Source organism: Paenibacillus sp. 481 (assembly GCF_021223605.1).
Classification (GTDB): Bacteria; Bacillota; Bacilli; order Paenibacillales; family Paenibacillaceae; genus Paenibacillus_B.
In genome coordinates this window covers 1015001-1072671 of record NZ_CP075175.1, presented here as the reverse complement: position 1 = coordinate 1072671, position 57671 = coordinate 1015001, and the positions used below count along the sequence as shown (strand labels likewise).

At 46.8% G+C, this 57671-nt stretch carries 52 protein-coding genes and 1 other annotated feature; of the genes, 47 read left to right on the top strand and 5 right to left on the bottom strand.

Annotated elements, in window-relative coordinates; translation table 11 throughout:
* The first annotated feature begins 201 nt into the window (after nucleotides 1-201).
* The 3 genes from clpP to ispG are packed head-to-tail and all read left to right on the top strand — an operon-like array spanning nucleotide 202 to nucleotide 3214.
* Entirely contained in the window at nucleotides 202-798 is a 597-nt protein-coding gene (clpP, locus tag KIK04_RS04520) for an ATP-dependent Clp endopeptidase proteolytic subunit ClpP (RefSeq protein ID WP_232277123.1), read from the top strand.
* A gap of 13 nt (nucleotides 799-811) precedes the next feature.
* Nucleotides 812-2059 (top strand): ATP-dependent protease ATP-binding subunit ClpX, encoded by a 1248-nt coding sequence (gene clpX, locus KIK04_RS04515; RefSeq protein WP_232277122.1) that lies wholly within the window; start codon nucleotides 812-814, stop codon nucleotides 2057-2059.
* Between the two features lie 42 nt (nucleotides 2060-2101).
* Nucleotides 2102-3214 carry a flavodoxin-dependent (E)-4-hydroxy-3-methylbut-2-enyl-diphosphate synthase gene (ispG, locus tag KIK04_RS04510; RefSeq protein WP_232277121.1) on the top strand — a complete coding sequence of 371 codons (1113 nt, stop codon included), beginning with the start codon at nucleotides 2102-2104 and terminating at the stop codon, nucleotides 3212-3214.
* 111 nt (nucleotides 3215-3325) lie between these two features.
* Here the strand turns inward: ispG and KIK04_RS04505 are convergent, their stop codons facing one another.
* On the bottom strand, nucleotides 3326-3721 hold the full coding sequence (locus tag KIK04_RS04505) for a bactofilin family protein (RefSeq protein WP_232277120.1): 396 nt from the start codon (nucleotides 3719-3721) through the stop codon (nucleotides 3326-3328).
* Nucleotides 3722-3740: 19 nt separating this feature from the next.
* The gene (locus tag KIK04_RS04500; protein WP_232277119.1) at nucleotides 3741-4841 is read right to left on the bottom strand and encodes a M23 family metallopeptidase; all 1101 of its coding nucleotides are present in this window, start codon (nucleotides 4839-4841) and stop codon (nucleotides 3741-3743) included.
* 316 nt (nucleotides 4842-5157) lie between these two features.
* On the opposite strand from KIK04_RS04500, the gene KIK04_RS04495 reads away from it, so the two are divergent.
* From KIK04_RS04495 to hemB, 13 genes are all read left to right on the top strand, one after another.
* Entirely contained in the window at nucleotides 5158-6588 is a 1431-nt protein-coding gene (locus tag KIK04_RS04495) for an alanine/glycine:cation symporter family protein (protein WP_232277118.1), read from the top strand.
* A gap of 121 nt (nucleotides 6589-6709) precedes the next feature.
* Nucleotides 6710-8569, top strand: a complete 1860-nt coding sequence (lonB, locus tag KIK04_RS04490) for an ATP-dependent protease LonB (protein WP_232277117.1) — start codon at nucleotides 6710-6712, stop codon at nucleotides 8567-8569.
* Nucleotides 8570-8699: 130 nt separating this feature from the next.
* Entirely contained in the window at nucleotides 8700-11048 is a 2349-nt protein-coding gene (gene lon / locus KIK04_RS04485; protein WP_232277116.1) for an endopeptidase La, read from the top strand.
* A 104-nt stretch (nucleotides 11049-11152) separates the two neighbouring features.
* Nucleotides 11153-11803, top strand: coding sequence for a ribosome biogenesis GTP-binding protein YihA/YsxC (yihA, locus tag KIK04_RS04480; RefSeq protein ID WP_232277115.1), 651 nt, complete (start codon nucleotides 11153-11155; stop codon nucleotides 11801-11803).
* Nucleotides 11804-12043: 240 nt separating this feature from the next.
* Nucleotides 12044-12631 carry a non-ribosomal peptide synthetase module gene (locus KIK04_RS04475; RefSeq protein ID WP_232277114.1) on the top strand — a complete coding sequence of 196 codons (588 nt, stop codon included), beginning with the start codon at nucleotides 12044-12046 and terminating at the stop codon, nucleotides 12629-12631.
* 339 nt (nucleotides 12632-12970) lie between these two features.
* Nucleotides 12971-13369, top strand: coding sequence for an adenosylmethionine decarboxylase (speD, locus tag KIK04_RS04470; protein WP_232277113.1), 399 nt, complete (start codon nucleotides 12971-12973; stop codon nucleotides 13367-13369).
* 155 nt (nucleotides 13370-13524) lie between these two features.
* The gene (locus KIK04_RS04465; RefSeq protein WP_232277112.1) at nucleotides 13525-14049 is read left to right on the top strand and encodes a hypothetical protein; all 525 of its coding nucleotides are present in this window, start codon (nucleotides 13525-13527) and stop codon (nucleotides 14047-14049) included.
* A gap of 169 nt (nucleotides 14050-14218) precedes the next feature.
* Nucleotides 14219-15613 carry a glutamyl-tRNA reductase gene (gene hemA / locus KIK04_RS04460; protein ID WP_232277111.1) on the top strand — a complete coding sequence of 465 codons (1395 nt, stop codon included), beginning with the start codon at nucleotides 14219-14221 and terminating at the stop codon, nucleotides 15611-15613.
* 33 nt (nucleotides 15614-15646) lie between these two features.
* Nucleotides 15647-16474 carry a cytochrome c biogenesis protein CcsA gene (ccsA, locus tag KIK04_RS04455; protein ID WP_232277110.1) on the top strand — a complete coding sequence of 276 codons (828 nt, stop codon included), beginning with the start codon at nucleotides 15647-15649 and terminating at the stop codon, nucleotides 16472-16474.
* Between the two features lie 3 nt (nucleotides 16475-16477).
* Nucleotides 16478-17182: a precorrin-2 dehydrogenase/sirohydrochlorin ferrochelatase family protein gene (locus KIK04_RS04450; protein WP_232277109.1), complete on the top strand. Its 705-nt coding sequence runs from the start codon at nucleotides 16478-16480 to the stop codon at nucleotides 17180-17182.
* A gap of 1 nt (nucleotide 17183) precedes the next feature.
* On the top strand, nucleotides 17184-18116 hold the full coding sequence (hemC, locus tag KIK04_RS04445; RefSeq protein ID WP_232277108.1) for a hydroxymethylbilane synthase: 933 nt from the start codon (nucleotides 17184-17186) through the stop codon (nucleotides 18114-18116).
* 6 nt (nucleotides 18117-18122) lie between these two features.
* Nucleotides 18123-19673 (top strand): uroporphyrinogen-III C-methyltransferase, encoded by a 1551-nt coding sequence (gene cobA / locus KIK04_RS04440; RefSeq protein WP_232277107.1) that lies wholly within the window; start codon nucleotides 18123-18125, stop codon nucleotides 19671-19673.
* 120 nt (nucleotides 19674-19793) lie between these two features.
* Complete coding sequence (hemB, locus tag KIK04_RS04435) at nucleotides 19794-20792, top strand: porphobilinogen synthase (RefSeq protein ID WP_232277106.1); 999 nt, start codon at nucleotides 19794-19796, stop codon at nucleotides 20790-20792.
* Between the two features lie 94 nt (nucleotides 20793-20886).
* Here hemB and KIK04_RS04430 read toward each other — a convergent pair whose 3' ends face one another.
* Entirely contained in the window at nucleotides 20887-21567 is a 681-nt protein-coding gene (locus tag KIK04_RS04430) for a Crp/Fnr family transcriptional regulator (protein WP_232277105.1), read from the bottom strand.
* Between the two features lie 85 nt (nucleotides 21568-21652).
* Here KIK04_RS04430 and hemL point away from each other — a divergent pair, with 85 nt between their 5' ends.
* The 3 genes from hemL to KIK04_RS04415 all read left to right on the top strand — a co-directional run bounded on the left by hemL (nucleotide 21653) and on the right by KIK04_RS04415 (nucleotide 25978).
* On the top strand, nucleotides 21653-22954 hold the full coding sequence (hemL, locus tag KIK04_RS04425) for a glutamate-1-semialdehyde 2,1-aminomutase (protein ID WP_442951135.1): 1302 nt from the start codon (nucleotides 21653-21655) through the stop codon (nucleotides 22952-22954).
* Nucleotides 22955-23247: 293 nt separating this feature from the next.
* The gene (locus KIK04_RS04420) at nucleotides 23248-24135 is read left to right on the top strand and encodes an RluA family pseudouridine synthase (protein WP_232277104.1); all 888 of its coding nucleotides are present in this window, start codon (nucleotides 23248-23250) and stop codon (nucleotides 24133-24135) included.
* Between the two features lie 151 nt (nucleotides 24136-24286).
* Nucleotides 24287-25978: a LysM peptidoglycan-binding domain-containing protein gene (locus KIK04_RS04415; RefSeq protein WP_232277103.1), complete on the top strand. Its 1692-nt coding sequence runs from the start codon at nucleotides 24287-24289 to the stop codon at nucleotides 25976-25978.
* 83 nt (nucleotides 25979-26061) lie between these two features.
* Here KIK04_RS04415 and KIK04_RS04410 read toward each other — a convergent pair whose 3' ends face one another.
* A complete protein-coding gene (locus KIK04_RS04410; protein ID WP_232278897.1) occupies nucleotides 26062-26226 on the bottom strand; it encodes a hypothetical protein in 165 nt (54 codons plus the stop codon).
* A 619-nt stretch (nucleotides 26227-26845) separates the two neighbouring features.
* On the opposite strand from KIK04_RS04410, the gene KIK04_RS04405 reads away from it, so the two are divergent.
* From KIK04_RS04405 to obgE, 21 genes are all read left to right on the top strand, one after another.
* Nucleotides 26846-29515 (top strand): valine--tRNA ligase, encoded by a 2670-nt coding sequence (locus tag KIK04_RS04405; RefSeq protein WP_232277102.1) that lies wholly within the window; start codon nucleotides 26846-26848, stop codon nucleotides 29513-29515.
* Between the two features lie 120 nt (nucleotides 29516-29635).
* Entirely contained in the window at nucleotides 29636-31009 is a 1374-nt protein-coding gene (locus tag KIK04_RS04400; RefSeq protein WP_232277101.1) for a bifunctional folylpolyglutamate synthase/dihydrofolate synthase, read from the top strand.
* A gap of 7 nt (nucleotides 31010-31016) precedes the next feature.
* The gene (murC, locus tag KIK04_RS04395) at nucleotides 31017-32387 is read left to right on the top strand and encodes a UDP-N-acetylmuramate--L-alanine ligase (RefSeq protein WP_232278591.1); all 1371 of its coding nucleotides are present in this window, start codon (nucleotides 31017-31019) and stop codon (nucleotides 32385-32387) included.
* Nucleotides 32388-32508: 121 nt separating this feature from the next.
* The gene (locus KIK04_RS04390) at nucleotides 32509-33366 is read left to right on the top strand and encodes a serine/threonine protein kinase (protein ID WP_232277100.1); all 858 of its coding nucleotides are present in this window, start codon (nucleotides 32509-32511) and stop codon (nucleotides 33364-33366) included.
* Between the two features lie 497 nt (nucleotides 33367-33863).
* A complete protein-coding gene (locus KIK04_RS04385; RefSeq protein WP_232277099.1) occupies nucleotides 33864-35126 on the top strand; it encodes an SPOR domain-containing protein in 1263 nt (420 codons plus the stop codon).
* Nucleotides 35127-35329: 203 nt separating this feature from the next.
* On the top strand, nucleotides 35330-35947 hold the full coding sequence (locus tag KIK04_RS04380; RefSeq protein ID WP_232277098.1) for a Maf family protein: 618 nt from the start codon (nucleotides 35330-35332) through the stop codon (nucleotides 35945-35947).
* A gap of 32 nt (nucleotides 35948-35979) precedes the next feature.
* Nucleotides 35980-36666 (top strand): RadC family protein, encoded by a 687-nt coding sequence (gene radC / locus KIK04_RS04375; protein WP_232277097.1) that lies wholly within the window; start codon nucleotides 35980-35982, stop codon nucleotides 36664-36666.
* Nucleotides 36667-36709: 43 nt separating this feature from the next.
* Nucleotides 36710-37744, top strand: a complete 1035-nt coding sequence (locus KIK04_RS04370; protein WP_232277096.1) for a rod shape-determining protein — start codon at nucleotides 36710-36712, stop codon at nucleotides 37742-37744.
* Between the two features lie 91 nt (nucleotides 37745-37835).
* Nucleotides 37836-38720, top strand: a complete 885-nt coding sequence (gene mreC / locus KIK04_RS04365; protein ID WP_232277095.1) for a rod shape-determining protein MreC — start codon at nucleotides 37836-37838, stop codon at nucleotides 38718-38720.
* Between the two features lie 2 nt (nucleotides 38721-38722).
* Nucleotides 38723-39250 (top strand): rod shape-determining protein MreD, encoded by a 528-nt coding sequence (gene mreD / locus KIK04_RS04360; protein ID WP_232277094.1) that lies wholly within the window; start codon nucleotides 38723-38725, stop codon nucleotides 39248-39250.
* A 119-nt stretch (nucleotides 39251-39369) separates the two neighbouring features.
* The gene (locus KIK04_RS04355) at nucleotides 39370-40026 is read left to right on the top strand and encodes a septum site-determining protein MinC (RefSeq protein WP_232277093.1); all 657 of its coding nucleotides are present in this window, start codon (nucleotides 39370-39372) and stop codon (nucleotides 40024-40026) included.
* Nucleotides 40027-40030: 4 nt separating this feature from the next.
* A complete protein-coding gene (gene minD, locus KIK04_RS04350; RefSeq protein WP_232277092.1) occupies nucleotides 40031-40822 on the top strand; it encodes a septum site-determining protein MinD in 792 nt (263 codons plus the stop codon).
* 10 nt (nucleotides 40823-40832) lie between these two features.
* The gene (locus KIK04_RS04345) at nucleotides 40833-41978 is read left to right on the top strand and encodes an FtsW/RodA/SpoVE family cell cycle protein (protein ID WP_232277091.1); all 1146 of its coding nucleotides are present in this window, start codon (nucleotides 40833-40835) and stop codon (nucleotides 41976-41978) included.
* A gap of 170 nt (nucleotides 41979-42148) precedes the next feature.
* The gene (locus tag KIK04_RS04340) at nucleotides 42149-43024 is read left to right on the top strand and encodes a M23 family metallopeptidase (protein WP_232277090.1); all 876 of its coding nucleotides are present in this window, start codon (nucleotides 42149-42151) and stop codon (nucleotides 43022-43024) included.
* Nucleotides 43017-43916, top strand: a complete 900-nt coding sequence (locus KIK04_RS04335) for a M50 family metallopeptidase (protein WP_232277089.1) — start codon at nucleotides 43017-43019, stop codon at nucleotides 43914-43916. Before KIK04_RS04340 ends, KIK04_RS04335 begins: the two co-directional genes overlap by 8 nt.
* A 104-nt stretch (nucleotides 43917-44020) precedes the next feature.
* Nucleotides 44021-45277 (top strand): Rne/Rng family ribonuclease, encoded by a 1257-nt coding sequence (locus KIK04_RS04330; RefSeq protein WP_232277088.1) that lies wholly within the window; start codon nucleotides 44021-44023, stop codon nucleotides 45275-45277.
* Between the two features lie 66 nt (nucleotides 45278-45343).
* Nucleotides 45344-45425: a sequence feature (ribosomal protein L21 leader region), on the top strand.
* 13 nt (nucleotides 45426-45438) lie between these two features.
* On the top strand, nucleotides 45439-45750 hold the full coding sequence (rplU, locus tag KIK04_RS04325) for a 50S ribosomal protein L21 (RefSeq protein ID WP_232277087.1): 312 nt from the start codon (nucleotides 45439-45441) through the stop codon (nucleotides 45748-45750).
* A gap of 12 nt (nucleotides 45751-45762) precedes the next feature.
* The gene (locus KIK04_RS04320) at nucleotides 45763-46089 is read left to right on the top strand and encodes a ribosomal-processing cysteine protease Prp (protein ID WP_232278590.1); all 327 of its coding nucleotides are present in this window, start codon (nucleotides 45763-45765) and stop codon (nucleotides 46087-46089) included.
* 20 nt (nucleotides 46090-46109) lie between these two features.
* Nucleotides 46110-46421 (top strand): 50S ribosomal protein L27, encoded by a 312-nt coding sequence (gene rpmA, locus KIK04_RS04315; RefSeq protein ID WP_232277086.1) that lies wholly within the window; start codon nucleotides 46110-46112, stop codon nucleotides 46419-46421.
* A gap of 283 nt (nucleotides 46422-46704) precedes the next feature.
* Complete coding sequence (locus KIK04_RS04310) at nucleotides 46705-47472, top strand: Spo0B domain-containing protein (RefSeq protein ID WP_232277085.1); 768 nt, start codon at nucleotides 46705-46707, stop codon at nucleotides 47470-47472.
* Nucleotides 47473-47484: 12 nt separating this feature from the next.
* Entirely contained in the window at nucleotides 47485-48801 is a 1317-nt protein-coding gene (gene obgE, locus KIK04_RS04305) for a GTPase ObgE (protein WP_232277084.1), read from the top strand.
* Nucleotides 48802-48866: 65 nt separating this feature from the next.
* Here the strand turns inward: obgE and KIK04_RS04300 are convergent, their stop codons facing one another.
* On the bottom strand, nucleotides 48867-49721 hold the full coding sequence (locus KIK04_RS04300) for an aldo/keto reductase (protein WP_232277083.1): 855 nt from the start codon (nucleotides 49719-49721) through the stop codon (nucleotides 48867-48869).
* Between the two features lie 240 nt (nucleotides 49722-49961).
* Here KIK04_RS04300 and KIK04_RS04295 point away from each other — a divergent pair, with 240 nt between their 5' ends.
* From KIK04_RS04295 to KIK04_RS04265, 7 genes are all read left to right on the top strand, one after another.
* Nucleotides 49962-50399, top strand: coding sequence for an ACT domain-containing protein (locus KIK04_RS04295; RefSeq protein WP_232277082.1), 438 nt, complete (start codon nucleotides 49962-49964; stop codon nucleotides 50397-50399).
* 41 nt (nucleotides 50400-50440) lie between these two features.
* Nucleotides 50441-51727 carry a homoserine dehydrogenase gene (locus KIK04_RS04290; protein WP_232277081.1) on the top strand — a complete coding sequence of 429 codons (1287 nt, stop codon included), beginning with the start codon at nucleotides 50441-50443 and terminating at the stop codon, nucleotides 51725-51727.
* Between the two features lie 37 nt (nucleotides 51728-51764).
* The gene (gene thrC / locus KIK04_RS04285) at nucleotides 51765-52832 is read left to right on the top strand and encodes a threonine synthase (RefSeq protein WP_232277080.1); all 1068 of its coding nucleotides are present in this window, start codon (nucleotides 51765-51767) and stop codon (nucleotides 52830-52832) included.
* Nucleotides 52832-53812 (top strand): homoserine kinase, encoded by a 981-nt coding sequence (gene thrB / locus KIK04_RS04280; protein WP_232277079.1) that lies wholly within the window; start codon nucleotides 52832-52834, stop codon nucleotides 53810-53812. The genes thrC and thrB overlap by 1 nt, the downstream gene beginning before the upstream one ends.
* Nucleotides 53809-54675 carry a prephenate dehydratase gene (gene pheA, locus KIK04_RS04275; RefSeq protein ID WP_232277078.1) on the top strand — a complete coding sequence of 289 codons (867 nt, stop codon included), beginning with the start codon at nucleotides 53809-53811 and terminating at the stop codon, nucleotides 54673-54675. Before thrB ends, pheA begins: the two co-directional genes overlap by 4 nt.
* A 16-nt stretch (nucleotides 54676-54691) precedes the next feature.
* Nucleotides 54692-55573, top strand: a complete 882-nt coding sequence (gene ilvE, locus KIK04_RS04270) for a branched-chain-amino-acid transaminase (protein WP_232277077.1) — start codon at nucleotides 54692-54694, stop codon at nucleotides 55571-55573.
* Nucleotides 55574-55769: 196 nt separating this feature from the next.
* Nucleotides 55770-57446 carry a LysM peptidoglycan-binding domain-containing protein gene (locus KIK04_RS04265; protein ID WP_232277076.1) on the top strand — a complete coding sequence of 559 codons (1677 nt, stop codon included), beginning with the start codon at nucleotides 55770-55772 and terminating at the stop codon, nucleotides 57444-57446.
* Nucleotides 57447-57671 lie beyond the last annotated feature (225 nt).

The window sequence follows — 57671 nt, the reverse complement described above, 5'->3', positions numbered from 1 at the left end:
AACAGGATAAGGCACGTTATTTTTAAGCGTGCCTTATTTTTTTAAAATTTCACATAACGTTTCACTACCCAATTGAGGGTGTACATATTCATAGGTGTATTGTTATCACATACACTAGTGGTAAACGGTGTAAAAATGACATTGAGTTCAGAACGTGCTAAAATAATAAAGTAGCTTTGTAAAAGAAAAGAGGTCGGTACCATGAACCTAATCCCGATGGTCATCGAACAGACGAATCGCGGCGAACGCTCTTACGATATTTACTCGCGCTTGCTAAAGGATCGCATCATCTTCCTTGGCAGCGCTATTGATGATGATGTAGCTAACAGCATCATTGCGCAGCTACTCTTCTTGGCAGCAGATGATCCTGAGAAGGACATTGCCTTGTACATTAACTCTCCAGGTGGCTCTGTTACGGCAGGTATGGCCATTTATGATACGATGAACCATATTAAGCCGGCTGTATCCACGATTTGTTTAGGTATGGCAGCAAGCATGGGCTCATTATTGTTAACTGCTGGCGCACCTGGCAAACGCTTCGCGTTGCCAAACAGCGAAGTGATGATTCACCAACCTTTGGGCGGTGTTCGCGGTCAAGCTTCGGACATCAAGATTCATACCGATTGGATTTTGAAGACCAAGGAAAAGTTGAATCAAATTTACGTGGAGCGCACAGGTCAATCCTATGAAAAAATCGAGCGCGACACGGATCGCGACAACTTCATGAGCGCGGAAGATGCGAAGGAATACGGGTTAATTGATACCGTACTATATCCGGGCAGCGAAGCGTTGAAGTAAGGAGGGAGAGCTCATGTTTAAATTTAACGATGAAAAGGGACAACTGAAATGTTCGTTCTGTGGCAAATCGCAAGAGCAAGTACGTAAGCTTGTTGCGGGGCCAGGCGTTTATATATGCGACGAGTGCATCGAGCTTTGCAACGAAATTGTTGAAGAGGAGCTCGGCAGCGAAGAAGAAATTGATCTGAAAGATATTCCGAAGCCGAAAGATATTCGTGGAATTTTGGACCAATACGTTATTGGTCAAGAGCAAGCGAAGAAATCATTGTCGGTAGCGGTGTACAATCACTATAAACGTATCAACTCCCAGAACAAGCTGGAAGACGTAGAATTGCAGAAGAGTAACATTTTGCTTGTAGGTCCAACTGGATCGGGTAAAACATTGCTCGCGCAAACGATGGCTAAGATTTTGAACGTGCCATTTGCGATCGCTGATGCAACGTCTTTGACAGAAGCAGGTTACGTGGGCGAAGATGTCGAGAATATTTTGTTGAAGCTTATTCAAGCGGCAGATTATGACGTGGAAAAAGCAGAGCGCGGCATCATCTATATCGATGAAATCGATAAAGTAGCTCGTAAATCGGAGAACCCATCCATCACGCGTGACGTATCAGGCGAAGGTGTGCAGCAAGCACTCCTTAAGATTCTTGAAGGTACAGTAGCTTCTGTTCCTCCACAAGGTGGACGCAAGCATCCTCATCAAGAGTTTATTCAAATTGATACGACGAACATCTTGTTCATTTGTGGTGGTGCGTTTGACGGTCTTGAGCAAATCATTAAACGTCGCGTAGGTAAGAAGATTATCGGTTTTAACGCAGACGGTTTGCAAAAAGATTTGAAACCAGGCGAATATTTGACCCTCACATTACCTGAGGATCTTCTTAAATTCGGACTCATTCCGGAGTTTGTCGGACGTTTGCCAGTCATTTCAACGCTGGAGCCGCTTGATGAGAATACGTTAGTTCGTATTTTGAGCGAGCCGAAGAATGCCCTGACGAAGCAGTACCAGAAGCTGCTTGAGATGGATAACGTTAAGTTGGAATTCGATGCGGGTGCGTTAGAAGCGATTGCTCGTGAAGCGATTAAGCGCAGCACGGGTGCGCGTGGTTTGCGTGCGATCATTGAAGGCATTATGCTCGACTTGATGTACGAAGTACCGTCGCGTGAAGATGTATCGACATGTGTCATTACGGAGCAGGTAGTTCGTGAACGAATGATTCCGGAATTGACGGCGGAGAGCAAGAAAGAGGAGAGCGCCTAAGGGCGCTTTTCCGCTGTTATTTCGTATGGGAGAGAATGGACTATGTATTTGAGACATCAGACTAGACCTGTACAAGTAGGAAACATCACGATTGGCGGCAACAACGAAGTCATTATGCAAAGTATGTGTACGACGAAAACTGCTGACGTTGAGGCGACTGTCGCTGAGATTCTTCGTCTTGAAGAAGCGGGTTGTCAAATTGTACGTGTAACGGTCAACAATCAGGAAGCGGCTGAAGCGATTAAAGAAATTAAGAAGCGGATTTCGATTCCGCTCGTCGCTGACATTCACTTTGACTACCGACTCGCGCTTAAAGCGATCGAGAACGGGATCGATAAAGTTCGGATTAACCCGGGGAATATCGGTCGTCGTGAAAAAGTGGAAGCTGTTGTTAATGCTTGTAAAGAACGCGGCATTCCGATTCGGATTGGGGTTAACGCGGGCTCTTTGGAAAATCACTTGCTTGAAAAATACGGCTATCCGACACCAGAAGCGATGGTTGAGAGTGCGTTGGAACATATCAAGATTTTGGAAGAGCTTGATTTCCATGATATCATCGTCTCGTTGAAAGCTTCAGATGTACCGATGGCAATTGCAGCTTACACGAAGGCAGCGGAAGTGATTAAGTATCCGCTACACTTAGGAATTACTGAAGCGGGGACACTATTCTCCGGTACAGTTAAGAGTGCAGCTGGTCTAGGTGCGCTATTGGCTTTAGGAATTGGTTCTACTGTACGGATAAGCTTAAGTGCCGATCCGGTTGAGGAGATCAAAGTAGCGCGCGAATTGTTGAAGTCGTTCGGTTTGATTTCCAATGCGGCAACACTTGTTTCTTGTCCGACATGTGGACGTCTTGATATTGATCTATTTTCAATCGCGAATGAAGTTGAAGAATATATTTCAAAAATTAAGGTGCCGATTAAAGTTTCTGTGCTTGGCTGTGCTGTAAATGGACCAGGTGAAGCAAGGGAAGCGGATATTGGGATTGCTGGAGCACGTGGCGAGGGATTGTTGTTCCGTTACGGAAAAATGATTCGCAAAGTTCCAGAAGCCGAATTGCTTAACGAATTGAAGAAAGAAATCGACCATATCGTCGTTGAATACGAACGCACTGGCGTTATTCCTGGGCGTGAGGAGCACGAAGCTCGTGTGTAATAAGACGAATGTCAGAAAGCCTGTGCCGAACTCAGGATTGGAGTGCGGTCAGGCTTTCTTTTATTTCGTTATAGGGTATGCTATTTCACAGCTTAGTCTTCATAAATGAGGCTACGATAGGTCATCAGCTTTGTCGTCTTGATGCTTGGGTGTCGTATCGCTCGACATGCGGCTAGAACCATTGAACGTTCCGCCTTCTTTAATGATGAGGGATGCACACGTGAAATTGCCATTCAGTACGCCTGTAGTTTCGATCATCAGGTTGCCGCTGATTTCAACATCTCCATGCAATTGGCCTGCTAATACGACGTTAGCTGCTTTCAAATTGGATGTTACACGTCCAGATTCGCCGACTGTGACATCGCGTGTGCAGACGACATCCCCATTGACATGACCTTCAATTCGCAAGTCCGTATCGCAATGAATTTGACCTTCTATACGGGTAGCTTGTCCAATTAATGTGTCAGTACTAATCGTTTTTTTTACTGCAGGTTGCCTTTGAAACATTTTCCGTTCCCCTTCCCCGTTACTTTTGATTTGGCGTGTTAGGTGAGCTCACATAGTTGAGCGGGTCAATCGGTTCGCCATTTTGGCGAATTTCAAAATGCAAATGCGGGCCTGTGCTTCGTCCGGTGCTACCTAATTTACCAATTTGCTGTCCTTTTCTCACTTTGCTGCCGGTTTTTACTTGACTCTCGGATAAATGTAAATACCTTGTTTCAAGGTTACCGCGATGACGGATAAAAATATAATTCCCTTTTTGATTATCACGACTAGAGGCGGTTACCGTGCCTTCAGCCGCTGCAAATATCGGTTCACCGTTGTGACCAGCTACGTCCAACCCGCCATGGTGGGCTTGCGAACGATTAAACGGATCGTCGCGTAAGCCGAACTGAGATGTAACACGATATGCCGTTGTTGGCCAAAAATTAGGTGTGCCATCTAATTGCTGCTGCATCCGCTCTGCTTTGGCAATGAGCGGGGGCATGCTTTTATCCCACTGTTTCCAAGTCGCATCCATATGCTCTAATTGCGCGAACGTTTGTGACCACTGCTGTGCAACCTTGTCTGAATCGATTGTCGTTGACGAAGATTGCGTGTGTGCAGAAGTGCCATTGTGGTTATGCGTATTATCTTGGGTCGGCTGAATAAATTCGCCACCAACACTCGTTAAATGAAGCTGCTTCGCTTGTGCGATGTTTGCATCATGTGAAGAAAGGTTACGAGCTGTTGATTTTGGACTCGCATCAGTTTTCTTTTGCTGTTGAGGTTGTCCCGACGAATAAATAAACGTTTTTAGTTGTTTTTCCAATACGGTAACTTGGGTCATCCGTTCTTTCATTTGCGAAGACAATGCATAGACAGAACCCATTTCTTCGTTCATTTTTGCAATTAATTGGTCTTTTTTCGCTACATCTTGCTGGAGCGTCTCGTGTGCGATTGTAATTTGATGTATGTTAACGCGTTGAATGACCAACGATATGACTAGAGCCGCTATAAGGAATGTGAGTAGCGAGAGGGCGACATGAATCGCGGTTCGGGAAACGGAGCATTGCACAACCGGACGATTCGCACCACGGATAATCATGAACGTCCATTGACGGTCTTGTGACAGTGACCTGTTCATTTGGCAAGTTCCTCTCTTTCAAAATATAAAGTATAAAAATGCTCATATGCTCATGTGATTACACAACACTCCTATTTTACATGAAATGGGCTCGGAAAGATATGGATTGATGCGAATTTTGTCGCAATTTCACGAAAGTAAGTATTTTGGGGAAAATGAAATTTATCACATAGAAAAGTAAAATTTATCACTAATTGCAAAATGATAAAAACTTTTTGCTATTTTGTACACAATAGGTTAAAATCTTTTAAGTATGTTAAGAAACATGACATAACACCGAGCGAATAAATGATGACAACGAAAGAAGGTGCTACACATGTTAGATACATTGCAGCTATTTATAGGCAAGTTCAATGAGTACTGGTATTTAATGCTTATTTTTATCCTTGTCAGTGTGGGAATTTATTTCTCCCTTCGTACAGGATTTGTGCAGGTTAGAGCAGTAGGTGAAATGTTCCGCATCATATTAGGGCGTGACAGGGTACAAAGAGCAGGCTCCAAGAAGAAAAAGGATGGAATCTCATCTTTCGAAGCGTTTGCAATAAGTACAGCTTCTCGTGTTGGTATTGGTAACTTAGCTGGTGTTGCGATCGCTATTACACTAGGTGGCCCTGGCGCTGTCTTCTGGATGTGGGTAATTGCCATCATTGGTGCAGCATCTGCTTTTGTAGAATCAACTTTGGCACAAATATATAAAGTACGTGATGGGAAGGTATTCCGCGGCGGACCGGCGTACTATATGGAAAAAGCGCTTAACGCACGCTGGCTCGGAATTATTTTTGCTGTACTTATTACGTTTACGTATGGCTTTGTATTTAACTCCGTGCAAGCGAACACCGTTAGTGCAGCATTCCAAGATATGTTTACGATTGAGCCAATCGTAATGGGTGTTATTTTGGCTGTGATTACTGTACTTACGATCTTTGGTGGTTCCGAGCGAATTGCTAAAGTATCTGCGATGGTCGTACCAGTTATGGCACTAGCATACATTGGAATTGCCTTGTTCGTCGTAGCTGTGAATTACACAGCGATTCCTGAAATTTTTGCTTCTATTATTAAAAATGCATTCGGTTTTGAAGAAGCTGTTGCCGGTGGTGTTGGTGCAGCGATTATGAACGGTATTAAACGCGGCTTGTTCTCGAATGAAGCTGGTATCGGTAGTGCTCCGAACGCGGCTGCTACGGCAACTGTAACGCACCCTGTAAAGCAAGGCTTGATCCAAGCGTTTGGTGTATTTGTAGACACTCTGCTTGTATGTAGCGCAACAGCGTTTATTATTTTGTTCTCCGGTTTTGGTACAAGCAGCGAACTAGATGGTATTCGTCTGACACAAGCAGCGCTTGCTTCGCAAGTTGGTGACTGGGCGCATTACTTTGTCGCTTTCGCGATTTTCTTGTTTGCATTTACGTCCCTTATCGGCAACTACTACTATGGACAAAGCAACATCGAGTTTATTACACAACGCAAAGGCTGGCTTCTCGCTTATCGCCTTGGTGTAACAGCAATGATTGTGATTGGTTCCGTAGCGAAAGTGTCGCTTGTATGGGATCTGGCAGATATGTTTATGGGCCTGATGGCGTTCATTAACTTGATCGTTATTGCGCTGCTTGGCAAATATGCATTTGCGGCTCTGAAAGATTATCAACGTCAGCGCAAGCTCGGACAAGAGCCTGTGTTCTACGCAGATACGATCCCTGAGTTGAAGAACGTAGAGTGTTGGGATAGAGAGCCCGACCAAATTAAATAACTTTAATCGTACTTTTTGTGCGACCTCTTATAATGAATCCGGCAAAGGGCAATACTACCAACTAGTATGCTTTTGCCGGATTTTTTTGTGCTCATTTTGGGCGTAACGGGAGGATTAAGACATGAATTTTAGTGTTGTATTAATGTTTATTAATGCCTTTTTCGCAATCGTAATTGGCATTTACTTTTGGAACCTGCTACGCAGCCAAAAGACGAACCGCGGTGCAGTTGACCGCGAGTCGCGTAAAGAAATGGAGAAGCTACGCAAGCTGCGCTCTATTTCGCTGACGAAGCCATTGGCAGAAAAAACAAGACCTTCGACGATGAAAGACATCGTCGGCCAGCAAGATGGTCTGCGTGCGCTTAAAGCCGCGCTGTGTAGTGCTAACCCGCAGCACGTCATCATTTACGGGCCACCTGGAGTCGGCAAGACGGCAGCGGCTCGTGTTGTACTAGAAGAGGCGAAAAAGAATCCAACTTCGCCATTCACATTCGAAGCTAAATTTACGGAAATTGATGCAACTACTGCTCGCTTTGATGAGCGAGGCATCGCTGATCCGTTAATCGGCTCGGTGCATGACCCGATATACCAAGGAGCAGGTGCGATGGGAGTAGCGGGTATTCCACAGCCGAAACCAGGTGCGGTCACAAAAGCACATGGAGGCATGCTCTTTATTGATGAAATTGGTGAGCTGCATCCGATTCAGATGAATAAGCTCTTAAAAGTGCTCGAAGATCGTAAAGTGTTTTTGGAGAGCGCTTATTACAATTCCGAAGAACCTAACATTCCGTCGTACATACACGACATTTTTCAAAATGGATTGCCGGCAGATTTTCGTCTTGTAGGCGCAACGACGCGTTCCCCTCAAGACATTCCACCAGCACTCCGGTCACGATGTATGGAAATTTATTTCCGGCCATTGCTGCCGGAGGAAGTCGGATCGATTGCCGAGCATGCTATTCGCAAGATCGGGCTGCCGCACTCTGATGGGGCCGTTAATGTCGTGAAAAAATATGCTACGAACGGACGCGAAGCGGTGAATATGATTCAACTGGCTGCGGGGCTAGCTCTGTCTGAAGGCAAAGCTGGACTTGAAGCGAGCGATGTGGAATGGGTTGCTAACAGCAGTCAAATCCCGCCTCGTCCTGACCGCAAAGTGGCGGCAGAGCCACAAATCGGTCTCGTGAATGGACTCGCTGTATTTGGTCCGAGCATGGGGGCGCTGCTCGAAATTGAAGTGAATGCGATTCGCGTGAAAAATGGTCAAGGCACATGCACGATTACAGGTGTCGTGGACGAAGAAGAAATCGGCGGTGGAAATCGTACACTGCGGCGCAAGAGTATGGCTAAAGGCTCGGTGGAAAATGTATTTACCGTGCTGCGCAGCCTTGGCTACGAGCCGATGAATTACGACGTGCACATTAACTTCCCTGGCGGCTCGCCTGTTGATGGCCCGTCCGCTGGCGTTGCTATGGCGTTGGCTATCGCCTCCGCAATCAATCGCTGGCCGATTGATAATAAGATCGCTGTGACGGGTGAAATTAGCTTGCAAGGGCGAGTGAAGCCTGTTGGTGGTGTGTTAGCTAAAGTAGAAGCAGCTTTTCAAGCGGGTGCAACGCGGGTGCTCATTCCGAAGGATAACTGGCAGTATATATTTGCGGACTTAGGTGAGCTGCAAGTCATTCCTATTGAACATATAGATGAAGCACTTACGCTAACGTTTGGTGAGCACTTGCAGGAAGACCCACTCCATTTTACGAAGCCGCTTGAACGTGCGGCAGGTGCAACCGTTCCTTTACTGCACGCTGAAGGGAGTACAGCACTGAACGGAGAAGGTGCGAGTGGTGTTGGGAATATCGGAAATGTTAGCGGCGTTAGCAGTGTTAGTGGTGTCAGTAGCGAACAGGGGGCTCCCTTTCCACTTTCGATCGCTGAAGCAGGCTCGATGAATACGCTTCAAGACGGCACAAATAGTGACTAGATGACATCACTTTTTTTCGCACATTACCATGTCGGCACTACTATCTGCGAATGCTCGTTGGTGTTTTGCCTGAACATTTGATAAAATGTTGATTACATGTATATCAGGAGAACCTTGGGGGTGCCGAACGATGGGGCTTAAACTAGCCGATGCACGCCGTCTGCCTCTCTTGCCGCTAAGGGGACTTCTCGTCTATCCAAGTATGGTGTTGCATTTGGATGTGGGACGTGATAAGTCGGTCAAAGCGCTAGAGACAGCGATGATGGATGACCAGATGCTGCTCTTGTGCACGCAGTCGGAAATGAGCATAGAAGACCCGACGCAAGAGGACATCTTTACGTTAGGTACGATCGCAAAGGTGCGCCAGATGATGCGCTTGCCGAACAATACGATCCGCGTACTTGTTGAGGGAGTTCAAAGGGCGGAAATTGTAGATTATGTGCCGAATGAAGAGTTCTACGAAGTGAATGTGCGCACGATTGAAGAAATGAACGACGATTCGCCAGAAACGGAAGCGTTGATGCGATCGGTGTTGTCTCAGTTCGAGAATTATGTTCAATTGTCTAAAAAGGTGTCAACCGAAACGCTGACGTCTGTTTCCGATATTGATGAGCCCGGCAGATTGGCGGATGTTATTGCGAGTCATCTTCCGCTTAAGCTGAAGAGCAAACAAGAGCTGTTAGAGACCGCCGATACGAAGGAACGCCTCGATAAGCTCCTGCAAATGCTCAACAATGAAAGTGAAGTATTAGAGCTCGAGCGGGAAATTAATCAGCGTGTTAAAAAGCAAATCGAGAAAACGCAAAAAGAATACTATTTGCGTGAACAAATGAAAGCGATCCAGAAGGAGCTTGGCGATAAGGACGGACGTGCTGGGGAAGTAGATGAACTCCGCACGCAGCTGGAGAAGCTTGAGGCGCCGGAGAAAGTGAAAGAAAAGGCAGCCAAAGAGATTGAGCGGTTGGAGAAAATGCCGACTACGTCAGCCGAAGGTGCCGTAATTCGCAATTACATCGATTGGCTACTTACGTTGCCATGGTCTAATTATACAGAAGATGATTTAAATTTAAGCAAAGCGGAATCGATCTTGGAGGCAGACCACTACGGTTTGGAAAAGCCCAAAGAGCGGGTGTTGGAGTACTTAGCGGTACAGCAGCTCGTTAAACGACTGAAAGGACCTATTTTGTGCTTAGTAGGCCCTCCGGGTGTAGGTAAGACATCGCTAGCACGTTCCATCGCCAAGTCACTTGGCCGTCAATTTGTACGGCTCTCGCTTGGTGGCGTACGTGATGAAGCGGAAATCCGCGGGCATCGCCGCACGTATGTCGGCGCCATGCCCGGCCGAATCGTGCAAGGCCTAAAGACGGCTGGAACGATGAACCCCGTCATCCTGTTAGATGAAATTGATAAGATGGCATCGGACTTCCGGGGCGATCCTTCCTCTGCTTTATTGGAAGTGCTGGACCCTGAACAGAACAACTCGTTCAGTGATCACTTTATTGAATTGCCTGTCGATTTATCGAACGTGATGTTCGTCACGACGGCAAATACGGTGCATACGATTCCTCGTCCGCTCTTGGATCGGATGGAGCTTATCCCGCTTTCAGGCTACACGGAGCTAGAGAAGCTCGAAATTGCGAAACGTCATCTGCTACCTAAGCAGAAGCGGGAGCACGGCCTGAGCGAAGAACAGCTAGCTGTAGGCGAGGATGGCATACAACGCGTTATACGTGAGTATACGCGTGAGGCAGGCGTGCGCCAGCTTGAACAGCGGCTGGCCGCGTTATGCCGTAAAGCAGCGAAGCGTATTGTGTCTGAGAACGTAGAGCAGGTTGTCATTGAGCCTGAACTTATCGAGGAACATCTCGGCATCCCACGCTACAGATACGGGATGGCAGAGCAGGAGCACCAGATCGGGATGGTAACAGGTCTGGCATGGACGGAAGTGGGCGGTGACACGCTTAACATCGAAGTGACAGTTGTCCCTGGTTCAGGTAAATTGCTGCTTACAGGCAAGCTCGGTGACGTCATGAAGGAATCTGCACAGGCTGCGTTCAGCTACGTACGGTCGAAGGCAGAGCAATGGGACCTCAAAGAGGATTTTCATGAAAAAGTGGATATCCATATTCATGTTCCTGAAGGAGCAATTCCGAAAGACGGTCCTTCTGCGGGCATTACGATGGCGACAGCGCTCGTCTCGGCGCTCACGAATCGTTACGTCTCCAAAGATATCGCAATGACAGGAGAGATTACGTTACGTGGTCGTGTACTGCCTATCGGAGGACTGAAAGAGAAGTCACTGGCTGCACTGCGTGCAGGCATTAAGACGGTTATTTTCCCGCAAGACAATGTGCGCGATTTGGAGGACATTCCTGACAGTGTACGTCAGGAGTTGACGTTTATTCCAGCGGCTCATGTGGACGATGTGTTGAAGCATGCATTATTGCCAGAGCCACCGCTTCAACAGCCTGTCATGTAGCGTTAGCGCAGCATAATAGATCGTATAGGAACGAGTGGCGGACGCAGATATAGTCAGGCGTCCGCCATTATATTTTAAGGCAGCAAGAGAGAGGTTGAATGGTTATGAAAATTACACAAGCAGAATTTATTATAAGTGCGGTCGGGCCTGCACAATATCCAGAAGACGGCATGCCAGAGATCGCGCTCGCAGGTCGCTCCAATGTGGGTAAATCATCCCTGATCAATCGCATGATTCAACGTAAGAACTTGGCACGTACAAGTTCTCAGCCGGGCAAAACACAGCAATTGAACTATTACCGTATCAATAATGAGATGTATTTCGTTGACGTGCCTGGCTACGGTTTTGCGCGTGTGTCGAAGACACAGCGTCAAGCTTGGGGCCGCATGATTGAAAACTACTTGAGCGACCGTGAAACATTGCGGCTCGTTATTCAGCTTATCGATTTGCGTCATCCACCTTCCAAAGAAGATTGTATGATGCATGAATGGTTGAGGCACTATGGGGTTCCTATTTGTGTTGTCGCAACAAAGGCCGACAAGTTGTCCAAAAATCAAAGGCCTAAGCATATGAAGCAAATTCGTACCTCATTAGGCTTGACCTCCGATGTGCCATTTATTATGTTCTCTTCGGAGACAGGGGATGGTCGAGAGGAGCTCTGGGACATTATTTTACAGCATTCACAAGCAGACGATGAGATCGATGAGCATGAAATCGAACACGATGCAGCTGTTGTGTCTGATGCCCAAGAGTAAGTACCTTAGTGAAGAAAAACCTTTCATCGAATCATAAAAAACGATGGATTATGCTGCGAAACCGAGAAGTTCTGCTTGAAAATCGAGCTACTTATATAAAAAGTGGGTTTGTTTCGGCCTCATTCCGTTATTTTAACAAATCCTCTGATTTATGGCGGCTGGTGAACAAGAATTGGCGACGCGATTGTAGTATAATAAGGGTAAGAAACTAGGTACTTTAAAGAATTGAGGAGATTTTTGATGGCTCGGCGGTTAGCCACAGAGTATGTGAAAGCCAGTTTGCAGTTGACGGAAACTCAATTGACCCGATTTATGCAGTCACTCGTTCGACAATCCATTTCGTGGCGAGTAAAGGTGCTAGATAATGGGAATCAAGAAGTGTTTCTTGAGGACGGTCAGGGTGATGAGGTTACATTCCTGTTCGAGAAGCAAGGCAATCGGTATGTCTGTGTCACGGCTTGCCGCTTAATTCGTCCGAAACTAACGCAAGTGATGCATAAGCTTGTAGCGACGTTTCGTGGCGAGGCGGTAGTAAATCGAATTTTTGCAGGCTTTACAATTACGTATTATTATCAAGATGGTGCTGTAATGAGAATTGTGGAACAGAATGGTGATGAGCCTCGTACTGTGTTTGAACGTAAAGATACTGTGCGTGACTTGCACGATCTTTACCAAGAAGAATGGATCGAGCTGCAAATTTTCACGGTCCAAGAGCGTATCGACACTTTGCTGGATCAACGAAATGTTGCTGTCACTACGCAATCCATTCAGCGCATCGACACTGAGCTGCGCCAGCTAGCGCACCAGTTATTCGTACTTGAAGCATAGCCTAATGTATCCAGGGTGACATAACATATAAAGAAGAACCCTCGTGCATAAAGCCTAGGGTTCTTCTTTTTTTAAACATGAACCAAAATGTATTTCACTCCATATAGTGGTTAAAGATGAATAGTAGCCTACGGGCGATACAAATTGTTTCCAAAATAAAGGTTGCAATTCTCGTCTCAAGATGTTATTTTTAATCTCGTTGAAAACAATATAGGAACCAGGATTCACTCAGGACATGTAATGTTGCGAGAGATTATTCCCTCGGGAAGTGAATGACGTAGGTCCTAGCGGATGAAATTTAGCTTTATCATTTTATTCCTAGGAAGGGGGAACCGAGAGATGGAATATTCAACTTTCGGAAGACACGTTGCTGTTGACATGTGGGGAGTCGACTTTGAACGATTGAATAGTGCTGAATTCCTTCAGACACAATTAGTAGATGCGGCAGAAGCTTGTGGAGCAACGGTATTATCGGTTCAGGCTAAACAATTTGAACCACAAGGAGCTACAGTGCTCGTGTTGTTGTCGGAAAGTCATCTTTCAATCCACACTTATCCCGAGCGTGGATTCGCAGCGGTAGATTGCTACACTTGTGGAGAGACAGTTGATCCTCAGTTGGCAATTGATTACCTGGTGTCTATATTGAAGCCGGAGAAGACATTTGCGAAGAAGTTGGTTCGTGGTCTTGGAGAAATGCAAGTTATGACTCCGGACATGAAAGTTACGGAGTTTGTATAATAAGTGAATGTAAGTCCGCCAAGCATATGCTTGGCGGTTTTTTTATACAATTGACCCGATCTAGCTGCGCCTAACCGCATGAGTGGTGCTGACAACCCATACAATGTTCGTATATGAAATTTCTTAACAAGAACGCAGTTGAGGAGGGACGAACAGTGGCAAAACAAGTTCAGCGCCGCTCATTGATAGGGTTAGTTGCCGTTTTTATGCTGATCGTATGGCCATCGTATCAAATTTTTTCGCTTGTTAAGGACAGGGACTTGCCTAGTAATGCGTCGCGGATGTTGTTTGAAGTATCCTCTTTTCAAATGGATATGCTTCATGGTGCGATTACAAGAGCGAAGCATGCGAAAAGCGTCAACGAATGGAATGAGATTAAAATGATGGCCTTTGCCTCAGCGTTTGCTCATGAACGTTTGGCCAACGTATTTAGCGAGGACGATTTGAATGACTTGCCTTCGCTCAAGCGGATTGTAGATTACGTTACGGCGGTCCAAATTAACGGTGAACGTCCATTGAAGGAAGAAGAACGTCATGCGATGGAGGCAGTGCAGCAACTCGTCGCCAACATGCAGACCGTGTATGCAGGACTTGTCAATGAAGAGGGCCGTGTTCTATCATCAAAGTGGTCCGAGTTAACGACGCTGGATGAGAAGATAAGTGCGCTGTTACATCGCTAAAAAGTAAGATTTTACGTATAGCGAAGGACAAGGAGCGAAACAATAAGTTTGGAATGATTTTCATGGTTTCTTCAAAAATAACAGGCTTGATTGTGTCGAACTATGTTATAATCATTATTAATTAATAACGGATTATGTACAAAAATTCTCAGAAGCAGGTGAAACCAATATGCACATCGTCGTCGTCGGCATGAACTATCGTACGGCGCCTGTGGAGATTCGGGAGAAATTCGCATTGCCTGAACATCAACGGAATGAGGCGCTTACACAATTAAGGCAAACGAAAAGTGTGCTCGAATGTGTTATGTTGTCGACATGCAACCGAACAGAGCTTTATGTCGTCGTTGATAGATTGCATATGTGCGGTCATTTCATCCGTAGCTTCATGGAACAATGGTTCAACGTTCCAAGGCAAGAGTTTACGCCTCATCTTTATATCTATGAGGACGATCAGGCGGTAGAGCATCTTTTGCGCGTTGCCACAGGTTTGGAATCGATGGTTATCGGCGAAACGCAAATTCTTGGTCAAATTCGGGATTCCTTTTTATTTGCACAGGCTCAGCGTGCTACGGGAACTTGGTTTAATAACGTTTTTAAGCAGGCGATCACTTTAGCAAAGAGAGCGCATTCAGAAACGAACATTAACGATAATGCTGTATCCGTTAGCTATGCGGCCGTAGAGCTGGGTAAACGGATATTTGGTTCGTTCCGTGGTAAGAAAGTGCTTATTTTAGGCGCGGGCAAAATGAGTGAGCTAACCGTTAAGCATTTATATGCAAACGGCGCAGCAGAGGTTATCGTTGCGAATCGGACGCTAGCTCGTGCTGAGCAATTAGCTCAGAACTTTCATGGTCGTGCAGTAACGTTAGAGGATGCAGCATCGGTGCTGACGGAAGCTGACATCGTGATCAGCTCGACGGGGGCACAGGGCTTTGTGCTGACGGAAGCAGATGTCGCGCGTGCGATGAAAAATCGGAAATCGCGCCCACTCTTTTTAATTGATATTGCAGTACCACGTGATCTGGACCCAGCTATCGGTAATGTCACGAATGTGTTCTTATATGACATAGATGACTTAGAAGGCATTGTGCAGAGCAATTTAGCTGCTCGTCAAAAAGAAGCACGCAAAATTGAAGTCATGATTTCTGACGAAATTATCGCTCATCAGCAATGGCTTAAGCTGCTGGGAGTAACACCTTTGATTCGCTCGTTGCAATCAAAGGCGGATCGAATTCACCAAGAAACACTAGAGAGCCTGTTTAACAAGCTACCGGATATGTCGGAGCGTGAGGAGCAGCTTATTCGTCGTCTAACCAAAAGCATGCTCAATCAGATGATGCAAGATCCGATTTTGCAAGTGAAAGAGCTTGCTGCAACGAAGAACGGGGATGACGCACTGCGCATGTTCTCCCAATTATTTGCGCTTGAACAAGAGGATGTGCAGCCTGTGAACACGAGGCATACAGAACGACGCCAGACAGAACGATCGGCTAATGATGCCGGAAACGAGGCGGCTGACCCGGAGCAGGTTAAGCCTGCGATATCATGGGCGGCTGTCACGTAATATGTGACGGACGACAGGAGGCGGCAGGCTCATATGATAACGTCGAGTTTGTCCTATGACGCAATAATTTACACGTACGCCCTGAGCCTTCTGTTTTATTTCTCTGACGTGGTTGGTGCCAATCGGAGAGCGAAGCGGATGGGCGCAGGGCTGCTTGTTTTTGTTTGGATTTTGCAAACGATATTTTTAGTAGCAAGAATGATTCGTCATCAAGACGTGCCTGTATTTAGCAGTTTTGAGTTTATGTTTTTATTTTCGTGGTTGTTAGTGACCATATCACTTGTCATTAGTCGGTTTTATAATATCGAATTTATCGTATTTTTTGTCAATTTAGTCGGTTTTGCGCTACTTATCGTCAACATGTTAAATGACCCGACGACACCTGCTTCCATGAAGGAATGGGAAATGATGCGCAACGTGCTTTCCTTGCATATTGCGTTTGCGGCGTGTGGTTTTGCAGCCTTTACGATCGGGGCTATTTTTTCAGGGATGTACATCTTCTTACATCAAAAGCTTAAGCGTAAGCACTGGTCAGATGCAGTGCGGCGCTTGCCGAGCCTTGACAATATGGAGCGCTTCTCCTTTATGGCTGCTGCCATTGGACTATCGATGTTTTTGCTCTCGTTGGCGGTGGCTGTCGTTGTCGTCTTACTCGGTGACCGTTCAGAGCTCTTGATGGACTTAAAAGTGTGGCTTACCGTCATTGTACTGTCAGCTTACGGGGTTTACTTTTTCCATCGTTCGCGGGGTAAAGTTACAGGATTCAATCTAGCTCTCTGGAACACCGGTTGTTATGGGGCAATGGTGCTGAATTATGTTCTTAATTCGCTCTCAACCTTTCATCGCTGGATGGGAGGCTAATGCATGGAGCCGTTACGGGATAATCCCTTTTTTGATTTGCCGCAATATCCGGTTATGCTGCAACTTACAGGTAGGAGCTGCGTCGTCATAGGTGGCGGCGTGGTCGCTACCCGAAAAATAAATAACTTGCTTGAATACGGCGCCGAAGTGACTGTCGTCAGCCCGACGTTGACGACATCACTTTGGCGTTTAGTACAAGCAGGGACAATTACTCATCTTGAGCGTCATTATACGGCTTCGGATGTTCAAGGAGCTTTGCTCGTATTTGCTGCTACGGATGAAGAAGGAATTAATGAGGGCATTGCTACTGACGCGAATGAAGCAGGGGCGCTTGTGAACGTCGCGCATGCCCCTGAGTGTTCAGATTTTACGAACCCGGGGGTGCTGCGGCACGGTCAGGTTCAAATATCCGTGTCTACAGGTGGGGCGAGCCCGACATTGACTCGGCGTGTGCTGAACAAGCTGTCTCAGCTTGTAGACGACCGACTGAGCGATCTGGCTGGCCATCTCATGGATGCGCGCCATCAAGCGCAGCTGCAATTCGCGGACACGCAGACACGGCATATGCTGCTGCGGCAATTTGCCGACGCATGTTGGACCGCGTGGGAGCGGGATGAACCGCTTCCGGACTGGCAGCAGTGGCAGCAAGCACAGACGTTTGATACGCCTGTCTCGCAAGAAGACAACTTTGAGGTAAAGGGGATATGACATGCGTACGATCGTTGTAGGAACGCGTCAGAGCGCATTAGCGTTGACGCAGACAGGTCAAGTTATCGCACAACTAGAGGCGATATGTGAGCGCGAAGGGCTCCCCTTCCGTTTTGAGGTGCGTAAAATTGTAACGAAAGGCGACCGCATTTTAGATGTGACCCTTTCTAAAGTGGGTGGTAAAGGACTGTTCGTGAAAGAAATTGAACAGTCTTTGTTCGATCAAGAGTCCGATATTGCCGTACATAGTATGAAAGATATGCCGTGGGAACTGCCGGAAGGGCTCGTGGTCGGCGCAATTCCACAGCGGGTAGATCCGCGTGACAGCCTCATTATGCGTACAGGTGAATCGCTTGCTGATTTGCCTCATGGCGCTAAAGTCGGTACGAGTAGTTTGCGTCGCGGTTGCCAATTGCAAGCTTATCGACCGGATTTGCAAATCGAGCCGCTGCGCGGAAATATTGATACACGTCTGAAAAAGCTTGAAACCGAAGGCTTTGACGCGATTGTACTTGCGGCAGCTGGTTTGCAACGTATGGGCTGGGAGGACAAAATTACGTCCTACATTGATGAGAATATTAGTGTTCCTGCGGTTGGACAAGGTGCGCTCGGTATTCAATGCCGTGCTGAGGATGAAGAAGTTCGCGCCTTGCTGGAGCGACTGCACGATGCGAATACGGCTCAAGCGGTGCAGGCGGAGCGCGCTTTTCTTGGGCGTTTGAATGGCGGCTGCCAAATCCCGATCGGAGCTTATGCGACGTTATCTGAAGCGACAGGCATGCTGACTTTAACAGGACTTGTCGGCTCTGCGGACGGCAAGACGATATTGAAAGAAACGATGCAAGGAGAACATCCCGAGAAGCTCGGATTAGCGGTTGCAGAGCGTCTCATCGAGCAAGGTGCAGACCGAATTTTGTCCGAATTGAGGGGTTGATTAGAGATGGGGGAACGCGCTTCTCGTGTGGGCAAAGTGTATTTGGTAGGTGCTGGTCCAGGTGATGCGGGACTGATTACGGTTAAAGGACTACGATGTGTGCAAGAAGCAGACGTACTCGTTTACGACCGTTTAGCAGGTTACCGCTTGATTCAAATGGCCAAGCCAAGCGCCAAAAAAATATATGTCGGAAAACTTCCAGACAGGCATGCCTTGAAACAAGCAGATATTAATCAGTTGTTAGTTGACTTAGCAAATGAAGGTCTTATTGTTACACGTTTGAAGGGCGGAGATCCTTGTGTATTCGGTCGCGGGGCAGAAGAAGCTGCACGCCTTAAGGAACACGATATTCCTTTTGAAATCGTTCCAGGCGTCACATCTGCGATTGCGGTACCTGCGTATGCGGGTATACCTGTTACACATCGTGATTTGTCACCATCTTTTTCGGTTATTACTGGACATGAGACGCCGGATAAAAGTGATGAGCGAGTCGAATGGGACAAGCTGGCACAAGCTACGGGCACGTTGCTCTTTTTGATGGGGGTGGCTAAGCTTAGGCATATTTGCGATCAATTGATTCGCAATGGCCGTTCCGCGGACACACCGGTTGCTGTTATTCGCTGGGGGACACGGGCAGAGCAGAGAACGATTGAAGGTACGTTGGCATCCATTGCGGATGAGGCCGAGCGTCAGCAGATAGGTTCACCTGCTGTTATCGTGGTTGGCGATGTCGTGACGGCGCGATCCTACATGCAATGGGCGGAACATCGTCCGCTGTTTGGCAGACGCATTCTGGTGACGCGTGCGCGTTCTCAGGCTAGCGACTTCGTGCGTCGAATTGAGGAACTAGGCGGCGAGCCGTATGAGTTTCCAGTGATTGAGATGCGCGCTCCTGAAGCACCTCATAAGCTGCAAGCGATTGAACAAGCGTTATCACAGCTTTCGTCCTATGACTGGGTCGTGCTGACAAGCGTGAACGGAGTTCAGTATTGGTTCGAGCATCTTCGTCGCTACGGGGCTGACATTCGTCAATTAGCGCGTACGCGGATCGTTGCTGTGGGGCCGAAGACGGCAGAAGAGCTACACATTCACGGCATCGTACCCGACCTCGTGGCGGAGCAATTCAGTCAAGAGGGTGTATGGAGCAAAATGCAGGAGTATGTCGTTGCAGGACAACGTGCGCTGCTTGCACACGGGGATTTAGCACGCCCTTGGTTGAAAGAACAGCTCGTGCAAAGTGGAGTCGTCGTCGAAGAAATTGATATTTATGAGACGATACTGCCAGAGCAACATGACTCGGACTTATTAGAACTTCTTACACAAAATATGATACACATCGTAACGTTTACTAGTTCATCCACAGTAACCAACTTGATCATAGCTTTGCAGCGAATGGGGATTGATCGCCCTGCCGAATATCTCGCTGGTGCAAGCATTGCTTGCATTGGTGAAGTAACGGCACGCACAGCTCGTGAAGCGGGGTTGCAAGTGGACATCGTCGCTGAACAAGCGACCTTGGAAGGACTGTTAGATGCATTGCAACACCTGCACACTTGAAGCAGTAAGAGAGCAGCCGCACGGATAGGTGGATAGATTGCCTATCCTGTCTGCTTTTACACATATAAGATTGACGGTTAGAAAGCAGCTGTATACTAGCTATCTTAGGAGGTTGTTATCATGGGATTTCCAACGACACGCTTGCGTCGTTTGCGCAGCTCGATTGGGATGCGTAATATGGTGCGCGAAACGGTGCTTACTGTAAACGATTTTATTATGCCGATATTTGTGACTCACGGCACAAACATAAAAGAACCAATTAGCTCTATGCCTGGCGTATACCATTTCTCACTGGATCGTTTGAATGATGAGGTGGATGAAATTGTTCAACTCGGAATTCCTGCGGTGCTTCTATTTGGCGTACCAGCAACAAAGGATGCGATCGGTAGTTCCTCTTTTGATACAAATGGTATCGTTCAAGAGGCAACACGACACATTAAATCGAGACATCCTCATCTGCTCGTTATTGCGGATACGTGCTTATGTCAGTTTACAGACCATGGGCATTGCGGTTTGATTCATGTTCACGAAAAAAATGGACATCAAATCGGTGAAATTGACAACGATGCTTCTTTAGCTTACTTAGTGAAGGCAGCTGTTTCCCAAGCGGAAGCGGGGGCAGACATTATTGCGCCGTCGAACATGATGGACGGTTTCGTCCATGCGATTCGCACAGGGCTTGATGAGGCTGGTTTCACAAACATTCCGATTATGTCATACGCAGTCAAGTACGCATCGTCCTTCTACGGTCCGTTCCGTGAGGCGGTGAGTTCTACACCGCAATTCGGGGATCGTAAGACGTACCAAATGGACCCTGCCAATGTACGTGAAGCATTGCGTGAGGCGGAAGCTGACGTGCTTGAAGGTGCAGATATGCTCATGGTGAAGCCTGCACTGTCTTATATGGACATTATTCGCTTGCTAAAAGACCAATTCGATCTTCCAGTCGTTGCTTATAACGTTAGCGGTGAGTATTCCATGATTAAAGCAGCTGCGCTGCAAGGCTGGATTGATGAGCGCGCGGTTACGCTGGAAATGCTAACGAGCATGAAGCGTGCAGGGGCGGACATTATTATTACGTACAGCGCTAAAGATGCTGCTCGCTGGCTTGCTGAGTAGTAGCGGAGATAAGCGAACGGTGGCGGGTTAAAATGTCCTACAAAAAAGGTCGGCTACCGTAAGGTGCCGACCGATGATACGCACAGCTTGTTCGTTACTGTACGTATGGACTTTGAAACAGCTTGGAGACGTCCAGTACAAACTCTGACGAGCCGAAAGTTAAAATGCGGCGCTGCTCCAATTCGCGCACGACTTGTTCAAGCACAGTCAAATGAACGCCAGCTAATCCGGATAACGCTTCAGCATCAAACGCTGAGCGGATGACGATCTTGTCGCCCTGACGTTCGCCGTGCTGCTTAGCTGTACGAACAATGTTCTTCACGATGCGCGATGGGGCATCCAAAAACGTTAAATCATACACATGGCCGTTCGTCGTCCGGAGACGATTGCACAGTTGAATCATAATTTTTTGAGCAATATCGTAGTGCGCTCGCAATAAGAGATGAAAACTTTCGGATGTAATAGTCCAGAGTACCGTTTCTTCCAAAGTCTCGGCTGTTGCAGAACGCGGCTTGCCATCAATCAGCGCCAATTCGCCAAAGCTGTCGCCGGTTTGGAAGACGTCCAAAATTTTTTGCTGACCTAGCTTGTTCGACGTAAACACTTTTACGGAACCTCGAACAACGATGCAAAATGTTTCACCGGGATCACCTTGTCGGAACAGCACGGTGTGTGCGGGATGTTCTTGTCGCGACGTAATGGATGAAACAATTTCTAATTGTGATTCGGTCAAATCAGCGAACAATGGTACACGTTTGAGTAATTCGATCACCATGATAGTCCCTCTTTTGTCCATGCCAATTTTTATAAAACTATTTTATCATACTTACTATGACTAAACATAGATAGGAGCGTTCGATATGATGGAAAAAAATATTTCCCGCAAAGATGATCGATCCAAAGTAGCTTTTGATGAGGCAAAACAATACATCCCGGGCGGTGTGAATAGCCCAGTACGTGCCTTTAAATCCGTCGGGCTGACGCCGGTCTATATGGAGCGTGGTCAAGGATCACACGTATTTGATATCGATGGTAACGAGTTTATTGACTACGTTGGCTCATGGGGGCCGCTTATTATGGGTCATGCTCATCCTGACGTCGTTCGTGCTATTCAAGAGACAGCTGCTAGAGGTACAAGTTTCGGAGCGCCTACTGAACTAGAAACGGTAATGGCGAAACTCGTGTGCGAACGTGTACCTTCTGTTGACCTTGTTCGTATGGTGAACTCGGGTACAGAGGCGACGATGAGCGCATTGCGACTTGCTCGTGGGATTACGAAACGGAACAAAATTTTGAAATTCGAAGGCTCGTATCACGGGCATGCAGACAGCTTGCTAATTAAAGCTGGCTCTGGTGTGGCAACACTGGGACTGCCAGACAGCCCAGGTGTACCTGATAGTGTAGCTGTCAATACGATTACAGTACCGTATAACGACTTGGCTTCTGTACAGCTAGCGTTTGAAAAGTTCGGTGAAGAGATAGCTTGTATAATTGTTGAACCAATAGCTGGAAACATGGGCGTAGTCCCTCCATTGCCAGGCTTCTTGGAAGGTTTGCGTGACATCACGACAACTCACGGCAGTTTGCTCATTTTTGACGAAGTTATGACGGGCTTCCGTGTCCATTATAATTGTGCACAGGGTCGTTTAGGCATTACGCCGGATCTGACGTGCTTTGGCAAAGTTATTGGCGGAGGATTGCCAGTAGGGGCATACGGCGGCAAGCGTGAATTTATGGAGCAAGTGGCACCGAGCGGCCCGATATATCAAGCGGGCACGTTGAGCGGTAATCCATTGGCGATGATTGCAGGCTTTACGACGTTATCTTTGCTTACACCGGAAGTGTATGAAGATTTAGAACGTAAATCGGCAAGACTAGAAGCCGGATTGTTGAAAAATGCGCAAGAGTTGGGCATTGCAACAACGGTTAACCGCGTAGGATCGATGGTATGTCCGTTCTTTACGGATCAAGTCGTAACGAATTATGATACAGCACGCTTGTCCGACTTGAATCGCTTCAATCAATATTTTAAACATATGTTAGATCACGGTGTGAGTGTGCCGCCTTCACAGTTCGAAGGCATGTTCGTCTCTGCTGTGCATTCGGACGAAGATATTGAAAAGACGATTGAAGCTCATTATCAGGCACTGAAAAAGCTGTAATCTCAAATGAGAGCAGTGTAGTTCAGCTCAGTATGTAAGGGTGAGAATACGTAATAGAAGAAGGAACATCAGGTGAAGTTTATTAACCCGGCGCCTAATGCGGTTCATTTTTATGGCCTGCATCGGTGTGTCCGGGTTTTCGCTTTTTCCGATTTCGGACCACGGGCTTCGGATTTTCGATTAGATGTGGGAACAACGGTGTAAGATTTATACTATAAAAAAGTGAAAAAGGTGTCGGTAAATCGTGAAGAATGATGTTAAAGAGTTACATTTTGCTGAAGGGGAGTCATCATATGAAACAACATTGGAAGCGTAGAGGCGAATGGCTGGAGCTTATGCCAGGCAAAGCAGTGCTAGCAAGCGATGAGACGCTGCACAACTGGTTGCTGCAACAGATGCGCATGCCTAATCATATGCTGCGGACGATGCTAGCTCAAGACGGCATTCGCAAAGCAGGGGATCGGCTACGGCTGCACGTGTTTAAGCCAGAAGCTTGTGACGTCGAAGCGGGCGATCAGCCTGCGCACGTGTTATACGAAGATGAAGCTTGCTTGGTCGTGTATAAGCCAGCGGGGATGCCTGTACATGCGTCAACTCCAGCGCAGGAAGCGGCACGTCAAACACTTGCGCATGCGGTTGCTTGCCATTATGCATGGACAGGTCAGGAAGCGCGCATTCGGCATATTCATCGGCTGGATGTGGAGACGACAGGCCCTGTACTGTATGCGAAGCAGGCGTTTACACATGCTGTACTCGATGACATGATGCGAGAGAAAGATATACATCGGCAATATGCCGCAATCGTACAAGGAACTTTAGTTCCACCTACAGGCTCAGTGGATGAGCCGATCGGGAAGGACAAATATGTTCGTGGACGGAGACGAGTATCACCGACAGGTGACAAGGCGATCACTCATTATGAAACGCTACAGCAAGGCCGAGCTTTGTCACTGGTGCGTCTAGTCCTTGAGACAGGTAGAACGCATCAGATTCGAGTCCATTTGAGCCATAAAGGCTGCCCACTCGTAGGAGATACGTTATACGGAGGAGATGGGAAGCTGTTGGCGCGTCAAGCGCTGCATGGCGAGCAGCTCCAATTTACTCATCCCATTTCACATGAACGAATTACGGTAACCGCACCGTGGCCTGAAGATCTAGAGCGGCTTCGGCAAAAAATATAGTCATGCTATCCCCCTTTCGCCCATATAGATGAAGTAGTGAACGGAGTCTGACCTGGGACAACGAACGACGTCTATTAACAGTTTGCTGCAGTACAGCTAAATCGGATGACGACGTAAGTTGGCAGGACAACTGCGGAAGGAGGAGCTGTCAGTGCATGATCAATCTAATGGCTTACGATTTGACATTTATGAACGCGTGCATTTGTCTGATGACGTAATCGGTATTGATCAATTGGAAGAGGTTGAGCTGACACCGCATATTCAAGTCATTCCTGCTGGTGATCAAGTCACTGTACGCGGCAGTTTGCTGTTAGCGGGCGTCTATGTTGGTGCTACGGAGGAAAGACGGAGCGAGTCGTTAGAACATTGGATTCCTGTGGAAATTACGCTGCCGTTAAATCGTGTTCGGAGCTTGGAGGATATTAGTGTCGATATCGAGCATTTTGACATCGACTTACTATCCACACGCTCGTTAAATGTAACGGGGGTATTGTCGCTTAGAGGTATTTATATGGAAGTTGCAGAACCGACAGCTTGGGAGCCAGAGCAATTTACAGTTGTGCATCAAGCGGAAGCTAGCGCCCCTGGGATCGATCCGGAGTGGATAAGAGACTACGGGCAACAGTCTGTAGACATGAGTTACCCGATCGGTGAGTCGTATAGCTCCGGTCATAGTGTGGAATATACTCCTGAGCATATTCCACCTTCATCCCATTTGTTTGCGACTGAGCTTCCACCTGTTGTGGAGCCAGACAAACAAGTGCCTGCTTGGAATTGGTCAGATAGTCCTTGGTTAAAAGCGACGGTGGCGTCTATGCATGCAGAGCCAGCAGCTCAAGCTGGGCATGTGCATAATGAACAAGAGACGCTACAGTCAGCGGAACATGCAGTGGAGCAATCAGAGCTTTATCCGTCCACTGATCCTCCTGAATCGTGTAACACAGTAGAGCATGGCAGGGGATGGCAGCATGAACATGTGCAGCCTGCGGACGATACACTGTGTGAAAAAGCGCCAGACACATGTGAAACAGCACCAGACAATCGAGTGGAGCAGCACGATAGCCGAAACCAACCACAACAAACGGTAACATCGTGGGAAGCATGGGGACGAGCAACAGCTTCTTCCGATAATAATGCCAGTTCAACTTCTGATGCGCATATTTCTACTTCTAGTCGTACCGCCACTGGAGATATAACCGCAGAAGTAATTGCGGAGTTAAATCGGGGAACAGCTCGTACTTCCAATGGGCATGCGCATACAAACTCCAGTACTGCCAACAATGAAGCAGCGGCTCGGTACGACGAGACTAGTCAAGGATATGATGATGGGGCTACTCCGTCGCAGTTGAGTGATGAGCAGCGACGGAGTGAGCACGCTGATGATTACGCCGAGCGTTTGAGCGAATACGAGCAAGGCTCAGCCGTGGAGGAGCAAACTTCGGCTTACGCTGTAAGCAAGCCTGAAATGAAAGTGGCCATCGGCAGCGTGAAGTCATCAGCGACTTCTACAGAAGAGCAGTTAGCTTACAGCTCGCTGTTGCATACTAGCCGTCAAACGAAGGAACGCGAACATTTGGCGGATATTACTGCGCAAGAGTATGCGGCGTCTCAAGATGCAGCTCGGAGAAATAGTAGTGACCGTGTACACTGGCAGTCCTTATTTTTAAATCGTGTATCCGACGAATCGGCCTTTAAAAAAGTACGTATGTGCATCGTTCAACGTGAGGACACGCTGGATACCATTGCTGACCGATATCAAATTAATTCGCGCGAAATTGCGTTATATAACCGCTTATCGGAGGCGAGTGTGATCGAAGGGCAAGTGCTGTATATCCCATCATAAGTAACGTTGTGCGCTTTCTCCATACTTATATACAAAACCCGTCCAGCATAGAGCTTGGACGGGTTTTTGTTTGGTCACGCTTGTTAATACACATTGAGTAAAAATCCTAAGTACACTAAAAATAAAGCAAACAACAATAACACATCAAAACCAGTCGGGAAAATTAACGTACGCATAAATTGTAAGCAGATTAATGGAAAGATAACGCCTTTGACGGAAAACCGTATCCGACACCACCAACGTTCCAAGTGGACCACCCCCTTATAGACATGTTATGAAAAGATAAAATAAGGATATGACTATACTATTCGGATTTCATATATCCTCTGCGATTCGTCTATTGACTCGTTTCGCAAGCAACGGTACAATAAATCGTAAATGTTTGAGCAACCATTTAATAAAGACCGCGAACGGGAGGAGTACGCGAAGACCCCTTACAGAGAGCAGCGCGATTTGGTGCAACGCCTGCAGGAGATGTCAACGCTGAAAGTCGCCCCGGAGTCGCCCGTTTGAACGATGGATAGCTTAGTTGTCACCTATGTGCGTCTATAGCTGTCTGCTGAAGCGGCCACAAGGCCGATTCGCCTTGCCGAGTGATGTGACCATCTTGTACATCCACTGGCGAGCATAAGCGCTAGAACGGGACGGTAGCAGCCGTTATGATGCAAATGAAGTGCCGTCATCTTGAAGCACAGCCTTATGTGAGGCATACGTCTATGTTATGCAGGCGTTCTCACCAAGATAACGGAATAAAGGTGGTACCACGGAAGCTAAACCTTTCGTCCTTTGTGACGGAAAGGTTTTTTTGTTTTGTAAACCGTAACGCCATAAACAATGCCAATAAATATAAAACTGGAGGGATTGTCAATGTCAGACTCACAAGAACAACAACAATTGTCCATGCCGACGACGTACGATCCGAAGGCAGCAGAACAAAAATGGTACGACTTCTGGGCAAAGGGCGGCTACTTTAAAGCAGGCAACAAGCCTGATGCAGAGCCGTACACGATCGTTATTCCACCACCGAACGTTACGGGTATGCTTCATATCGGTCACGCGTTGGACTTTACGCTGCAAGATATTCTGATCCGTACAAAGCGCATGCAAGGCTATGATGCGTTATGGTTGCCAGGTTCAGACCATGCAGGTATTGCGACGCAGACAAAGGTAGAGCAGAAGCTGCGCGAAGAAGAAGGATTGTCTCGTTATGACCTAGGTCGCGAGAAGTTTTTGGAGCAAGTGTGGGATTGGAAAGAGTTGTACGCGGACACGATTCGTGAGCAATGGGCGAAAATGGGTCTCTCCCTCGACTATTCCCGCGAGCGCTTTACGCTCGATGAAGGCTTATCCAAAGCCGTGCGTGAAGTGTTCGTCAAGTTGTACGAGAAAGGTCTTATTTACCGTGGTAAATACATTATTAACTGGGACCCGTCTGCTCGTACAGCGTTGTCTGATATCGAGGTAGAGTACAAAGAAGTACAAGGACACTTGTACCATTTGCAATACCAATTGAAAGACGGAAGCGGCTCGATTACGGTCGCGACTACACGTCCTGAAACGATGCTTGGTGATACGGCTGTTGCTGTTCATCCTGAAGATGAGCGCTACCAGCATATGATCGGCAAAATGCTCGTACTGCCAATCGTAGGCCGTGAAATTCCGGTCATTGCTGACGAATACGTAGAAAAAGAATTCGGTAGTGGTGCGGTTAAGATTACACCTGCCCACGACCCGAACGACTTTGAAATGGGCTTGCGCCACAACTTGCCGCAAATTACGGTTATGGACGAGAGTGGCACGATGAATGCAGAAGCGGGTCAATACAACGGTCTTGACCGTGCGGATTGCCGCAAGCAAATCGTCAAAGATTTGCAGGAGCAGGGCGTGCTTATTAAAATTGAAGACCACGTGCATCAAGTTGGCCACAGTGAGCGCAGCGGCGCAGTCGTTGAGCCTTACTTGTCCACACAGTGGTTCGTTAAAATGAAGCCGCTCGCGGAGCGTGCGATCGAAGCGCAAAAATCGGGCACAGGGGTTAACTTTGTACCTGATCGCTTCGAGAAAATTTATTTGCACTGGATCGAAAATGTACGCGACTGGTGTATTTCCCGTCAACTTTGGTGGGGACACCGCATTCCGGCTTGGCATTGCCAAGATTGCGGACATGTGAACGTATCGACGGAAGATATTAAAGCTTGCTCTTGCGGCAGCAACAACTTGACGCAGGACAATGACGTGCTTGATACGTGGTTCAGCTCGGGCCTATGGCCGTTCTCGACGCTCGGTTGGCCGGAACAGACGGATGATTTGAAACGTTTCTATCCGACAAGCGTACTCGTTACTGGATATGACATCATCTACTTCTGGGTAGCTCGTATGATCTTCACAGCACTTGAATTTACGGACGAAATTCCGTTTAAAGACGTGCTGATTCACGGCCTAGTACGCGACTCTGAAGGCCGCAAAATGTCCAAGTCGCTTGGCAACGGTGTTGATCCGCTTGAAGTTATTGAGAAATATGGCGCGGACGCGATGCGCTTTATGATTTCTACAAGCAGCACGCCAGGTCAAGACTTGCGTTTCCGTTGGGAACGTGTGGAGCAGGCGCGCAACTTTGCGAACAAAATTTGGAACGCATCTCGCTTTGCATTGATGAATTTGCAAGGTTTCAAATACGAAGATATCGACATTACAGGTGAGCTTAGCACAGCGGATCGTTGGATTTTGCACCGCTTAAACGAAACTTCCCGTGACATTACTCGTCTAATTGATTCGTACGAATTTGGCGAGACAGGTCGCGTCTTGTATAACTTTATTTGGGACGATCTGTGTGACTGGTACATTGAGTTTGCGAAATTAAGCTTGTACGGTACAAATGAAACAGCGAAGAAAAAGACACAATCCGTATTGGCTTACGTCTTGGATCGTACAATGCGCTTGATTCATCCATTTATGCCGTTCATCTCCGAAGAGATTTGGCAGCATCTTCCGCACAGTGGCGAGACGATTACGTTGGCTGAATATCCGAAGTACGATGCACAGCTTGAAGCACCAGAGGCTGTTCGCGAAATGTCCTTGTTGATGGATATGATCCGTGCTGTACGTAATATCCGTGCAGAAGTTAACGTGCCAATGAGCAAAAAGGTTGAATTGCTTGTGAAGCCTACAGATGCAAGTGCGCTTGCGATTATTCAGAGCAACATGGAATGCGTGGAACGCTTCTGTGGTACGTCTAAGCTGGAAGTAAGCATGGATATTGCAGCTCCGAATAAAGCGATGACAGCTATCATTACGGGGGCAGAGCTTTACTTGCCGTTGGCAGGTCTAATCGATATCGAGCAAGAGATCGCACGTCTTGAAAAAGAGTCCGAGCACTTGAACAAAGAGGTTGAGCGTGTCGAGAAAAAGCTGTCCAACCAAGGCTTTATGGCTAAAGCGCCAGCAAGCGTTGTTGAGGAAGAGCGTGCTAAAATGAACGACTACAGCGAAAAACGTGAAAAAGTAATCGCGCGTATTCGTGAATTGAAAGAAACGTAAACTAGACTTTTTTGAAATAGCATCAAACAGCCGAATGGACGATATTCATTTCATTTTTGTTTGAAATGAATACGTCCGCTCGGCTGCTTCAATGATGACATGACACAAAGGATGGGGACAATGTCGGAAGCAACCATGACGGAAATTGCATCGTTTGAACGCGTTGAACAGGCTATTGATTGGATAAATTCTTTAATTCCGTTCGGAATTCGCCCTGGATTAGAGCGGATACAATTGATGATGGACAAGCTCGGTAATCCACAGCGAAGTCTGAAATTTATCCATGTTGCTGGGACGAATGGAAAAGGATCTACGTGTGCGATGCTAACAAGCGCATTACTTGCATGTGGATACGATGTGGGTACATTCACATCACCTTACATTGAGAAATTCACGAACCGATTTAAATACAACAATGAAGATATTCCTGATTCAACGCTGCTTCGTCTGACAAACGAAATCAAGCCAATCGTTGAGCAGATTGCTGCAACTCCACTCGGTTCACCGACGATGTTCGAAGTTGCTACAGCAATTGCGATTATGTATTACGCAACCGTTGCTTACCCAGACGTTGTCGTCTTTGAGACAGGCTTAGGTGGAAGATTGGACGTTACGAATATCGTAACGCCGATTGTGTCTATCATTACGAATATTGGTCATGACCACACAGATATTCTCGGAGATACGATTGAGCAGATTGCAGCTGAGAAGGCAGGCATTATTAAGCCAGGTGTACCGATCGTGAGCGCGGTGGAACAACCGGAAGCGATTGAAGTGATTCGACGCAAAGCTGCGGAATGCTCTTCATCGCTATATCTCATGAACGAGCAATACAAAGTGGTTCCACATCATATTGTAGAAAATGAACAAACGTTCACGTTTACAGGTCCGTTCCGTACAATGGAACAAGTTGCGATAACGATGAACGGTGCGCATCAGCTTAAAAATGCGGCAGTCGTATTAATGGCGCTGGAAGTACTGCGTCAATACATGGCATTCGTTATCGATGACGATACCCTTTTAGCAGGCATGCACCAAGCTGCATGGCCTGGAAGGCTAGAAATGGTCAGTCATACGCCGCGTATTTTACTTGATGGCGCGCACAATCCTGAGGGAGCTTTGACGCTTGCACAAGCGCTGCGTGACACGTATCGCTACAAAGGTTTGCATATCATGATCGGAATGCTGTCAACAAAGCATCACGAAGACGTTTTACGTCATATACTACCATTAGCAGATACACTCATTTTTACTGAACCGGATTTCCGAAAAAAAATGAGTGCAATGGACTTGAGTCTTATTGCGGAGCGTATGCTTGCCACAGCCGAGCGCCGACCTCACATTATGGTGGAGTCCGACTGGCGCGAGGCTTTGAAGCGGCTTAAGGAGATAACCCAACCTGAAGATTTAGCGGTTGTCACCGGCACCTTATATCTGATTGCAGACGTTCGCTCACACGTATTGCATCGGACCGATTCTGAAAAAGGTTGGTGAATTTGAGTTGAAGACGACGGAACATATACATTTTATCGGCATCGGGGGCTATGGTATGAGCGCCATTGCCCGAGTCATGCTGGAAATGGGATACACCGTCACGGGGTCCGATGTGGCTCAGCAAGATTTGACGGAAAAATTAAAGGCAAAGGGTGCGACTATTTATATTGGTCACGACCCAGCTCACGTGCAAGGAGCAGACATCGTCGTGTACTCGACAGCATGTCCAGAGCTTAATGTGGAGCGTGTAGCAGCGAAGGAAAGTAATATTCCTGTTCTGCACCGTTCCGAGATGCTCGCTCGCCTGTTGAACGCGAAAAAGGGAGTAGCGGTAGCAGGTGCACACGGCAAAACGACGACATCATCGATGATTGCGTTTGTCTTAGATCGTTGTGGAGTCGACCCTACATATATTATTGGGGGCGAAGTAACGAATCTGGGGACGAATGCGAGAGCGGGAAAAAGCGATTATGTCGTAGCAGAGGCAGATGAGAGTGACGGTACGTTTTTGGCGTACTATCCGCATGTTGCAGTCGTAACGAACATCGAAGCAGACCACTTGGAGAACTACGGTGGGGACTTTGAACAATTGAAATCGGCTTATGTGCAATTTTTGCAGCAGCTTCAACCTGAAGGGTGTGCTGTGCTTTGTGTCGATGATCCGATTGTTCGTGTCATGGCAGAGTCGCTTGGAGAGCGTGCGCTTACGTACGGTATCGAGCAGCCTGCAGACTATACGGCAGTTAACATTCAAGCGACGGATCGCAAAATGTCATTTACGATGTTGCATAAAGGTCAAACGTTAGGCGATGTTGTGCTTTCTATTCCAGGACAGCATAACGTGCAAAATGCAATGGCGACGATGATCGTAAGTATGCAGGCAGGCGTGCCGTTTGCCGACGCAGCAGCAGCGATTCATGATTTTATTGGGGCCAAACGACGTTTTCAAGTCATTGGTGATAAGCAGGATATCCTTATTGTGGACGATTATGCTCACCATCCGACGGAAATCGAAGCGACGCTTAGCGCTGCACGTGCAACTGGAAAGCGTATTGTAGCTGTATTTCAGCCGCAACGCTATTCCCGTACTTATTTCCTATTTGACCAATTTAGTCGTGCCTTTGGTGAAGCAGATGAGGTGTTCATTACCGATATTTACGCACCAGTTGGTGAACAGCAAATTGAAGGTGTAAACTCCTCTAAGTTAGTGGACCGTATCGTTACAAACAGTAACGTGAACACGCGATACGTACCGACGAAGGAAGAAGTGCTTCAGCACTTGCAAGCAACCGTGCAACCAGGGGATCTCGTCATTACGATGGGTGCGGGCGACATTTGGAAAGTGGCTTATGCATTATCGGCCCATTTGGATGCATAAATCATAAATAGATACAGTGCCACAGGTGCTGTTATAACTGACATGACCTCTGTATGCGGGTATTAGCGAGTAAATCGTACCTACATATGGAGGTCTTTTATCTTATAAGAGGAGAAAGTCGATGTGGAACTATTTCCGTGCTATTATCGATCGGTGGAAAGATTACCCGATTCAAGCTGGTGTGCTGCTGCATAATAGATACGAAATTAAGCAATTAGTCGGGATGGGGAGCTACGGTTTAGCATACGAAGCCTCGGATCGATGGACAGGCCAGCAGGTGCTTATTAAGCAGCACCGTCCAAGCAAAGGGGATATAGGCAGGAATCTGTTGAAGCGAGAAGCCGAGTTGCTGAGTGAGCTGCGACATGATGCTATTCCACAATTGCTGGATCAATTTCAGGTGGATCGCCGTACTTTTATCGCGATGACATATATAACAGGCTTAAATTTAGAGCAGGTTCTATTTGAGCAACAGCGCGCGTTCACGGAACTGGAAGCTTTATCTTTTATCCAGCAATTGTCCGACATCGTCGTTGATATTCATCGTCAAGGTGTTATACATCTAGATATTCGTATTCCCAACGTGCTGTTGAACGATGCGGGTATTCATTTGATTGACTTTGGCTTAGCTCGTCGCTTGCATCCAACGTCAAGTGAAGAGTTAACGAGTCATGAGGATTTATCTCAATTCGATGGGGAAATGGGAGCAAGCCGTTATGAAATAAAACGTCGGATGCGTCTGCCGATGATACAAAGTGATTGGTATGCGATGGGGCATTTTTTGTTATTTTTACTTTATTCGGGGTATACCGAGGCAGAACAAGACGCGGAGCGGGGCTGGAAAGAAGAATTACAGCTTCACACCGAGACGGAGCGTTTGCTCGACATGATGCTTCAACATGAAGATTTGCAACTCCATTTTTGCACAAAAGATAACTATCGGGTTCAGCTTCAACGCGCCATTGAGGTACTAACGTAGCCAAGTACACCCCTTACACTTAGGCATATAAAAGCGCCGTCATGTTCCTCTGCGAACATGAACGGCGCTATAAGTGCTGCGTTAACTTGAGGAGTAACTGCTGCGACTTTTTCGTTTATAATGCTTATGTCCATATTGTGATGGACGACGAGAAGAATAATGACGATGATCGCTGCTGCTGTATTTACGTTTGTGTGACTTGTTTCCACTCAATGAATGCAAGAGTTTCTGGGCAAGTTTCTTAAGCACATCTATTCCTCCTATTAATGTCAGCAAGCATAGGACTTGCTGATCGAATGTATTTAATATATACGAAGGTTTGTACAGGATGTTTCTTAAAAGTTTTTTATGTTACCTAGCTTTCATTGTTCTTCTTACTGTCTTCATTGTCTTCATTTTCTCTTTACTCGTATTGCAGTTGGGCAAGCTGGTTCTACGAGACGTGAATCTATCATATGGTGGTGGTAACGACAAGCACAAGGTGAGGTGCATGGACGATGAGCGAGTCGAACGGAAAAATGACGTTTCGATTTCATACTTCTACTGATAATGAACCGACTGGAGCAGGAGAGCAAAGGAAGGATGAGAGGGCAGAGTGGGATTCGAATGATTACCGCTCCCATAAGGTAGAGCAGATACATGTAGGTACATTGCACGCCTCCATTATAGATCCTGCTGGAGAAACATTAAGTAGTCAGGGCGAGCCTCTATGGGAAGGTGTTCGTAAACGGACACGCAAATACTCTACGTGGGGTGTCATTGGTTCTATAGCAGGTGCAATTGGTATGGGAGCTGTGTTTAGCTTTCTTGCATTAGCGCTATTTCGTGGGGAAATAGAAATGCCTGAGCCTGAAGATGGTATTCCGATGTCCGGCAGCTTATCGAGTACAGCTAACCGGGATGTTGGTGGAGGTGGCGATCTTTCAGGCGGTGGTAAAGTTGTTGAAAAAGAAAAGGATGTGCGCAGCCAGCCAGACGGTGCTAAGCAGGCAGCTACGGGCGATGGGCGTTCATCTGACAGTGTCACAGGCAACACGCCAAACCGTGCAGCAGGCAGCGTGGCAAACGGTGTGACAAGTAGCACAGCAGGTATGGCCACTAGTGGTTCAACTGCGGGGGGATTATTCCTGAGTGAGGTAGCCATACCGGACAAGTCGTATTTTTTGTTGCAATACGGCGTGTTTAAACAGCTCGAAGGAGCTAGTAAAGCGACGGAGCAGCTTCACGAACTAGGATTGGCGGCGGTAAATGACACAGCAGATAGCCAGCACCGTGTCTACGCAGGAATCGCTCAAGCGAAGGACGAGGCGATGGCGCTTAGTGAGGCTCTTCAAGCTAAGCAAGTCCAGCTATTCATCCGGCAGTTTCAGCGTAGTGGAGTGAAGCAGTTAGCTTTTCGAGGAGAGGCACGTACGATCGAACAATTGATACAGCAAAGCGATAAAGTTAACGATTGGTTGATGCTATATTCACTTGCTGCGTTGGAGGCGGGTGCTATTAAGCCTTTCGATCAGGCCGCTACAGAGAAGTTGCGTAACGAGCATTTGTTATGGACACAGACGATGCCGAAAGTGCAGGAAGGTTTGCCTGAGCAAGCAAAAGAAATATATAAGCGCGTTATTCAAGCGATGAACACAGCGATTGTTTCTGTGAATGAGTACAATAAAAAACCTTCGGCTGCGCATTTGTGGAGCATCCAGCAATCGGTCATTGTGTATTTACTTGCGGAAAGAGACTGGTTGGAATCGATGAAAGCCTGATATAATATAATATTAGTGCTAGTTCACCCCGGTGTTCGTTATGCCGGGGTCTGTTTCTATTTATGATTATGTTTTATGTTTCTGTTCCAGTCGACTTAGTCTGGTCTGGTTGTCATAGGATGTTGAAAATGAATACGAATCCATGATTTTATACGTTTGTCATCATGCATAGAACGGCGTATAATAAAGAAAGGTGTCAAAAAATGGTGAACTGGCAACAAAACAGCAGCAATCTTCCGCTAATCGTATTAGCGTCCTCATCTCCTCGCAGACAAGAGCTAATTCGCTCGCTGCAGCTTCCTTACGAAATTCAGCCAAGTGATGCAGACGAGACGGTTCCCGCAGACTGGTCACCGGTACGTACGGTTGAACAGCTCTCGTTGCGCAAAGCAGAAGCCGTTGCTCATCTGCGACGCCAATCCGGCCAAGCTGGTATTGTATTAGGCTCGGATACGGTAGTTGTGCTCGATGATCACATTTTAGGAAAGCCGCAAGATGAAGCGGATGCTTGTCGAATGTTATCCGCTCTGCAAGGACGTACCCATGAGGTATATACAGGGGTCGCCTTGATAGACGTAATGACTAATCGCGTGGAGCTTGCTCATCAGAAGACGCGTGTTCATATGAGGCCACTTACACCTGACCAAGTGAAGCGTTATGTTGCTACAGGAGAGCCGATGGATAAGGCCGGCTCGTATGGTATTCAAGGTGTAGGTGCAACCATAGTGGAAAGTATCGAGGGTTGTTATTTTAATGTCGTCGGCTTACCGTTGTCGCTGTTAGCCCAAATGCTGCGTTCTTTTGACGTTGAGACACCTTAAAATGTCGTACTTTCATGAGAGGGGAATGTGGAATGGCGCAAAGTCTAATGCTTCGCGACCTTCCCCAAGAAGAACGTCCTAGAGAACGCATGATGCAGCATGGGGCAGAGGCTTTAAGTCACGCTGAATTACTCGCGATTTTGTTGCGTACGGGCACGAAACAAGAATCTGCGCTGGACTTGGCGCAGCGCGTCGTGCAAAGAGCGGGAGCATTACGAGATTTGGCAGATATGACGTTGACAGAACTAACACAGATTAAAGGCATCGGTTTAGCCAAGGCTATCCAACTAAAAGCGGGTATTGAGCTGGGGAGACGGTTAGCGCGTTCACAGCACAATGAAGCAATTGTCATTAAAAGGCCAGCAGATGCGGCGCAACTTGTTATGGAGTCGATGCGTCTTTATAAGAAGGAGCATTTTGTCTGCTTATTTCTAAACACGAAAAATCGCGTTATCGCGCAAGAGACGATAACGATCGGCATTTTGGACGCTTCGCTGGTCCATCCACGGGAAGTGTTTCGTGCTGCAATTAAGCAAGGTTCTGCTTCAATTGTATGTGTGCACAACCATCCGAGTGGGGATCCGACACCAAGTTCGGAAGATGTCGCGCTAACACGGCGGCTAGTCGAAGCGGGTGAACTCGTAGGAATTGAAGTGCTTGACCATCTGGTCATTGGCGATAACCAATATGTGAGTTTGAAGGAACGAGGGCTCATGTAATATAATGAGTTAGATTGTAGGTTATATAAAGGAGATTGACATCATGTTAGGTGGCTTTACTAAGGATTTGGGAATTGATTTGGGTACTGCTAATACACTAGTTTATGTACGCGGCAAAGGCATCGTTGTACGCGAGCCTTCTGTTGTTGCGATTCGTACAGATACGAAGACGATTGAGGCTGTAGGTGAATCTGCTAAGAAAATGATTGGACGTACTCCAGGTAACATTCGTGCCATTCGTCCAATGAAAGATGGCGTCATCGCTGATTTTGATACAACGGCAACGATGATTAAGTACTTTATTCGTCAAGCGCAGAAACAGCGTTCGCTCTTTCCGCGTCATCCGAATGTAATGGTTTGTGTACCTTCAGGTATTACAGCTGTTGAGCAGCGCGCAGTAGAAGATGCGACGAAGCAAGCTGGAGCACGTGAAGCTTACACGATTGAAGAACCTTTTGCAGCAGCTATTGGTGCCGATTTGCCAGTATGGGAACCGACTGGAAGCATGGTCGTTGATATCGGTGGCGGTACGACGGAAGTAGCTGTTATTTCCCTTGGCGGAATCGTAACAAGTCGTTCGGTGCGTGTAGCTGGCGACGAAATGGACGAGGCCATTATTCAGTATATTAAACGTCAATATAACTTGATGATTGGTGAGCGTACAGCTGAACAGTTGAAGATGGAAATTGGTTCGGCGATGCAGCTTGACGAGCAGGAAACGGTAGAAATTCGTGGCCGTGATTTGTTGACTGGCTTGCCGAAGACGTTGAGCATTTCTTCTGGTGAAATTTCAGATGCACTCATGGATACAGTTAATTCGATCGTGGAAGCAGTGAAAGTAACGTTGGAGAAATGTCCACCTGAACTGGCTGCTGACATTATGGACCGTGGTATCGTGCTAACAGGTGGCGGAGCATTGCTGCGCAACTTGGACAAGCTGCTTGCTCGTGAGACAGGTATGCCTGTTATTGTAGCTGAGAACCCACTTGATTGCGTTGCAATCGGTACAGGCCGCGCACTTGATAACATTCATTTGTTCAAGAATCGCAGCAGCTCGGCGTTCCGTTCTAAACGTTAAGCCAGCATTTACATGCTAAAAGCATTCGCGTCGGTTCGTTCCGCTGGCGCGAATGCCTTAAACGGGAACGAAACCGCTGTGCGATGAGAAGGTGTTGACACTGTTTAAGCTGTTGGGGAACAAGCGCTTATTTATTTTATTAGTAGGAATTATTTTATTCATAGTTCTAATGGCATTTACGAATGAAAAGCGGTCTAACGTTTCATGGGCGGAGAAGTTTGTTCATGATACGGTGACTTTTGTACAGCAATTGTTCTACAAGCCGGCGGCGTTTGTATCGGGCTTTGTTGAAGATGTATCTAACTTAAACGAAGTGTATGCCGAAAATGAGCGTCTAAAGACCGCGTTTGCACAATTTACGCGGGAAAAGGCGTACTACAACGGGATTGCAGCTGAGAACAAGCGTTTAAAGGAAAGTCTTAAATTTACGGAAGAGCAGAAGAAGAAGAACTTGCCTTATGAATATCGGATTGCCGAAGTAACTTCAATCAACGTGGCTGATCCGTTTAATCAGACATTAAACATCAACCTAGGAAACAAAAATGGTGTCCGTGAAGGAATGCCTGTCATTTCCGTTGATGGAGTTGTGGGTACGATTAGTCGAGTTTATGAGTTTTCTTCCACTGTTCAATTATTAACAAATATAAATCCCAAATCTCGCGGTATTTCAGCGACTGTTCTAGGTAAAGAAGATTCGTTTGGTGTTATCGAATCTTACGACCATAGCACGGGTACATTTAATATGACTCGTATTACTGAAAGCGATCCTCTTGAGAAAGGCGATACGATTGTATCTTCTGGATATGGAGGCGTATTTCCGCAAGGGCTCATTCTTGGAACGGTTGAATCCCGTGGTGTAGGTGACTTCGGGATGTCAGATACAGCGAGTATCCGTCCGGCAGTTACATACAAGGACTGGCGTGAATTGTTTGTCGTTGTAACTCCAGGCTCCCAACAATCCGGAAATGGGGAGTAACGATGAACCAAAACTGGATGATTGGCTTCATGTTTATCTTGTTTATGTTGGAAGGTACGTTGCTGCCGTTTATTATTCCTGACATATGGCAAGGACGTATTGTGCCACAGTTTGTATTTATTATCGTGCTGTACTATAGCGTCTATAAGCATAGACACACCGGGCTATTAATGGGGTTAGGCTTCGGTTTGCTCCAAGACATCGTCTACTATGGCCATATGATAGGTCCCCATGCTTTTAGTATGGGCTTGCTTGGATATTTGACTGGTTTGTTGATAGGCTCAAGAAAAGCGACGATGGTCACGATGATGGTCTTGGCAGTAATAGGAAGCTTCTCGCACCAAATTATTTTGTTCGGTGTCTACGCTTTATTTGGCGTGCATCAGATGCCGTTTAAATTTGCATTGATCGAATATATGGTGCCAAGCTTGTTTATACAGCTCTTATTTGCAATGGCTGTGTATGTCTCTATGCGTAAATGGTTTGATCGAGAACCAGTTAACAAGACCGCAGAGGAAGTAGAAGCATAAGAGCCGTCTAGGAATTTTCATTCCGGGCGGCTTATGCCATTTTTTCGTGAACAAATGCTTGATTATGCAGGAACTTTTCTCTTCCGTCGCGAAAAAGATTACGTTGGGAGGGACTGATCATGACGGCCAAGCCACTAGTGACGATTAAAGGGATAAAAGATGGCCTCGTGTTTCTGCTTGACGATCATGGTGAGTTTGCTGATGTATTGCGGGAGCTGCGCGACAAGCTTGAGCATGCACCGCATTTTTTTAATGGGCCTATCGTAAACGTTGATGTCAAGCTTGGAGACCGATCCATTACGGATGAGCAGAAGTCTGAAGTGCTTGATATACTTAAACAACGAGGCAATATGCTCATTCGATCACTGGAATCTAATGCGGATGCAAAGCCCGAAGCGGCTAAATATGTGGTGCAAACGTTGACCGGAATCGTACGTTCTGGACAAGTGTTGAAACATGAAGGCAATTTGCTGTTTATCGGAGATGTTAATCCAGGTGGCGTCATCGTCAGCACGGGTGACATTTTCGTATTTGGAGCTTTAAGAGGAACGGCATACGCTGGTGTTGATGGTCAGACATCGGCAATTATTGGTGCATCTTTGTTTGCGCCAACTCAGCTGCGGATTGGAGAAGTCATTAGCCGTCCGCCTGATGAATGGGGAGTTACCCAAGCTCATATGGAGTTTGCTTACGTGCATGAGGGAAGCATGCAGATAGATAAAGTATCACAACTTCACCGCATTCGAAAGGACATCAATTTGTTCAAAGGGGTGTAGAGGCATGGGAGAGGCAATCGTCGTCACTTCAGGTAAAGGCGGTGTCGGCAAGACGACGACGTCGGCCAATTTAGGTACAGCGCTTGCTTTGCTCGGCAAAAAAGTGTGTATGATCGATACGGATATCGGCTTACGCAACTTGGATGTCGTTATGGGATTAGAAAATCGGATTATTTACGACATCTGCGATGTAGTCGATGGCCGTTGCCGATTGAATCAAGCGCTCGTAAAAGACAAGCGCTTTGACGAATTGTACATGTTACCAGCGGCACAAACGAAAGATAAGCACGCAGTATCGCCTGAACAAGTGAAACAAATTGTGACAGAATTAAAAGCAGAGTTTGAATATATCATTATCGATTGCCCAGCAGGGATTGAGCAGGGCTTCAAAAATGCGATTGCCGGAGCGGACCAAGCGATCGTCGTAACGACGCCTGAAAATGCGGCTGTACGTGACGCTGACCGCATTATTGGCTTGCTGGAGAACGCTAACATTGGATCGCCGAAGCTAATTGTGAACCGAATTCGCCCTAATATGGTGAAGACGGGTGATATGCTAGATATCGAAGATATTTTGCAAGTGCTTAATATTGATTTGATCGGTATCGTTCCGGATGATGAGCTTGTGATCAAAGCAGCGAATGCAGGCGAGCCTACGGTGATGAATCCGGAATCGCCCGCAGCGATGGCGTACCGCAACATTGCACGCCGTATTCTAGGCGATACGGTTCCGCTCATGCTGCTCGATCAGAAAAAAGGCGTGTTCAGCCGGATGAAAAAGTTTTTTGGGGTGTGATGATTAAGCCGTGCTGAACAAGTTGAAAAAGATTGACTGGGTCATTGTCGGAATTATGCTCGCATTTATGGTTATTAGCCCGTTAATTATTCACAGTGCTACAGTGGGAGGCTCATTTGAAGGTACAGCGATGAAGACTGTGTACTTTTACGCTGCTGGATTTTTGCTCTTGTTTGCAATAGCGCTGTTTGATTATCGTTGGTTATTGAAGAGTTGGCCTATCACCTTAGGCATAACCGTATTGTTACTTATCGCGGTTCTGATTATAGGTCAAGAAATTAATGGTGCTAAAGGTTGGTTTAAGATGGGGAGCCTATCTTTTCAGCCTGCGGAATTAGCAAAAATCACACTTATATTTGCGCTAGCACAATTACTTGGGCGGCGCGACGGTGATCCATTAACGTTTTCCAAAGATTTAGTGCCGCTAGCTCTTGTAACCTTGCTCCCATTCGGTTTAGTCGTTATTCAGCCGGATTTAGGTAATGCACTTATTTTCCTTATTATTGTAGTGGGTATGTTGTGGATTGGCGGTATTAAATATCGTCATGTGTTTATTGGTGGTGTCATCGTCGCGGCCATGCTTGCGCTCGTTATTTTGGCGTTTTCCACCTTTAATGCTCAGACTAAACAATTTTTAGCCGTAGACCTTGGCAAAAATCACTGGTACGAACGTATAAACACGTTTGTGAATCCAGAAGCTGCAACAAAAGACCAGGCTCACCAATCCAAATATGCGCTTATCGCTATTGGTTCTGGTGGTTTGTCCGGAGACGGCTATATGGACGGTGAATTAAAGAAGCGCAGCTACATTCCGCTGATGTATTCGGATGCCATTTTTGTCGTCATCGGAGAGGAATTTGGTTTTCAAGGGGCTGCATTGCTACTACTCATCTACTTTTTGCTTATTTATCGCATGATTCTAATTTCATTCCAATGTTTTGATTTGCGGGGCGCATATGTCATTGTAGGTATCGTGTCGATGCTTGTGTTCCAAGTATTCCAAAATATCGGCATGATGATCGGAATTATGCCGATCACAGGGATTACACTTCCATTTATTAGTTACGGTGGAACGTCGTTGCTACTGAATATGATGTGTATCGGGCTCGTTATGAGTATTCGTATTCATCAGGAAAAGTATCAGCTAGACACGTAACACTTGCGACATCATCCCGTGATAACAGAATCACAACGTTCACAAGGCTTTGTCGAACCTTCTCGTTATGAAAAGGGTCTGCAAAGCCTTTTTGCGATGCTCATATCCCGGACGAGCTTGTCATACATTTGAAATAGAAGCCATTCTATTCATAAGGGCAGGGATGGAGTATGAAAGAAGACATTCGGAGACGACGGCAAGAGCGAATACGTCAGCTTACGTGCAGCGAATCAGTATCAGCAGGAGAGACCGTAGAAGTGGGATCTTATCCTATGCTTGTTCCCCATGATGCTGTCAGGACTTCACACTTAACAGATAAAGAAGATACAGACTTAGAACGAGACCCGGAAATGCAGTGGAGAGAAAAAGCAGCCAACATGCATTGGTATGAAGGATACGGAAAGCACCATCATGAACAAGAAGGCGGCTGGAACATGTGGGGGCCCCTACGGCTGCGTATTGTTGCCGCTGTCATGATTACGATTGTCGCAGTTGTCATCCTACGATTTCCAGCAGATTGGAACGCTCCGATGCGAGGATGGATTGCTCAAGCGTTTACACAAGAAATGAATACCGAAGCAGTTGCAGCTTGGTACGAGTCAGCATTTGCAGGTACACCCTCTTTTATCCCTCTGTTCTCTAACACAAATAAGGAAACGCAGTCAGCATCAGCAAGGAAACAATTATGGCAAGCGCCCATTGCGGGGACAATCGTTCAGCCTTTTGCATTAAGTTTAAAAGGGATACATATTCAACCATCCTCCTCTGGTGCAGAAGTTGTAAGCGCGGGGACGGGACGGATTATTGCTACGAAAGAAGACCCTAGAAACCGAACAGTAAACATCACTGTCCAGCATGAGGGCGGCTGGATTACGGAATATGGTCAACTTGAGCAAAGCGTTGTTCAGGTGAACGATTGGATTGAAGCTGGCACAAAGCTGGGAAAAATGAAAGGTGGTAAAAACCCAGAGTCATCACGACTGTTTTTTGCTGTACAAAAAGATGGTCGCTACGTTGACCCTACCGATGTGATGCATTTTGATTAGGTGGGGTGGGACGACGTTTTCATTGCATCCTTTGTTTGTACTTATTCTTGGTGTGTCTGCTATAACAGGACATATTTTAGAACTACTTGTCCTGTTTTCCATCGTGTTTATTCATGAAATGGGGCATGTCGTTGCTGCACGATTATTGGGGTGGTCTATAGAGGAAGTGAAGTTACTACCGTTTGGAGGGGTGGCTGAATCGAACGACGGCGCATTAGCTCCGGCATGGCAAGAATGTGTAGTGGCTGCAGCAGGGCCGCTGCAAAATGCGATTCTCATTGTCATTGCCTTAGGCTGTGAGCAAATGGGCTGGTGGAGCACGGAATGGACGGCTCACTTTATTGAAGCCAACGCTTTTATTGCCCTGTTTAATTTACTTCCTATATTACCATTGGATGGTGGCCGCATCGTGCAGGCGCTTTGTTCGTTATGGATGAGCTACCATCGTACACTCGTATACGGTGCATGGATCAGCATCATCATGAGCGTAGTCATGGGACTTTTCGCTTTGTCGTCGCTTGTACACGGTGGGGGTATTCATCTGAACATATTAGTGCTGGCTCTATTTTTACTTTGGACAAACTGGACAGAATGGCGTAACACTCCTTACCGATTTGTGCGATTTCTTATGCATCGTCCGCTTAGGCTGCGTCGTTGGGAACGCCAAGTCTCTGTAGGGCGACCAATCATTGCCCAGATGGGGCGTCCACTTTCCGACATCGTTCGTCTGCTGCAAAAAGATGCTTATCACATTGTATACGTCATGAACAGCAATGGACGCATACAACGCATCGTCCCTGAGCAGCAGTTGATTGATGCCTATTTTGCCGACCCACCCTTGTTGCACACAGACGCTGTACAAGGAAAAAACGTACCGAAATCGATAACATGACAGGCGATAAATAATATTTTTTACCGTTCCATAATGCGGCATGTTCACCACTGACTGCTTCGTGTTACAATAGAATTTGACGCGCTGTAGTAGAGGGTGATGCCATGAATCAAATAATTGTTCACTGTGAGGAACAAGTGACGCAAATGGCGCTATTGGAACACGGTCGACTTATTGAATATGCGGTCGAACGCGCGACGGGCTGGGCGCTCGTTGGCAGCTTTTACAAAGGTCGCGTTGTAAATGTGCTTCCGGGAATGCAGGCCGCTTTTGTAGATATTGGTCAGAAGAAAAATGCATTTCTGTACGTCGATGATTGCTTGCATCCGCATTTGGAGAAACAACCTAAAGAACAACCTCCGATTTCAAGCCTGCTTCATGTCGGCCAGGAACTGATTGTTCAAGTGATCAAGGAGCCGCTTGGCAACAAGGGTGCACGTGTCACAACACATTATTCCTTGCCCGGCAGATTTTCGGTGTACATGCCATATGCCGATTATATCGGTGTTTCTAAAAAAATTGACCGCGAAGCAGAGCGAAACCGCTTGAAGCAACTTGCCGAAAGTATACGACAGAACGAAGAAGGCTTTATTATTCGGACTGTCGCTGCAAACGAGCCGATAGATTTGCTGGAGGCAGACGCTCAATCGTTGCGTGAACGTTGGCAGTACATAGCAGCCCGTGCGCAGCAGACGGCAGCGCCAGCATTACTTCATCGAGATATCAACATGGTTGAGCGGTTAGTACGTGATGCGTTTTCACACGATATTGAACAATTGCTCATTGATGATGTACGTCAAGCGAAGCAAATCACAACGCTCGTTCAATCATTTGACTTAGGATTGGCTAATCGCATATCCGTATATAAGGACAAAACTGAACCGTTGTTTAGACGTTATCGAATTGATGAGCAGTTAGACAAGGCGTTCCAACGCAAAACGTGGCTGCAAAGCGGCGGATATCTAGTTTGGGACCAAACGGAAGCATTGACGGTAGTAGACGTGAATACGGGGAAATACACGGGCAATAGCCATTTGGAAGAAACGGTTTACGTTACGAATATGGAAGCGGCGGAAGAAATTGCGCGTCTTATCCGCCTACGGGATATCGGAGGAATCATCATTGTCGATTTTATCGATATGGATTCAGATGAGAATCGGCAACGAATCGTTGAACGTTTAGAGACGGTAATGAAAAAAGACCGGACCAAGTGTATGGTCGTCGGCTGGACAAAGCTTGGGCTGCTTGAACTTACGCGCAAAAAAGTGCGTGAACAAGTTATGAACCAACTGTTCGAACCTTGCACGAGTTGTGAAGGAACTGGACTGGTGCAGACCGCAGCCGTTCATAAAGGAACGTAATTTATTCGTTGATTTATTGAAAATGGTATGATAAGATTTACTGGTATGTGTTTAAGTTAGTGGATGCACATGCTGTAACCGCTCGGAACAGGTATTCAAGTGTGATGCAATTGCGTCGCCACCTGTATAGGCGAGTCTGAGACATGAGGAGGTGCAACACAATGTACGCAATTATTGAGACAGGCGGCAAGCAGTACAAAGTCCAAGAGGGCGATGTATTGTTCATTGAGAAATTGGACGCTGTTGACGGCGAAAGCGTAACGTTCGATCGCGTATTGGCTGTTTCTAAAGACGGTGGTTTGGTTACAGGAGCTCCAGTAGTATCTGGTGCTACAGTAACAGCGAAAGTCGAGAAACAAGGTAAAGGTGCGAAAATCACTGTTTACAAATACAAAGCGAAAAAGAACTACCGTCGTAAGCAAGGTCATCGTCAACCGTACACGAAAGTGACGATTGAAAAAATCCAAGCGTAAGAGGTGTGCCGTATGATTCGCGTTACGATTCGGCGTAAGTCGAACCGCTTGATTGAGAGTTTCTCGGTTAAGGGGCATGCGAATTTTGCTCCCCACGGTCAAGATACGGTATGTGCCGGTGTCTCGGCAGTGACGGTGGGCGCGGTCAACGCTATCGAGAAGCTTGCAGGTGTGCAGCTGAAGTGCAAGATGAAGGACGGTTTTCTGAGTGGACAAGTGACCTCGGAATATCCACCTGTAATCGAAGCGCAAGTTCAACTGCTGCTGGAATCGATGATCGTTAGTTTACAAACCATTGAAGATTCATACGGAAAGTATCTTCAGATAGAAGACCAATAATGAGCGAGGAGGTTGACCATATGTTGAAGTTAAACCTTCAGTTGTTCGCATCCAAAAAAGGTGTAGGTTCCACAAAGAACGGTCGTGACAGCAGATCTAAACGTCTTGGCGTTAAGCGTGCTGACGGTCAAGTGGTTTCCGCAGGTAGCATCTTGGTGCGTCAACGCGGTACGAAAATTCACCCAGGCAACAATGTTGGCATCGGTACAGATGACACATTGTTCGCAAAAGTGGAAGGCGTCGTGAAGTTCGAACGTTGGGGTCGCGATCGCAAAAAAGTGAGCGTCTACCCAGTTGTAGTTGCACCAGTTGCAGCAGCAATGGAGAAGTAAGACGACGTTACACAAACCCTCGGCTTTGGCCGGGGGTTTTTTCTTATCATAGAAACGGTTGGTGCTGTCATAGACAACGAATGAACAGCATAGCCGTTTCTGCTTATCCATTCACTCCATGATTGAAATTGCAGATGCATAACAGCTAAGTTAATGTACATGATATGAAGTCTTCCATTTTTCAATTAAACAAATTCCGCTAAGTTTGGACGTGCCCGTAAAGCCGTGTTATACTAAAGGATGGGAGTTTGTACATATTTGGAAAATATAAGCGAGGGGCGTAATGATGAATAAGATGCGCATCATGCAAGGAATAAGCGCGATTGTAGCGACAAGTTGTGCTATGTTGCTCATCGTCTTGAATGTGCCGCTTCTTTGGCGGATTGTGACAGTTATCATCCTTATAGCTAGCTTATCGTTTGGGGCCAACCTGTATATACGTGAGCGAATAGCTCAAGAGCGACGCTTGATTCGAGCAGCACATAGTTCTGCTCTCGATTTAATGCATCATCAACGACATGACTGGATGAATGATTTACAATTGTTGTACGGCTATGTCCGCTTGAAAAAGTACGATAAATTGCCGGTGTGCGTGGAAACAATAAAAGCACGAATGACTGAAGAAAGCCGCATTTCAAAACTAGGCGTACCTGAACTGGTCATGTTTATTATGCATCATCGAACGTCAGGGGGAACGATGCCGCTGCAAGTTTCAATACCAGACTCACTTGAGCTTAACCGACTTGCACTGGCTGTTAACGAACACCAGCTGACAGATGTTGTAATTCAAGCCGTTCAGACGTTCCGCTTTGCGCCCAAAGTAGAGATCGAGCACTCGAATCCATTGCATTTGGCGTTTGCTCGTGAGCCAGAAGGGCTCGTTATTCGCTATCAGTATGAAGGGAAACTGCTTCGGCCGGGCGAGGTGGCCGAGCAATTGAAACGTATTGCATCAGAACGCAACGTGCGGCTGGAGCAGTTGTCTGTGAAGCAGGATGAAACTTGTGATGTGAAAGAGGCTTATCAATTAGTCGTGCCGTGTAGTGCATAAAGAGGTGACAACATGTTCATAGATAAAGCGAAGATATATGTTAAAGGTGGCGACGGTGGCGATGGTCTAGTCGCATTCCGTCGTGAGAAGTACGTGCCAAACGGTGGTCCTGCTGGTGGTGACGGAGGTAATGGTGGTCATGTTATCTTCCGAGTTGACGAAGGATTGCGAACGCTAGTCGATTTTCGTTACCAACGACATTTTAAAGCGCCACGTGGTGTAAAAGGACGTAACAAGAGCCAGCATGGTGCGAATGCGGATCATATGATCGTACGCGTTCCGCCTGGAACGGTAGTCGTTGACGATGATACGAATGAAGTTATTGCTGACTTGACTCGTCACGGGCAACAAGTTGTTGTTGCTAAAGGTGGTCGTGGAGGTCGCGGTAATACGCGTTTTGCGACACCTGCGAACCCAGCGCCAGAATTGGCCGAGCATGGTGGAGAAGGGCAAGAGCGTTATATCGTCTTGGAATTGAAAGTGATGGCGGATGTTGGTTTGGTTGGTTTTCCAAGTGTGGGTAAATCAACATTGCTGTCTGTCGTGTCATCGGCTCAGCCGAAAATCGGCGCGTATCATTTTACGACGATTACACCTAACTTAGGAGTTGTCTCACTCGGAGATGACCGCACCTTCGTGATGGCTGACTTGCCAGGTTTGATCGAAGGCGCACATACAGGGATTGGCTTAGGCCATGAGTTCCTGCGCCACGTTGAGCGTACGCGCATCATCATTCACGTTGTTGATATGTCCGGTATGGAAGGTCGCGATCCGTTTGAGGATTGGACTAAGATTAATGACGAGTTGAAGCTATACAATGAGAAGCTAACGGAGCGTCCGCAGATTATTGCGGCTAACAAGATGGATATGCCTGAAGCAGAAGAGAATCTGGCTGCGTTTAAACAGCAGATTAAAGAAGCGACAGGTCAAGAAATTGAAGTTGTTCCAATCTCATCGTTAACGAGACAAGGCATTAATGAACTGATGTACAAAGCGATGGAGATTTTGGAGTCATTGCCGCAGGAGCTTGAAGTTGAAGATGTTGCGGAAGTGGAAGAGCGCAAAATTTATCGCTTGAATAAAAAGTCAGAAGGTCCTCAATTTACGATTCGCCGTGAGAACGAAATGTTCGTAGTCGAGAGCGAAGCGATCGAGAATATGATGAAGCGAATGCAAATGCATACGCATGATGCTATTTTGCGTTTTGCAAATACATTGCGCCATATGGGCGTGGATGAAGAATTGCGTAAACGTGGAGCCAAAGACGGCACGATTGTACGCATCGCCGATTTCGAATTCGAATTCGTAGAAGGCAGTAGCTACTATTAAAATGAACAAAGAACCACGCATGATGACGGGGCTTGACCAAGCCTCGATTCACGCGTGGTTCTTTTTTATATTTCGTTTAACTGTGCTATATCGGCTGCGTCCAATCGTACATGTACAGCATCGGCGCTATTTCGAATCGTCTCCGGTCGAGAAGTGCCGATTATCGGAATGATGACCGATGAGTATGCGGTTAGCCAAGCAAGTGCGATTTGCGGCGGCGTGGCTTCATGCTTTTCGCTCAGCTGTTGCAATAACTGGTGGTCAATTAACCGTTTAAGTTGTGTAGCGCTACCTAACGGGCTGTAACATAACAACGAGATTTGCTGCTGCTCGCATAGGTCTAGTACAGCTTGTGAACGACGGTCAAATAAATGGAAGCGGTTTTGCACACACTCAATACGAGTGAACGATAACACATTAGCTAATTGCTCTTCATTCACATTAGAAAGGCCGATATGCTGTATGAGTCCTTCTTCTTGCATCCGTGATAACTCACCGACCGATTCTTCAATCGGAACATCCGGATCGGGAGCATGTAATAAATAGAGCGGATGGCTATCTCGCTTTAGTCGAAGCAAGCTCTGTTCACATGCGGCTCGCAGTGCATGAGGTCGCGCATCGACGTCCCATTGACCATCTGGGCGAATAAGTCCTCCTTTTGTAACGAGTAGCAGATCGCTTGCGCCACGTGAGTCGAATGCTTTTTGAAACAATTGTTCATTATGTCCGAGATCATGTTCATTTAAGCTGTAACTATCAGCAGTGTCAAATAAAGTGATGCCGCAGTCCAATGCTGCCTCAATCGTTCGGAGTGATTGTTCTTCAGAAGGCCTTCCTTGTACGGACAAGGAGGCGCCCCCCATTCCCATAACCGATACGTGCAAGGAAGTTTGTCCAAGGTTAACTTGTTGCATGTTCATTTGCTGCGGTTCTCCTTTCGTTGCTGGTGCTTAGTGTCAGCCGTAATGCTGTAATCCTGTAATGAATAAACCCTTCAAAACATATATACCCTCTCATCACAGGAAAGTTTTTCATTCCTTTCTCTTCGCGTTCGTGTATAATAAATTCAACTTTTGCCGAAAAGCCTATTGCCAACTACGCTAGCTTTCGCTATAATGTCCTCTAAACGAGTACACAAGTCTTTTTATGGAGGACGGTTCATGGCGGAGAGATATTATCTAGTACGTGAAGATATTTTACCAGAGGCGGTAGTTAAGACAGTGCGAGCTAAGCAACTACTTGCGTCTGGAGAAGTAAAGACAGTGCATGAAGCTGCAGAGCGCGTGGAATTGAGCCGCAGCGCTTTTTACAAATATAAAGACGGGATTTTTCCACTGAATCAATTGGAACGGGAACGAATCGTGACGATATCGATGGATCTGGATCATCGCTCTGGCATTTTGTCCAAAGTACTTGGATCTGTAGCGGCATTTGAAGGAAACGTGCTTACGATTAATCAGACGATTCCATTGCAAGGGGTAGCTAACGTTGTCATTTCGGTTGAAACCTCGTTGATCGCAGAGCCATTCGGAAAAATGATGGACACACTGCGTGAAATTCCGGGAGTAAAGCGTGTGACGGTTATCGGACAAGGGTAATTTTCGAAGAGATCAGGGTCAACAGAAGGGGAGGAACATGCGTGAAGCCGATTAAAGTAGGGTTGTTAGGACTAGGTACAGTAGGTACAGGTGTTGTTCGTATTGTAGAGGGGCATCAAGATGATTTGTTCGGTCAGGTAGGATCTCCAATTCGGATTGAAAAAGTGCTTGTTAAAGAATTGGAAAAAGCGCGTGGTATAGCGATACATCCCGAACGGCTTACAGATAACGCATGGGATATCGTGAATGACCCTGAAATCGATATTGTCGTTGAAGTGATGGGTGGCATTGAGCCCACTAAACAATATATATTAGAGTCGCTGGAACGTGGCAAACATGTTGTTACGGCAAATAAAGACTTGATGGCTTTACATGGGCCCGAAATACTTGCTAAAGCTCGTGAAAAGGGCTGCGATGTGTATTATGAAGCCAGTGTTGCTGGTGGAATTCCGATTATTCGCACATTAATGGAAGGATTTTCGTCCGATCGCATTAAAAAAATTATGGGTATCGTGAACGGCACGACAAACTATATTTTAACGAAGATGAGCCAAGAAGGGGCTGCATATGACGAGGTGCTCAAAGAGGCGCAAGCGTTAGGCTACGCCGAAGCAGACCCGACATCTGATGTTGAAGGTTTGGATGCGGCGCGCAAGATGGCCATTTTGGCGACACTCGGCTTCCATGCTAACATTGCTTTGGAAGATGTAGATGTGCGCGGGATATCACAAGTGAATAAAGAGGATATTACGTACGCGAAGCGTTTGGGCTATGAAATGAAATTGCTCGGCATCGCAGAGCGTCAAGATGACCAGATTAGCGTTGTTGTTCAACCGACAATGGTAAGTAAGTCACATCCACTTGCGGCGGTTAATGGAGTATACAATGCGGTGTATGTGTACGGTGAAGCCGTTGGTGAAACGATGTTTTATGGCCCTGGAGCAGGCGAAATGCCGACAGCGACTTCTGTCGTGGCTGACTTGGTTGCTGTTGTTAAAAATATAAAGCTAGGTGTTAATGGGCAAACGGCGTTAATGCCTTTCAAGGAAAAGAAGTTGAAAACAGAAGAGCAAATCGCATACAAAAACTACATCCTGCTGCATGTTGAAGATAAAGCAGGGGTGCTGGCGCAAATTACTCAAGTGTTCGCCAAGTTTGAAGTAAGCTTAGAATCTGTTGTTCAACAACCGAATGCTCAGAACCCGGATGCAGAAATCATTATCGTTACCCATGCAGGTAGCCAAGCGAATATGAAAAAGGTATTGGCGCATTTCGAGCAACTTGATGTCGTCAAATCCATTAAGAGCGTATACAGAGTGGAAGGTTAGCACGAACCTATTTGAATAGAGAAAAAGGGGAGTTAACATGCGGTATATGGGATTGTTGGAGACGTATAAATCATACTTGCCAGTAAGTGAGCATACGCCAATGCTTACGCTTCACGAAGGAAACACGCCGCTTGTGCGGGCAGAGAATTTGTCCGCTGAGTTGGGATTGGACTTATACTTTAAATATGAAGGCTTGAATCCGACGGGTTCTTTCAAAGACCGCGGCATGGTCATGGCGGTAGCGAAGGCGATCGAGGAGGGAAGCCACACCATTATGTGTGCTTCCACAGGAAATACGTCGGCTGCTGCTGCTGCTTATGCAGCGCGCGGCGGTATTAACTGCATCGTGCTTATCCCGAACAATAATATTGCGCTTGGTAAATTGGCGCAAGCCATGATTTATGGAGCGAAAGTGATTGCGATCGAGGGGAATTTTGACCGTGCGCTAGAAATTGTACGTGAAATTACAGCTAAGCACCCGATTACGCTGGTGAACTCGGTCAATCCTTATCGTATTGAAGGGCAGAAGACTGCTGCGTTTGAAGTATGCGACCAATTGGGGCAAGCGCCCGATGTACTCGCTATTCCTGTAGGTAACGCAGGTAATATTTCTGCCTATTGGAAAGGGTTTAAGCAATATGTTGAGGCGGGGAAAGCGAATAAGCTGCCTAAAATGGTAGGCTTTGAGGCTGAAGGCGCAATGGCGATCGTCAAAGGTGAGCCTATTCTTGAACCAGAGACGGTCGCGACAGCGATTCGAATCGGTAATCCGGCGAGCTGGGACACAGCCGTAGCCGCAGCGCAGGAGTCAGGTGGACAAATCAACTTCGTGACGGATGAGCAAATTTTGCGTGCGTACCGTTTGCTGGCAGCGCGTGAAGGCATATTTGCAGAACCGGCTTCCGCAGCTTCGTTGGCTGGTGTAATGAAGCTACACGAAGAAGGTTACTTCCGTGGCGGAGAAAAAGTCGTCTGCGTCCTCACGGGGCACGGATTAAAAGACCCTAATATTGCAATCAAAACGGTAGCTACTGAACCGCTCGTGGTACAAGATACGGAAGAGGCCGTTATGGATGCAATCAGACAGCTTGAGGGTGAGCAATAATGTGGCGTGAAGAGGGGGTGCTTGTACGTGTTCCTGCGAGCACTGCAAATTTAGGGCCCGGGTTCGATACGCTCGGTATGGCACTTAAGCTCCATATCTGGGTAAGCATGAAGCCTGCTGAGCAATTAAGTATTCGACTACACGGTACACAGTTAGTTGGTATTCCGACGGATGAGCGGAACTTGATATACAAAATGGCGCTACATGTGTTTAAAGAGGCAGGTATTGAGCCAAAGCCACTGGAGATTGATGTATATAGTGACATTCCGTTGACGCGTGGGCTCGGAAGCAGCGCTTCTGCGATTATCGCTGGAATGGTGGCAGCCAATGCGTTAATTGGCAACCAGATTTCAGTGGAGCGGTTATATGAAATGTCGACTCGTATTGAACAACATCCTGATAATGTGGGTGCTTCGCTGCTAGGCGGAATAGTGGTCGCGACATGGGATGGCATGAAAGTGAACTACGTTCGTCTTGCACCACATAAGCATCTAGGAGTAGTTGTTGCGATTCCGCGTTTCTACTTGGAGACGAAAGAAGCGCGAAACGTGCTCCCGAACGAAGTGAGTATGGCGGATGCGGTGTACAACATTAGTCGCTCATCCTTGCTTGTCGCTGCGCTGTGCACAGGGCAGTTTGAGCGGTTGGCAGATGCTATGCGTGATCGCATCCATCAGCCCTATCGTGCGCCGCTTATTCCTGGGATGGCACGTATATTAGAAGAAGCGCCTATGTATGGGGCGCTAGGGGTAGCTTTGAGTGGTGCAGGGCCGACATTACTCGCTTTGATTGATAAGCGTGAAGATGATGAGTACCTGCGTGAATATTTAAGCAAAACCCTTCATATACACGGTGTGGATGCGGATGTGGTTCGATTAGAGCCTAGCAATGAGGGCGCGGTTTGTTCTGGTACGGCAGCAGATTTCCAAGCTGTGCTGGACCGGGCTCAAGCATATACGGAAGGAGCTAAGCGTATATGACGCGCATTAGTTTATTGCCGGAAGGGTCTGTGTCTCATGAAGCGGCGGTTCGTTTGCTAGGTGATAATTATACTTATGTGCACCATAAGTTAATATCAGACGTGTTCTTATCTACGGTGAACGGGGAGACGCAATTTAGTGTCATCCCGATTGAAAATACGATCGAAGGTTCCGTTAACTTGCACATGGATTGGATAGTTCATGAAGTGGACCTGCCTTTTCAAGCAGAATGGGTCTACCCTTCTATTCAAAATGTCATTGGACGTAAAGAAGAGATTGGTGGAGATTGGGCGCGCGTTACCAAAGTACTCTCCCATCCCGTGGCAATGGCGCAATGTACGAATTTTATACGTGAACATTTGCCACATGCGGAGCTAGAGCACATAAGTAGTACGGCGGAAGCGGTACGACAAGTAAAGCTCAATCCGAACCAGGGCTGGGTAGCGATTGGCACCTTGCTAGGAGCTAAAACGCACAGTCTGGACGTACTGGCCGCAAATGTGACCGATCATGACAACAACTTTACTCGCTTTGTGTTGGTGGGCAAGCAGCCTCTCCCGCATTTAGTTGCAGCAGAGACGAAGACGACGATACTTGTTACGCTGCCAGAGGATTACCCCGGGGCGTTGCATCAGGTGCTATCCGCTTTCGCATGGCGTCGGATCAATTTGTCGCGTATCGAGTCGCGCCCAACGAAGCGCAAGTTAGGGAACTATTATTTTTATATCGATATTCAAATGTCACTAGACTCCGTTCTGTTGCAAGCTGCAATCGGTGAAACTGAAGCACTTGGCTGTCAAGTGCGTGTGTTGGGATCTTACCCAAGCTTCACATTTGATGAATTAGCGAAAAAAGCGTATTGATCTCGGAGGTGTAACGATGACAACACAGTGGATTTATTTAGATGGCGAGTTCGTTACGAAGGAAAAAGCGGTTGTTTCTGTTTTTGATCATGGCTTTTTGTATGGAGACGGAATATTTGAAGGTATCCGTATATATAGTGGAAACATTTTTAAATGCCAAGAACACTTAGAGCGCCTGTATGATTCAGCGAAATCGATTATGCTTGATATCCCGTTGACTATCGAGGAAATGGAGACTGCCCTTGTTGAAACGATTCGTAAAAACGGATTGCGCGACGGGTATATTCGCCTTATCGTATCTCGTGGAGCGGGAAATCTAGGTCTTGATCCGCGTCGTTGTCCAAAAGCGAGCATCATCATTATCGTTGAGCAATTATCGCTATTTCCCGCAGAAGCTTACCGTACCGGACTTCGTTCAGTATCCGTTTCGCAACGTCGCAACATTCCAGATGCGCTGAATCCAAAAATTAAATCATTGAACTATTTGAACAATATCTTAGTCAAAATCCAAGCTAATTTGGCAGAAGCTGAAGAGGCTATCATGTTAAATGCTCAAGGATATGTGACAGAAGGCTCAGGAGATAACATTTTTATTGTTAAAAAGGGTGTTGTCTATACGCCGCCTTGCTACTTAGGGGCATTAGAAGGGATTACGCGCAATACGATTATCGATCTGTGTCGGGAGCGGGGTTATCCGATTAAGGAAGAGCCGTTTACGATGCATGACGTATATGTGGCGGATGAAGTGTTTTTCACGGGAACAGCAGCTGAAGTTATCGCGGCTCGTGAAGTTGATGGTCGTTTAATCGGCACAGGGCAGGCTGGTCCAATCACAGTGCGGTTATTGGAACAATTCCGTGAAATCGTTACACAAGACGGAGTGAAAGTTTACGAGTAGCAAATAATCATATTCGCATAACAACATCACGTTTATTGTAGGAAAGTGTGTAATCCTCCCATTGATATTAATCGCGGGAGGATTTTTTTGCTTTTGTGGATGTCAAACGCCTAGAACCTGCATAGGATGTATTAATTGATTAAGCGGGCGACTGTCCCGCCTGATGAGGATGATGAACGTTAGGAGGTTGCAGAGCGTGAAAATTCATATTATTAAAAAAGGTGAGACGCTGTACGCGTTATCGAAAAAGTACAACGTGCCGCTTAATGAGTTAATTTCGATGAACCCACAGTTAAAAGACCCGAATAAACTAGATATCGGTACGAAAATAAAAGTGCCGTCCTCCTCTTATTCAACGGGGGGGCATGAAGTTATTCATAAGCATGTTGTAAAAGAAAGGGACACACTTTGGAAGTTGTCAAAAGCTTGGGGGGTTCCTTTGCAAACGATGATAGAAGCGAATCCCCAGATTAAAAATCCAAATGTACTCGTGATCGGTCAGGTCGTAAATATACCTAAAGTCGCAAGCTCGTCTCAACCTGGTAAAGGAGAAGTTGAAGCGGGTGGAAAGGCGGGTGGAAAGGAGCCGACAGCTCCGAAGTCCAAAAATGAATTAACCAAGCCTAAACCTACACCTGAAAAAACTCCGGGTGTGACGTCACCACTGCCAGAGAATATAGGAGTGAACATACCTGCTATCCCAAACGTGCCAAGCGGGCCAAATGCGTCAAAGGCACCTGGTATCCCAAACGTGCCAAGTGTGCCAAGTGCGTCAAAGGCACCCGGTATCCCAAACGTGCCAAATGCGTCAAAGGCGCCTAGTATCCCGAGCGTGCCGAGTGCGTCAAAAACGCCTAGTATTCCAAACGTAGTTGCTCCAAATTCCCCGGTTGCCCCTAGTACGTATGTAGCTCCAGCAAAAGGGGGGATTCCAGCGGGGCTAGAAGGGGTTAAACCAGTTGCTCCAAATGAATATCCAGCCACGCCTATTCCTATGGCACCATATCCAACTCATTTTGAATCCGCGTATCCACCAGCAACTGCACCGTATGTTCCAGTTCCGTCGCTGCAAGCGGACGCTGCATGTCCTCCGGAATTCGTTTATGCTTATCCTGTATTTCCACCGATCCCTTCATATCCATCGGCTGTGTATCCATCAATACCGCCTATAGCATCGTTTGCACCCCCAGGTGTGCCTGGTACGGTAGCGGGAACTTACGGACCGTATGGGTCTGTTATGCCAGCTGCAATACCAAATGCAATGCATGGTGGTTATCCATCTGCTGCTTGGCCACAACATTGCTATCCGTACCCAGCCGTGTATTCCCAATATGATCACTGTACTCACGATATGTACCCGCCAATCTTTCATGCGCCTACATATGTGGAGGCACCTCCGCAATGTAGTGAGCAACCTTATTACGCTGGAGTAGAGAATGGTGCGAATCCATATCCGGCTTCATATTCCGCCCAGCCAACAGTGCCGACTGAGAACGTAGCGATGTATCAAGGTGGTTACGTTCCATACGCGTTTGAAAATGGGCCTGTCGCAGCAGGTGGTTATCATTTCGAATCAAGTGGTGCCCCGCCATGCGACTGTGGTTGCAAAGTGCAGAGATCAGAGGACGTGATCTCTTCATATGGCAGTATGAATGAAGAAGGGATTGGGCGTGAAAGTACATCTGGCTTAGAACATGAACAATATGCACAGCATGCGATTCATACGGAACCAGATCAAAAAGCAACATTGAGTGGTAAAAGTAGCGATGCAGTCCAAGCGACGGAGAAGCGTACTGTAAAACCAAGTAGTAAAAAGAAAAAGTCAGGCCAACCATCAAAGAAAAGAAGAAGCATGCCTTGGATAAGCGATTAGAATTACAAGCAGACGAATAAGATTGACGCTACACGTAGCTAGTGGTGAAATCGATCCCTTGTTACCATGCAATACGGTGATACGAGGTGGTTGATTTTACCTGTTTACACATTAGGACAAGCCATGCTATATTATAAATCCGGTCGCGAGATAAGCGGCTGGCGCAAATGAAGTGGATGTTCACTCTTTCGCTTTCAAGGTTTGTTATGAAAGAACTTTTCTCCT

Coding starts and splice junctions, on each gene's coding strand:
- hemL (WP_442951135.1), top strand. CDS start 21,653: ATGATGGAAAAAAATATTTCCCGCAAAGATGATCGATCCAAAGTAGCT.
- KIK04_RS04300 (WP_232277083.1), bottom strand. CDS start 49,721: ATGAACATGCAACAAGTTAACCTTGGACAAACTTCCTTGCACGTATCG.
- ispG (WP_232277121.1), top strand. CDS start 2,102: ATGTATTTGAGACATCAGACTAGACCTGTACAAGTAGGAAACATCACG.
- obgE (WP_232277084.1), top strand. CDS start 47,485: ATGTTCATAGATAAAGCGAAGATATATGTTAAAGGTGGCGACGGTGGC.
- KIK04_RS04330 (WP_232277088.1), top strand. CDS start 44,021: ATGAATCAAATAATTGTTCACTGTGAGGAACAAGTGACGCAAATGGCG.
- speD (WP_232277113.1), top strand. CDS start 12,971: ATGGAATATTCAACTTTCGGAAGACACGTTGCTGTTGACATGTGGGGA.
- yihA (WP_232277115.1), top strand. CDS start 11,153: ATGAAAATTACACAAGCAGAATTTATTATAAGTGCGGTCGGGCCTGCA.
- KIK04_RS04370 (WP_232277096.1), top strand. CDS start 36,710: ATGTTAGGTGGCTTTACTAAGGATTTGGGAATTGATTTGGGTACTGCT.
- KIK04_RS04495 (WP_232277118.1), top strand. CDS start 5,158: ATGTTAGATACATTGCAGCTATTTATAGGCAAGTTCAATGAGTACTGG.
- KIK04_RS04390 (WP_232277100.1), top strand. CDS start 32,509: ATGTGGAACTATTTCCGTGCTATTATCGATCGGTGGAAAGATTACCCG.
- KIK04_RS04475 (WP_232277114.1), top strand. CDS start 12,044: ATGGCTCGGCGGTTAGCCACAGAGTATGTGAAAGCCAGTTTGCAGTTG.
- KIK04_RS04405 (WP_232277102.1), top strand. CDS start 26,846: ATGTCAGACTCACAAGAACAACAACAATTGTCCATGCCGACGACGTAC.
- KIK04_RS04355 (WP_232277093.1), top strand. CDS start 39,370: ATGACGGCCAAGCCACTAGTGACGATTAAAGGGATAAAAGATGGCCTC.
- KIK04_RS04320 (WP_232278590.1), top strand. CDS start 45,763: ATGATTCGCGTTACGATTCGGCGTAAGTCGAACCGCTTGATTGAGAGT.
- KIK04_RS04400 (WP_232277101.1), top strand. CDS start 29,636: ATGTCGGAAGCAACCATGACGGAAATTGCATCGTTTGAACGCGTTGAA.
- hemA (WP_232277111.1), top strand. CDS start 14,219: ATGCACATCGTCGTCGTCGGCATGAACTATCGTACGGCGCCTGTGGAG.
- thrB (WP_232277079.1), top strand. CDS start 52,832: ATGTGGCGTGAAGAGGGGGTGCTTGTACGTGTTCCTGCGAGCACTGCA.
- KIK04_RS04340 (WP_232277090.1), top strand. CDS start 42,149: ATGAAAGAAGACATTCGGAGACGACGGCAAGAGCGAATACGTCAGCTT.
- KIK04_RS04420 (WP_232277104.1), top strand. CDS start 23,248: ATGAAACAACATTGGAAGCGTAGAGGCGAATGGCTGGAGCTTATGCCA.
- KIK04_RS04500 (WP_232277119.1), bottom strand. CDS start 4,841: ATGAACAGGTCACTGTCACAAGACCGTCAATGGACGTTCATGATTATC.
- KIK04_RS04385 (WP_232277099.1), top strand. CDS start 33,864: ATGAGCGAGTCGAACGGAAAAATGACGTTTCGATTTCATACTTCTACT.
- hemB (WP_232277106.1), top strand. CDS start 19,794: ATGGGATTTCCAACGACACGCTTGCGTCGTTTGCGCAGCTCGATTGGG.
- pheA (WP_232277078.1), top strand. CDS start 53,809: ATGACGCGCATTAGTTTATTGCCGGAAGGGTCTGTGTCTCATGAAGCG.
- clpP (WP_232277123.1), top strand. CDS start 202: ATGAACCTAATCCCGATGGTCATCGAACAGACGAATCGCGGCGAACGC.
- rplU (WP_232277087.1), top strand. CDS start 45,439: ATGTACGCAATTATTGAGACAGGCGGCAAGCAGTACAAAGTCCAAGAG.
- lonB (WP_232277117.1), top strand. CDS start 6,710: ATGAATTTTAGTGTTGTATTAATGTTTATTAATGCCTTTTTCGCAATC.
- thrC (WP_232277080.1), top strand. CDS start 51,765: ATGCGGTATATGGGATTGTTGGAGACGTATAAATCATACTTGCCAGTA.
- hemC (WP_232277108.1), top strand. CDS start 17,184: ATGCGTACGATCGTTGTAGGAACGCGTCAGAGCGCATTAGCGTTGACG.
- rpmA (WP_232277086.1), top strand. CDS start 46,110: ATGTTGAAGTTAAACCTTCAGTTGTTCGCATCCAAAAAAGGTGTAGGT.
- ilvE (WP_232277077.1), top strand. CDS start 54,692: ATGACAACACAGTGGATTTATTTAGATGGCGAGTTCGTTACGAAGGAA.
- lon (WP_232277116.1), top strand. CDS start 8,700: ATGGGGCTTAAACTAGCCGATGCACGCCGTCTGCCTCTCTTGCCGCTA.
- KIK04_RS04450 (WP_232277109.1), top strand. CDS start 16,478: ATGGAGCCGTTACGGGATAATCCCTTTTTTGATTTGCCGCAATATCCG.
- clpX (WP_232277122.1), top strand. CDS start 812: ATGTTTAAATTTAACGATGAAAAGGGACAACTGAAATGTTCGTTCTGT.
- mreD (WP_232277094.1), top strand. CDS start 38,723: ATGAACCAAAACTGGATGATTGGCTTCATGTTTATCTTGTTTATGTTG.
- KIK04_RS04430 (WP_232277105.1), bottom strand. CDS start 21,567: ATGGTGATCGAATTACTCAAACGTGTACCATTGTTCGCTGATTTGACC.
- minD (WP_232277092.1), top strand. CDS start 40,031: ATGGGAGAGGCAATCGTCGTCACTTCAGGTAAAGGCGGTGTCGGCAAG.
- ccsA (WP_232277110.1), top strand. CDS start 15,647: ATGATAACGTCGAGTTTGTCCTATGACGCAATAATTTACACGTACGCC.
- KIK04_RS04310 (WP_232277085.1), top strand. CDS start 46,705: ATGATGAATAAGATGCGCATCATGCAAGGAATAAGCGCGATTGTAGCG.
- cobA (WP_232277107.1), top strand. CDS start 18,123: ATGGGGGAACGCGCTTCTCGTGTGGGCAAAGTGTATTTGGTAGGTGCT.
- KIK04_RS04295 (WP_232277082.1), top strand. CDS start 49,962: ATGGCGGAGAGATATTATCTAGTACGTGAAGATATTTTACCAGAGGCG.
- KIK04_RS04380 (WP_232277098.1), top strand. CDS start 35,330: ATGGTGAACTGGCAACAAAACAGCAGCAATCTTCCGCTAATCGTATTA.
- KIK04_RS04505 (WP_232277120.1), bottom strand. CDS start 3,721: ATGTTTCAAAGGCAACCTGCAGTAAAAAAAACGATTAGTACTGACACA.
- radC (WP_232277097.1), top strand. CDS start 35,980: ATGGCGCAAAGTCTAATGCTTCGCGACCTTCCCCAAGAAGAACGTCCT.